At 60.9% G+C, this 54,870-nt stretch carries 63 protein-coding genes and 2 tRNA genes (1 of these 65 only partly in view); 31 read left to right on the top strand and 34 right to left on the bottom strand.

What is annotated here, in order from left to right; genetic code table 11:
• The 4 genes from AC1RQ9_RS11355 to AC1RQ9_RS11340 form a co-directional block, all read right to left on the bottom strand.
• Positions 1 to 572: the 5' portion of an ABC transporter ATP-binding protein gene (locus AC1RQ9_RS11355; RefSeq protein WP_193732898.1), read on the bottom strand. The gene continues 76 nt to the left of window position 1, outside the view; the window shows 572 of its 648 coding nt (coding positions 1–572); it begins with the start codon at positions 570 to 572; its stop codon lies beyond the left edge, outside the window.
• A gap of 45 nt (positions 573 to 617) precedes the next feature.
• Positions 618 to 1,739 (bottom strand): KpsE/RkpR family capsule polysaccharide export protein, encoded by a 1,122-nt coding sequence (locus AC1RQ9_RS11350; protein WP_485986979.1) that lies wholly within the window; start codon positions 1,737 to 1,739, stop codon positions 618 to 620.
• 133 nt (positions 1,740 to 1,872) lie between these two features.
• On the bottom strand, positions 1,873 to 3,093 hold the full coding sequence (locus AC1RQ9_RS11345; RefSeq protein WP_485986978.1) for a polysaccharide biosynthesis/export family protein: 1,221 nt from the start codon (positions 3,091 to 3,093) through the stop codon (positions 1,873 to 1,875).
• Between the two features lie 760 nt (positions 3,094 to 3,853).
• A tRNA-Gly gene (locus tag AC1RQ9_RS11340) sits at positions 3,854 to 3,928 on the bottom strand.
• Positions 3,929 to 4,149: 221 nt separating this feature from the next.
• On the opposite strand from AC1RQ9_RS11340, the gene AC1RQ9_RS11335 reads away from it, so the two are divergent.
• Genes AC1RQ9_RS11335 through AC1RQ9_RS11325 form a run of 3 tightly spaced genes read left to right on the top strand, consistent with a single transcriptional unit; the run spans position 4,150 to position 6,121 of the window.
• A complete protein-coding gene (locus AC1RQ9_RS11335) occupies positions 4,150 to 5,118 on the top strand; it encodes a tetratricopeptide repeat protein (RefSeq protein ID WP_485986977.1) in 969 nt (322 codons plus the stop codon).
• Positions 5,115 to 5,882, top strand: coding sequence for an LON peptidase substrate-binding domain-containing protein (locus AC1RQ9_RS11330; protein ID WP_485986976.1), 768 nt, complete (start codon positions 5,115 to 5,117; stop codon positions 5,880 to 5,882). Before AC1RQ9_RS11335 ends, AC1RQ9_RS11330 begins: the two co-directional genes overlap by 4 nt.
• A gap of 44 nt (positions 5,883 to 5,926) precedes the next feature.
• Positions 5,927 to 6,121, top strand: a complete 195-nt coding sequence (locus tag AC1RQ9_RS11325; RefSeq protein WP_010516368.1) for a Trm112 family protein — start codon at positions 5,927 to 5,929, stop codon at positions 6,119 to 6,121.
• A gap of 104 nt (positions 6,122 to 6,225) precedes the next feature.
• Here AC1RQ9_RS11325 and panC read toward each other — a convergent pair whose 3' ends face one another.
• The gene (panC, locus tag AC1RQ9_RS11320; RefSeq protein WP_485986974.1) at positions 6,226 to 7,080 is read right to left on the bottom strand and encodes a pantoate--beta-alanine ligase; all 855 of its coding nucleotides are present in this window, start codon (positions 7,078 to 7,080) and stop codon (positions 6,226 to 6,228) included.
• A gap of 176 nt (positions 7,081 to 7,256) precedes the next feature.
• On the opposite strand from panC, the gene AC1RQ9_RS11315 reads away from it, so the two are divergent.
• From AC1RQ9_RS11315 to AC1RQ9_RS11295, 5 genes are all read left to right on the top strand, one after another.
• The gene (locus tag AC1RQ9_RS11315) at positions 7,257 to 7,406 is read left to right on the top strand and encodes a hypothetical protein (RefSeq protein WP_019087433.1); all 150 of its coding nucleotides are present in this window, start codon (positions 7,257 to 7,259) and stop codon (positions 7,404 to 7,406) included.
• An 87-nt stretch (positions 7,407 to 7,493) separates the two neighbouring features.
• Positions 7,494 to 8,891 (top strand): siroheme synthase CysG, encoded by a 1,398-nt coding sequence (gene cysG / locus AC1RQ9_RS11310; RefSeq protein ID WP_485986972.1) that lies wholly within the window; start codon positions 7,494 to 7,496, stop codon positions 8,889 to 8,891.
• 101 nt (positions 8,892 to 8,992) lie between these two features.
• On the top strand, positions 8,993 to 11,053 hold the full coding sequence (locus AC1RQ9_RS11305; protein WP_485986971.1) for an FUSC family protein: 2,061 nt from the start codon (positions 8,993 to 8,995) through the stop codon (positions 11,051 to 11,053).
• Positions 11,053 to 11,247: a DUF1656 domain-containing protein gene (locus AC1RQ9_RS11300; RefSeq protein ID WP_485986970.1), complete on the top strand. Its 195-nt coding sequence runs from the start codon at positions 11,053 to 11,055 to the stop codon at positions 11,245 to 11,247. Before AC1RQ9_RS11305 ends, AC1RQ9_RS11300 begins: the two co-directional genes overlap by 1 nt.
• Before the next feature lie 12 nt (positions 11,248 to 11,259).
• Positions 11,260 to 12,210, top strand: a complete 951-nt coding sequence (locus AC1RQ9_RS11295) for an efflux RND transporter periplasmic adaptor subunit (protein ID WP_485986969.1) — start codon at positions 11,260 to 11,262, stop codon at positions 12,208 to 12,210.
• A 279-nt stretch (positions 12,211 to 12,489) separates the two neighbouring features.
• On the opposite strand, the gene AC1RQ9_RS11290 is transcribed toward AC1RQ9_RS11295, so the two are convergent.
• Entirely contained in the window at positions 12,490 to 12,711 is a 222-nt protein-coding gene (locus AC1RQ9_RS11290; RefSeq protein ID WP_485986968.1) for a hypothetical protein, read from the bottom strand.
• A gap of 169 nt (positions 12,712 to 12,880) precedes the next feature.
• Between AC1RQ9_RS11290 and AC1RQ9_RS11285 the strand changes: the two genes are divergently transcribed.
• Positions 12,881 to 13,411, top strand: coding sequence for a hypothetical protein (locus AC1RQ9_RS11285; protein ID WP_485986967.1), 531 nt, complete (start codon positions 12,881 to 12,883; stop codon positions 13,409 to 13,411).
• Positions 13,412 to 13,505: 94 nt separating this feature from the next.
• Here the strand turns inward: AC1RQ9_RS11285 and AC1RQ9_RS11280 are convergent, their stop codons facing one another.
• Both AC1RQ9_RS11280 and AC1RQ9_RS11275 read right to left on the bottom strand, forming a co-directional pair.
• Positions 13,506 to 14,024 carry a nucleoside deaminase gene (locus AC1RQ9_RS11280; RefSeq protein ID WP_485986966.1) on the bottom strand — a complete coding sequence of 173 codons (519 nt, stop codon included), beginning with the start codon at positions 14,022 to 14,024 and terminating at the stop codon, positions 13,506 to 13,508.
• Between the two features lie 106 nt (positions 14,025 to 14,130).
• Entirely contained in the window at positions 14,131 to 14,391 is a 261-nt protein-coding gene (locus AC1RQ9_RS11275) for a hypothetical protein (RefSeq protein ID WP_485986965.1), read from the bottom strand.
• Between the two features lie 115 nt (positions 14,392 to 14,506).
• Between AC1RQ9_RS11275 and AC1RQ9_RS11270 the strand changes: the two genes are divergently transcribed.
• Both AC1RQ9_RS11270 and AC1RQ9_RS11265 read left to right on the top strand, forming a co-directional pair.
• On the top strand, positions 14,507 to 14,833 hold the full coding sequence (locus tag AC1RQ9_RS11270) for a helix-turn-helix transcriptional regulator (protein WP_193732911.1): 327 nt from the start codon (positions 14,507 to 14,509) through the stop codon (positions 14,831 to 14,833).
• 84 nt (positions 14,834 to 14,917) lie between these two features.
• Complete coding sequence (locus AC1RQ9_RS11265; RefSeq protein WP_485986964.1) at positions 14,918 to 15,229, top strand: hypothetical protein; 312 nt, start codon at positions 14,918 to 14,920, stop codon at positions 15,227 to 15,229.
• A 12-nt stretch (positions 15,230 to 15,241) separates the two neighbouring features.
• On the opposite strand, the gene AC1RQ9_RS11260 is transcribed toward AC1RQ9_RS11265, so the two are convergent.
• The 3 genes from AC1RQ9_RS11260 to AC1RQ9_RS11250 form a co-directional block, all read right to left on the bottom strand.
• The gene (locus tag AC1RQ9_RS11260) at positions 15,242 to 15,964 is read right to left on the bottom strand and encodes a M15 family metallopeptidase (RefSeq protein WP_485986963.1); all 723 of its coding nucleotides are present in this window, start codon (positions 15,962 to 15,964) and stop codon (positions 15,242 to 15,244) included.
• A gap of 38 nt (positions 15,965 to 16,002) precedes the next feature.
• The gene (locus AC1RQ9_RS11255; protein ID WP_010508653.1) at positions 16,003 to 16,233 is read right to left on the bottom strand and encodes a DUF2171 domain-containing protein; all 231 of its coding nucleotides are present in this window, start codon (positions 16,231 to 16,233) and stop codon (positions 16,003 to 16,005) included.
• A 201-nt stretch (positions 16,234 to 16,434) separates the two neighbouring features.
• Positions 16,435 to 16,896: a hypothetical protein gene (locus AC1RQ9_RS11250; RefSeq protein ID WP_485986962.1), complete on the bottom strand. Its 462-nt coding sequence runs from the start codon at positions 16,894 to 16,896 to the stop codon at positions 16,435 to 16,437.
• 209 nt (positions 16,897 to 17,105) lie between these two features.
• Between AC1RQ9_RS11250 and AC1RQ9_RS11245 the strand changes: the two genes are divergently transcribed.
• Complete coding sequence (locus AC1RQ9_RS11245; protein WP_485986991.1) at positions 17,106 to 19,646, top strand: excinuclease ABC subunit UvrA; 2,541 nt, start codon at positions 17,106 to 17,108, stop codon at positions 19,644 to 19,646.
• Between the two features lie 102 nt (positions 19,647 to 19,748).
• On the opposite strand, the gene AC1RQ9_RS11240 is transcribed toward AC1RQ9_RS11245, so the two are convergent.
• Positions 19,749 to 21,149: a GntT/GntP/DsdX family permease gene (locus tag AC1RQ9_RS11240; protein WP_485986960.1), complete on the bottom strand. Its 1,401-nt coding sequence runs from the start codon at positions 21,147 to 21,149 to the stop codon at positions 19,749 to 19,751.
• 272 nt (positions 21,150 to 21,421) lie between these two features.
• Between AC1RQ9_RS11240 and AC1RQ9_RS11235 the strand changes: the two genes are divergently transcribed.
• Positions 21,422 to 21,601 (top strand): hypothetical protein, encoded by a 180-nt coding sequence (locus tag AC1RQ9_RS11235; RefSeq protein WP_193732918.1) that lies wholly within the window; start codon positions 21,422 to 21,424, stop codon positions 21,599 to 21,601.
• A 48-nt stretch (positions 21,602 to 21,649) separates the two neighbouring features.
• On the opposite strand, the gene AC1RQ9_RS11230 is transcribed toward AC1RQ9_RS11235, so the two are convergent.
• Positions 21,650 to 22,189 (bottom strand): hypothetical protein, encoded by a 540-nt coding sequence (locus tag AC1RQ9_RS11230; protein ID WP_485986958.1) that lies wholly within the window; start codon positions 22,187 to 22,189, stop codon positions 21,650 to 21,652.
• A gap of 55 nt (positions 22,190 to 22,244) precedes the next feature.
• Here AC1RQ9_RS11230 and AC1RQ9_RS11225 point away from each other — a divergent pair, with 55 nt between their 5' ends.
• Together AC1RQ9_RS11225 and AC1RQ9_RS11220 are read left to right on the top strand one after the other, a co-directional pair.
• A complete protein-coding gene (locus AC1RQ9_RS11225; RefSeq protein WP_485986957.1) occupies positions 22,245 to 22,436 on the top strand; it encodes a hypothetical protein in 192 nt (63 codons plus the stop codon).
• Positions 22,437 to 22,546: 110 nt separating this feature from the next.
• Positions 22,547 to 23,395 carry a glycosyltransferase family 25 protein gene (locus tag AC1RQ9_RS11220; protein WP_485986956.1) on the top strand — a complete coding sequence of 283 codons (849 nt, stop codon included), beginning with the start codon at positions 22,547 to 22,549 and terminating at the stop codon, positions 23,393 to 23,395.
• A 67-nt stretch (positions 23,396 to 23,462) separates the two neighbouring features.
• Here AC1RQ9_RS11220 and AC1RQ9_RS11215 read toward each other — a convergent pair whose 3' ends face one another.
• Positions 23,463 to 24,074 (bottom strand): hypothetical protein, encoded by a 612-nt coding sequence (locus AC1RQ9_RS11215; RefSeq protein WP_485986955.1) that lies wholly within the window; start codon positions 24,072 to 24,074, stop codon positions 23,463 to 23,465.
• 160 nt (positions 24,075 to 24,234) lie between these two features.
• Between AC1RQ9_RS11215 and AC1RQ9_RS11210 the strand changes: the two genes are divergently transcribed.
• Positions 24,235 to 25,365 carry a hypothetical protein gene (locus tag AC1RQ9_RS11210; RefSeq protein WP_485986953.1) on the top strand — a complete coding sequence of 377 codons (1,131 nt, stop codon included), beginning with the start codon at positions 24,235 to 24,237 and terminating at the stop codon, positions 25,363 to 25,365.
• Positions 25,366 to 25,369: 4 nt separating this feature from the next.
• Here the strand turns inward: AC1RQ9_RS11210 and AC1RQ9_RS11205 are convergent, their stop codons facing one another.
• Positions 25,370 to 25,747 (bottom strand): hypothetical protein, encoded by a 378-nt coding sequence (locus AC1RQ9_RS11205; protein ID WP_485986952.1) that lies wholly within the window; start codon positions 25,745 to 25,747, stop codon positions 25,370 to 25,372.
• 93 nt (positions 25,748 to 25,840) lie between these two features.
• Positions 25,841 to 26,314 carry a surface-adhesin E family protein gene (locus AC1RQ9_RS11200; protein WP_227672646.1) on the bottom strand — a complete coding sequence of 158 codons (474 nt, stop codon included), beginning with the start codon at positions 26,312 to 26,314 and terminating at the stop codon, positions 25,841 to 25,843.
• A gap of 144 nt (positions 26,315 to 26,458) precedes the next feature.
• On the opposite strand from AC1RQ9_RS11200, the gene AC1RQ9_RS11195 reads away from it, so the two are divergent.
• Positions 26,459 to 27,655, top strand: coding sequence for an aldose epimerase family protein (locus AC1RQ9_RS11195; RefSeq protein WP_485986951.1), 1,197 nt, complete (start codon positions 26,459 to 26,461; stop codon positions 27,653 to 27,655).
• Between the two features lie 82 nt (positions 27,656 to 27,737).
• On the top strand, positions 27,738 to 27,911 hold the full coding sequence (locus tag AC1RQ9_RS11190; RefSeq protein ID WP_010508667.1) for a hypothetical protein: 174 nt from the start codon (positions 27,738 to 27,740) through the stop codon (positions 27,909 to 27,911).
• 30 nt (positions 27,912 to 27,941) lie between these two features.
• Here AC1RQ9_RS11190 and AC1RQ9_RS11185 read toward each other — a convergent pair whose 3' ends face one another.
• Positions 27,942 to 28,097, bottom strand: a complete 156-nt coding sequence (locus AC1RQ9_RS11185; protein WP_227001026.1) for a hypothetical protein — start codon at positions 28,095 to 28,097, stop codon at positions 27,942 to 27,944.
• 420 nt (positions 28,098 to 28,517) lie between these two features.
• The gene (locus tag AC1RQ9_RS11180; RefSeq protein ID WP_010508670.1) at positions 28,518 to 28,694 is read right to left on the bottom strand and encodes a hypothetical protein; all 177 of its coding nucleotides are present in this window, start codon (positions 28,692 to 28,694) and stop codon (positions 28,518 to 28,520) included.
• Between the two features lie 218 nt (positions 28,695 to 28,912).
• Here AC1RQ9_RS11180 and AC1RQ9_RS11175 point away from each other — a divergent pair, with 218 nt between their 5' ends.
• From AC1RQ9_RS11175 to AC1RQ9_RS11165, 3 genes are all read left to right on the top strand, one after another.
• Positions 28,913 to 29,074, top strand: coding sequence for a hypothetical protein (locus tag AC1RQ9_RS11175; RefSeq protein ID WP_193732926.1), 162 nt, complete (start codon positions 28,913 to 28,915; stop codon positions 29,072 to 29,074).
• Positions 29,075 to 29,282: 208 nt separating this feature from the next.
• The gene (locus AC1RQ9_RS11170) at positions 29,283 to 29,465 is read left to right on the top strand and encodes a hypothetical protein (protein ID WP_019085838.1); all 183 of its coding nucleotides are present in this window, start codon (positions 29,283 to 29,285) and stop codon (positions 29,463 to 29,465) included.
• Positions 29,466 to 29,765: 300 nt separating this feature from the next.
• Positions 29,766 to 30,125, top strand: coding sequence for a hypothetical protein (locus AC1RQ9_RS11165; RefSeq protein ID WP_485986950.1), 360 nt, complete (start codon positions 29,766 to 29,768; stop codon positions 30,123 to 30,125).
• Here AC1RQ9_RS11165 and AC1RQ9_RS11160 read toward each other — a convergent pair.
• The 3 genes from AC1RQ9_RS11160 to AC1RQ9_RS11150 all read right to left on the bottom strand — a co-directional run bounded on the left by AC1RQ9_RS11160 (position 30,088) and on the right by AC1RQ9_RS11150 (position 32,006).
• Positions 30,088 to 30,420, bottom strand: a complete 333-nt coding sequence (locus AC1RQ9_RS11160) for a DMT family transporter (RefSeq protein WP_193732937.1) — start codon at positions 30,418 to 30,420, stop codon at positions 30,088 to 30,090. The genes AC1RQ9_RS11165 and AC1RQ9_RS11160 overlap by 38 nt on opposite strands.
• A gap of 4 nt (positions 30,421 to 30,424) precedes the next feature.
• On the bottom strand, positions 30,425 to 30,613 hold the full coding sequence (locus AC1RQ9_RS11155; RefSeq protein ID WP_193732938.1) for a hypothetical protein: 189 nt from the start codon (positions 30,611 to 30,613) through the stop codon (positions 30,425 to 30,427).
• A 337-nt stretch (positions 30,614 to 30,950) separates the two neighbouring features.
• A complete protein-coding gene (locus AC1RQ9_RS11150; protein WP_485986949.1) occupies positions 30,951 to 32,006 on the bottom strand; it encodes a restriction endonuclease in 1,056 nt (351 codons plus the stop codon).
• Between the two features lie 144 nt (positions 32,007 to 32,150).
• Between AC1RQ9_RS11150 and AC1RQ9_RS11145 the strand changes: the two genes are divergently transcribed.
• Positions 32,151 to 32,750, top strand: a complete 600-nt coding sequence (locus tag AC1RQ9_RS11145; RefSeq protein WP_485986948.1) for a GDSL-type esterase/lipase family protein — start codon at positions 32,151 to 32,153, stop codon at positions 32,748 to 32,750.
• Positions 32,751 to 32,851: 101 nt separating this feature from the next.
• Complete coding sequence (locus AC1RQ9_RS11140) at positions 32,852 to 33,247, top strand: hypothetical protein (RefSeq protein ID WP_485986947.1); 396 nt, start codon at positions 32,852 to 32,854, stop codon at positions 33,245 to 33,247.
• Positions 33,248 to 33,365: 118 nt separating this feature from the next.
• Here AC1RQ9_RS11140 and AC1RQ9_RS11135 read toward each other — a convergent pair whose 3' ends face one another.
• Entirely contained in the window at positions 33,366 to 35,015 is a 1,650-nt protein-coding gene (locus AC1RQ9_RS11135; RefSeq protein ID WP_485986946.1) for a sulfatase-like hydrolase/transferase, read from the bottom strand.
• Between the two features lie 219 nt (positions 35,016 to 35,234).
• On the opposite strand from AC1RQ9_RS11135, the gene AC1RQ9_RS11130 reads away from it, so the two are divergent.
• Positions 35,235 to 36,455, top strand: a complete 1,221-nt coding sequence (locus AC1RQ9_RS11130) for an NADP-dependent isocitrate dehydrogenase (RefSeq protein ID WP_485986945.1) — start codon at positions 35,235 to 35,237, stop codon at positions 36,453 to 36,455.
• 149 nt (positions 36,456 to 36,604) lie between these two features.
• Here the strand turns inward: AC1RQ9_RS11130 and AC1RQ9_RS11125 are convergent, their stop codons facing one another.
• Complete coding sequence (locus AC1RQ9_RS11125) at positions 36,605 to 37,864, bottom strand: dicarboxylate/amino acid:cation symporter (protein WP_485986944.1); 1,260 nt, start codon at positions 37,862 to 37,864, stop codon at positions 36,605 to 36,607.
• Between the two features lie 268 nt (positions 37,865 to 38,132).
• Here AC1RQ9_RS11125 and AC1RQ9_RS11120 point away from each other — a divergent pair, with 268 nt between their 5' ends.
• Positions 38,133 to 38,720, top strand: a complete 588-nt coding sequence (locus tag AC1RQ9_RS11120) for a TIGR00645 family protein (RefSeq protein WP_485986943.1) — start codon at positions 38,133 to 38,135, stop codon at positions 38,718 to 38,720.
• Positions 38,721 to 39,010: 290 nt separating this feature from the next.
• Positions 39,011 to 39,517 (top strand): RrF2 family transcriptional regulator, encoded by a 507-nt coding sequence (locus tag AC1RQ9_RS11115; protein ID WP_485986942.1) that lies wholly within the window; start codon positions 39,011 to 39,013, stop codon positions 39,515 to 39,517.
• Between the two features lie 44 nt (positions 39,518 to 39,561).
• On the opposite strand, the gene AC1RQ9_RS11110 is transcribed toward AC1RQ9_RS11115, so the two are convergent.
• The 11 genes from AC1RQ9_RS11110 to rlmB all read right to left on the bottom strand — a co-directional run bounded on the left by AC1RQ9_RS11110 (position 39,562) and on the right by rlmB (position 49,560).
• Positions 39,562 to 40,158, bottom strand: a complete 597-nt coding sequence (locus AC1RQ9_RS11110; RefSeq protein ID WP_485986941.1) for a DedA family protein — start codon at positions 40,156 to 40,158, stop codon at positions 39,562 to 39,564.
• Between the two features lie 390 nt (positions 40,159 to 40,548).
• Positions 40,549 to 41,190 (bottom strand): 5,6-dimethylbenzimidazole synthase, encoded by a 642-nt coding sequence (gene bluB / locus AC1RQ9_RS11105; protein ID WP_485986940.1) that lies wholly within the window; start codon positions 41,188 to 41,190, stop codon positions 40,549 to 40,551.
• 14 nt (positions 41,191 to 41,204) lie between these two features.
• Complete coding sequence (locus AC1RQ9_RS11100) at positions 41,205 to 41,840, bottom strand: hypothetical protein (RefSeq protein WP_485986939.1); 636 nt, start codon at positions 41,838 to 41,840, stop codon at positions 41,205 to 41,207.
• A gap of 142 nt (positions 41,841 to 41,982) precedes the next feature.
• Positions 41,983 to 42,213, bottom strand: coding sequence for a hypothetical protein (locus AC1RQ9_RS11095; RefSeq protein WP_193732941.1), 231 nt, complete (start codon positions 42,211 to 42,213; stop codon positions 41,983 to 41,985).
• A gap of 187 nt (positions 42,214 to 42,400) precedes the next feature.
• Entirely contained in the window at positions 42,401 to 43,270 is an 870-nt protein-coding gene (locus tag AC1RQ9_RS11090; RefSeq protein ID WP_485986938.1) for an aldose 1-epimerase family protein, read from the bottom strand.
• A gap of 61 nt (positions 43,271 to 43,331) precedes the next feature.
• Positions 43,332 to 43,790 carry a hypothetical protein gene (locus tag AC1RQ9_RS11085; protein ID WP_193732944.1) on the bottom strand — a complete coding sequence of 153 codons (459 nt, stop codon included), beginning with the start codon at positions 43,788 to 43,790 and terminating at the stop codon, positions 43,332 to 43,334.
• A 195-nt stretch (positions 43,791 to 43,985) separates the two neighbouring features.
• Positions 43,986 to 44,423, bottom strand: coding sequence for a CHRD domain-containing protein (locus AC1RQ9_RS11080; protein WP_485986990.1), 438 nt, complete (start codon positions 44,421 to 44,423; stop codon positions 43,986 to 43,988).
• A 364-nt stretch (positions 44,424 to 44,787) separates the two neighbouring features.
• Positions 44,788 to 45,795 (bottom strand): SDR family oxidoreductase, encoded by a 1,008-nt coding sequence (locus AC1RQ9_RS11075; RefSeq protein ID WP_485986937.1) that lies wholly within the window; start codon positions 45,793 to 45,795, stop codon positions 44,788 to 44,790.
• Positions 45,796 to 45,904: 109 nt separating this feature from the next.
• Positions 45,905 to 46,255: a RidA family protein gene (locus tag AC1RQ9_RS11070; RefSeq protein ID WP_010508718.1), complete on the bottom strand. Its 351-nt coding sequence runs from the start codon at positions 46,253 to 46,255 to the stop codon at positions 45,905 to 45,907.
• A complete protein-coding gene (locus tag AC1RQ9_RS11065) occupies positions 46,230 to 48,437 on the bottom strand; it encodes an FUSC family protein (RefSeq protein WP_485986936.1) in 2,208 nt (735 codons plus the stop codon). The genes AC1RQ9_RS11070 and AC1RQ9_RS11065 overlap by 26 nt, the downstream gene beginning before the upstream one ends.
• A gap of 298 nt (positions 48,438 to 48,735) precedes the next feature.
• A complete protein-coding gene (rlmB, locus tag AC1RQ9_RS11060) occupies positions 48,736 to 49,560 on the bottom strand; it encodes a 23S rRNA (guanosine(2251)-2'-O)-methyltransferase RlmB (protein ID WP_193732946.1) in 825 nt (274 codons plus the stop codon).
• Positions 49,561 to 49,677: 117 nt separating this feature from the next.
• Here rlmB and AC1RQ9_RS11055 point away from each other — a divergent pair.
• The 5 genes from AC1RQ9_RS11055 to AC1RQ9_RS11035 all read left to right on the top strand — a co-directional run.
• A tRNA-Tyr gene (locus AC1RQ9_RS11055) sits at positions 49,678 to 49,763 on the top strand.
• Positions 49,764 to 50,275: 512 nt separating this feature from the next.
• Positions 50,276 to 50,725, top strand: a complete 450-nt coding sequence (locus AC1RQ9_RS11050; protein ID WP_485986935.1) for a cupin domain-containing protein — start codon at positions 50,276 to 50,278, stop codon at positions 50,723 to 50,725.
• 221 nt (positions 50,726 to 50,946) lie between these two features.
• On the top strand, positions 50,947 to 53,478 hold the full coding sequence (locus tag AC1RQ9_RS11045) for an EAL domain-containing protein (protein WP_485986934.1): 2,532 nt from the start codon (positions 50,947 to 50,949) through the stop codon (positions 53,476 to 53,478).
• A gap of 191 nt (positions 53,479 to 53,669) precedes the next feature.
• On the top strand, positions 53,670 to 54,521 hold the full coding sequence (locus tag AC1RQ9_RS11040; protein WP_485986989.1) for a 23S rRNA (adenine(2030)-N(6))-methyltransferase RlmJ: 852 nt from the start codon (positions 53,670 to 53,672) through the stop codon (positions 54,519 to 54,521).
• A 99-nt stretch (positions 54,522 to 54,620) separates the two neighbouring features.
• Positions 54,621 to 54,870: transposase (locus AC1RQ9_RS11035; protein WP_485986933.1), on the top strand; the 250-nt coding region annotated here is incomplete at its 3' end.

Here is a 54,870-nt window from a genome sequence, read left to right as displayed (position 1 = left end):
CTTCTATTACATATTTCCCTGATGAAATTCATATCATGGGAAACAATAATCAGCGCACGGTCTGCCCGTTTGACAAACAGTTCATTGCGGCAACGTTCATAAAAGCGCGCATCACCCACCATGATAACTTCATCAATCAGATAACAATCAAACTCGATCACCACTGACAGGGCAAAGGCAAGACGGGCACGCATACCCGATGAATATGTCTTGACCGGGTCCAGAAGCTGGTGACCCAGTTCCGAAAAATCATCGACGTATTTACGCGTTTCCTTGTAATCCAGATTATATATCCGGCAAATAAAACGCAGGTTATCCAGTCCACTCAGGCTTCCCTGGAACGCGCCACCAAACGCCAAGGGCCATGACACCGACATATTCTTTTCAACCCGCCCGGATGTCGCAAGTTCTACCCCGCCGATAATCTTGATCAGCGTCGATTTACCCGCGCCATTACGGCCCAGAATGCCCAGCTTTTCGCCCCGTTGCACCTGAAAGTTGACACGGTCCAGAACGCGACGCGTCCCTTTATCCACATGGAAGTCTTTAACGATATCTATACAACGCAGCATGACAGATTTCTTTTTTCAGCAGACCACACCATCAGACCAGCATGCTTAACGAAGGTTGCGTTCCTGGGCACTGGCGATCAGCAGCTTGCCCATGGTGTACAGCCCCAGAAACGACATGAACACGAGAAACAGAACAATCGTATTACGCGGATATTCCGGCCAGTCAGCCGCGTTTGGCTGCGCAATCTCGTCTACATAGATCATCTGCTGGTTTGCCTGCTGCTTGGCGACTTCAAGCGAGACAACGTCACTGGCCAGCACGCGCTGCTGAATCTCACGCTGCACCATAAGATCTTCATATCCCGTGATCTTGGGCACGAGAGATCCATTGGGGCCTGTAATCTGGTTGGATGATTTCTTGATCTGGTCCGACAGGATCGTTGCCTGCCGCTGATATGCCGCGATCAGGGGACTATTGGGCGCGCTGGCCTGCAGTTGCTGCAACTGCATATTGGTGGATGTCAGCATGTTCTGCAGGCTGATCACATAACTGGTCATTGGCAGCGATTGCCGCAGCGGATCAATCAATTCGACGGCATTACGGTATTCAGCCAGTTTCTGGTCGATTTCACGCAGTTTGGTTTCTGCCGCCTGTGCTTCCAAGGCGGTCGCATGGATCAGGTTTTCCCGCTGCCGACGATTGATTTCATTGACCAGTTCCTCACCGGCATCCAGGAGCGCACGGGCAATCTTCTGGGAATCTTCGGCGCGGAACGTGCGAACCGTCAGAATGGAAACATTGGTTTCCGAATCCTGTTCAACCAATACGTGGCGCTGGTAATACTTGTAAAAATGCTCGAAATTCTTCTCCAGCCCAAACAGGGGATATCGGGCAAATAAATCCGCTTCAGGCCGAGAATAAACATCCAGTAGATGATTCTGTTTGATAAGCAGTTCCGCCGCATCACGGGACTGTATGTAATCCTGTACTACATATGTATTTTCGGATGTTGTTCCGCCGCCAGAAGACTGAAGGATGTTGCTCAGCGAAAAACCGGACTGGCTGGAATGTCCACGCACGACAAAATGCGCTTCCGATATATATTGCGGCGTCGCGATAAAAAACAGATACAACGCCGTCAGAAGAGTCGGTATGACAACAAAAATCGTAAAATACAGATTATTCCGTATTTTATTGCGTACCGCATTCAGCATGCGCACCAGCACGGATACATCTTCAGGCTGATATCGGTCTTCATCAGGGACATGCACTTCGATATTCATGAAGCATGCTTCCGGGAAAAAGGAACAGGACGCAGGAGCATAGCGCTCGAAACTGGATTACATACGGATCGGGTCATTATTTGGCTATCCATGCTGCGGTGATCCCGGGCGCGATAATGGTGCTGATCAGGCCAAAGAACTTATAGAACTTGTTGCTGGACGAATTGGCAACGTAGATCAGGTCCCTGTCCCGCATCATGAATTTCTGTGCAAGGAAGTAGTTGCTGGGATTCATCATGTCCAGTTTGTAGACCACCGGTGCGGTCGGAGCACTATCGTCAATCGGCATGCCAAGGCGGTGCAAGATATCCGCGTTTTCAAAACGGAAAAGATATACGGCATTGGGGTCCGAGCGTGAATCGATCGGTCCACCCACGCGGGAAATGGCCTGCGCCATTGTCAGTGTCGGAAGAGTGAACTGGGTCTGGGTAACCTGACCGCTGGCGCCAAACACCGTGAAGCTTCGAGGCGTGAACGTCAACTGCACCCGATCTCCCGGCTGCATGAGTATGTTCTGGGATGGATCGTTTTCAATCGCCTTGAGCGGCATTTCCGCGATCCGGTTGTTGCGTGTCAGCCGGACGACATAATCCTCATCCGGCTGGGTCAGACGTTCCTGTCCCCCGGCAAGGGCGATGACGTCAAGGATACGTTCACGGTTCGGAGTCAGTGGCACCCGGCTTGGCCGCCGCACCCCGCCATACACCATGACGGAATTGGCAATGTCGGACGCAATGCGGACCAGTACCTGAGGCGATTGCGATTTCTCCTTCAGGCGCCCCTGGATGGCTTCAGCCACCTGATCGGTCGTCATTCCGGTTACATGAATTTGCCCGGCAAAAGGCACATCCACATCACCACTTCCGTCAACAGACAGCAATGGCAGGCTGGACGCCGTGGATGGGGAAGGCTGCGTACTGGTGCCGCTGGCGCTGGATGCCGCCATTGCCGTGCTGCTGGGGCTGAAAAGCGCACTGCCTACTTCATATATCGCGACCTGCAGCAGGTCACCCGGCCCAACGGTGTCGTTACTGGTATGGGTCGTAGGCGCATTGTCCTTATCCAGACTACTGAAGGCCGGAGGGGCCTCGCTATCCAGAAGAGCAATGAGTTCGGGCGTGACTTCAACGATCCCGTATCCGAGGGTGTTTTTTTTCTGGTCCCGCTGGGCGTGATTGAACTGCGCCTCCGTGGGGCCACTATCAGGCAGGGTATTGCAGCCGGCCAGAAGCAGGATTACTCCACCAATGACAGCAAACCGCTGCCCTTTGCGAACACGATGGCGACGCGGGCCCAAATCTTTCAGAAAACAGGAAATGGTCAATGTCACACCGCGGCTAGGATTTATGGTGAAGGAGGCACTAAAAGTGAATGGAACCCGCACACGTCCAGCATGCCGTCGGTACGAGATAAAGTGGGTCAATCGGAAGGTCTTTTATCAGATCATATTTTAACTGACCATACATAGTGTACGGATGATGACAGGGGGAAACAGATCGCCTGATACTACCCGCACCGCCAGCATGTCAGATCCTGCGTACCCTCCGATGATGGCAAAAAATTGCCTGCCCACTGTGCGCCGCCATCAGGTCCAGAACGTTTCGATCGCGATAACCGTCGATGATTTTTCAGAATGCGAAAAGAGAAATCAGAAAACCGGACAATGAACCGTTACGTTTATAAACATATTGATACGTCAGGCAAAACAATTTCCGCATCAGCATGACAATAAATCATGTCACGGCCTGCCGGGGCAGCACCGCTCCACTTCTGCCAACCGACGTTCCATGGAAATCATGCATCTGTTTTTCATGAAAAAGGCATAAAACCTCAATATCATGATGCGCATTACATGAATTTCTGGCCGGATCTGTCCGCAAGAAAATGACATGCCATGTCGAATGACAGCAGGCATTCCTTTTACAAACCGACATGCTGATTTTCAGGATGGATGAACCTGTGCAGGCACCCTACGGTCAGCAGGACAGGACAAATCCCACAAAACAAAAACGGCCCCGAAGGGCCGCTTGTCAACCAACTGATTTAATCTCAAAATCTGGAGCGGGCGATGGGATTCGAACCCACGACCCCAACCTTGGCAAGGTTGTGCTCTACCCCTGAGCTACGCCCGCGCTCCGTGTCGGTGAAGCGGTGTTTACGGCAAACCCGATGGGCGTGCAAGGGGTTAAAATGCTTTTGTCGAAGTTTTTTTTCATCCCCCCAGAATGCGGTTGCGGGAATCACCGGGAATGCCAATCTATCCTTACAGCATATGAACCGACCGGCATGGGCATAAGGGCAGACAGTGCCCCCGTCCCCATGCCGGTCGCCAGACCAACAGGAACGCGACCAGATGGATTACATTATCGGCCAGACACCCCGCCCCGCCGGTTCCGCCCCCACAGGTACCCCGCCGACAGCGGGCGGCAGGCCCGACCCGGTGATGGAAGGCACGCAGAACACCTTCATGCGTGACGTGGTGGAAGCCAGCCGTGAAATCCCGGTTCTGGTCGATTTCTGGGCAACGTGGTGCAAGCCCTGCACGCAACTGACCCCGGTTCTGGAAAAAGTGGTGCGCGCCGCCGGTGGCCGCGTGCGGCTGGTCAAGGTGGATGTGGACGCCAACCGCGCACTGGCGCAGCAGCTGACCCAGATCGGCCTGCCGCTGCAGTCGATCCCGCTGGTTGCCGCCTTCTGGCAGGGGCAGATCCTTGACCTGTTCCAGGGCGCCAAGCCCGAGAGCGAAGTCCGTCGTTTCGTGGAAAACGTACTGAAATCCGCAGGCGGCGCCCTGCCCGCCGCCGATCTGGTGGAAGCGGCCCGCAAGGAAATGGAAGAAGGCCGTGCCGAAGCCGCCGCCGGACTGTTTTCGCAGGTACTGGAAATCGAACCCGAAAATCCCGCCGCATGGGGTGGCCTTGCCCGTGCCCTGATTGAAATGGGGGACGAGGAAGGGGCAGAAACCGCCCTGAACGATGCCCCCGCGTCCATTGCCAACCATGCCGAAATCACCGGGGCGAAGGCCGCACTTGAACTCAAGCGCGAAGGGCGCAAGGCGGCTGAGGAAGCCGAGGAAATCCGCGCCCGTATTACCGCCAACCCGAAAGACTACGCCGCCCGCTTCGAACTGGCTGTAGCCCTGAATGCCGCGGGCAAGCGCGCTGAGGCTGCCGATGAACTGCTGACCATCATGAAAGAGGACAGGGCGTGGAATGACGACGGCGCACGCAAGCAGCTGATCCGCCTGTTCGAAGCCTGGGGCCAGACCGACCCTGATACGGTGGCAGCGCGTCGGCGCATGTCCTCGTTGCTGTTTTCGTGACGCGGCATGATCCACGGGGAACCATCATCATCCATGATGACATCCTCCGCCGCATCCCGCAGATCGGGGAAATGACACTGGCGGACTTCCCGGCGGAGCTGGGGCTGTTCCCGCTGGATGAAGCCCTGCTGCTGCCGCAGGGACGGCTGCCGCTGAACGTGTTCGAGCCACGCTATATTGCGCTGGTGGAAGATGCGCTGGCGGGTAACCGCCTGATCGGCATGATCCAGCCCCGCCCGCTGGATGGCATGGATGGCAGCCCGCTAGATGATAGCGGGGATGCCGATATGGACGATGGGTACAGCACGACCCCGCCGCTATATAACATAGGGTGCATTGGCCGTATCACCGCCATGACCGAACGGACGGACGGCACGTACGCCATCACGCTGACCGGCATCGCCCGTTTCCGCCTGCTGCGCGAGACGGAGATGCGCCGGGGCTACCGCGTGGCGCGCGTCGATGCGTCTTCCTTTGTGTCCGACCTGACGGATGCCGGCGATGACATTCCCTTTGATCGTGAAGGGCTGCTCAACGCCCTGCATGATTTCTGCGAGGCCCAGGGTGTAAGCACGCAATGGGACGCGCTGCGCCAGATGGATGACGCTGCCCTGCTGGTCACCCTGCCCATGATCTGCCCGTTTGGCACGGCACCGCGCCAGATGATGCTGGAAGCGCCCACGCCCGCCGCCCGTGCACAGATCCTGCGCAATCTGCTGGACGGGGCTGGACATGAACCCGATGAGGGTGCATCCCCATCGTGACCAATATCGCCTGAATAACTGCAACCTGCATGGGATCTGCCGCCATGACTGAAAAGCCGCCCGCCCCACCGCTGGACCCCCGGCTGCTGTCCATCCTTGTCTGCCCGGTAACCAAGGGACCGCTGGTCTATGACCGTGAGGCCGGTGAACTGATCAGCAAGCGAGCGGGCCTGGCTTTTCCGGTGCGTGACGGTATTCCCATCATGCTGCCCGACGAAGCGCGCAAGTTGGACGCCTGAAAAAACTGATAAAAACCATAAGTTTCTGGTGAAGCTTTTTTCAAAAAGCTTCAAGGAATGCAGCCTTTTTGAAAAAAGGCTGCACCAAAAAACTTCCTTCTTTTTTATTCCGGCATGGACACCGCCATGCCGTCGATCAGCCGCACGTCACCCAGCCATGCCGCCGCAAGCAGGCGCGCGGGCGTGCCTTCGCTCATGACGGCCAGTGGCTGCAGGTCCAGTTCCGAGCACAGTTCCACGTATTCCACCGGGTCAAAACCAGCATCCGCCAGTTGACGGGCCGCCTGCGCCAATGCAGCCGGGATATCCGCGCCCGCTGCGATATCAGCGGCACAGGCCCGCATAATGCGCGGCAGGGCCACGGCAATCTGGCGCTGTTGGGGCGCAAGACGCCGGTTGCGTGATGACAGGGCCAACCCGTCGGCCTCACGCTGCGTGGGACAGGCCACGATCTCAACCGGCAGGTCAAGGTCGGTGACCATGCGGCGGACCACCTGAACCTGCTGGAAATCCTTTTCGCCAAAAAAGGCGCTATCCGCCAGCGTCTGCATCAACAGCTTGCACACTACCGTCGCCACGCCATCGAAATGGCCCGCGCGGGTGCCGCCACACAGCCCTTCCGACACACCTGACACACTGATGCGCGTGGCAAAACCGGGCGGATACATCTGCGACACGGTGGGCGCATACAGCACATCCACCCCCGCATCTTCCAGCAGGCGTGCATCCGCTTCCAGCGTGCGGGGATAGGTTTCAAGGTCATCCGCGTTATCAAACTGGATCGGGTTGACGAAAACTGTCGCAATCACCCGCTCCGCCTGCGCCCGCGCCGCATGGACCAGTAACAGGTGGCCTTCATGCAACGCGCCCATGGTTGGCACCACGCCCACGCGCGCACCTGCCTGCTTCCACTGCCTGACACGCGCACGCAATCCGGCGACGGTGCTGATGGTTTCCATGCGCTATCTTTTCCTCTCCCCTATCCGTCACTGACGCCAGTGGCGGGACGGATTACATAACATCATTCCGCCTGCGTGCACGATGGGGCGTGAGGGCGCGCGCCAATTCATGTATGGACGTGGTGCAGGCATGGCTTTTCTGCTATGTCGGCCATTGCGTCGTGCAGGAGGTTTTTTTGGCCCGTTTTCTTCCCGTTCTTGGTATCTGTGCCATCGTGCTGTCACTGGCCGCATGCGCCACCAATACGCCGGGATCGGTCAAGGACCGTTCGACATGGGCACGCTGGGGTTATGCCGAAGGGGTGAAGAACGTCGCCTCCCACTGACGCGACCCCACCACCACCCCACGCGTTTCCTTACAGACCTGCCCTTCCCCAGCTACAGGATGCCGGCGCGACCGGCTGTTTGACTGCATGACCAATATTCCCGAACCCGCATGGTTTCCCATTGCGCTGCGGCTAGACAATGTCCGGGTGCTGGTGGTTGGCGGCGGCATGATCGCGGCCAACAAGGTGCGCCTGCTGCTGGCCCATCGCGCGAAGGTCGAGGTCGTGGCAGGCCGCCTTGATGCGGAAATGCAGGCATGGGTGGAAGACGACTCCATCACCCACGTCGCCAGCACGGCCGACATCACCACACTGCGCACCATCATGCCCGGCTGTCGGCTGGTCTATGCCGCGACCGATGACCGCGCGGTCAATCGTGCCGCCGCGGCCCTGGCGCAGGAAATGAACATTCCCGTCTGCGCGGTGGATGACCCGCAGCCATCCACCTTCATCACCCCAGCCCAGATCCATCGCGGGCTGGTACGCATCGCCATTTCCACCGGCGGTGCCGCGCCCGTCCTGGCCCGCCGCCTGCGCGAACAGGTGGAAAGCACCATACCCGATGGCACGGGGGAACTGGCCGTCTTCATGCAGCAGCAGCGTGAGCATGTAGGGGCGGCCTGTCCCGACATCTCGCGCCGCAGGCAGGTCTGGGAAACCTTCCTTGATGGCGCGGGCGCGCAGGCTGCCCGGCGGGGCGAAATCGCGCACGCGCGGGCCATACTGGATGACATCATCGCCTCCACCAACACGAGGGGCGAGGTCTGGCTGGTCGGCGCGGGACCGGGCGACCCGGACCTGCTGACGCTGCGCGCACTGCACCTCATGCAGAATGCGGATTGCGTGCTGTATGACCAGTTACTGTCACCCGCTTTGCTGGACCGGGTGAGGCGTGATGCGGAACTGGTGTTTGTCGGCAAACGCCGCAACAAACACACCATGCCGCAGGAAGAAATCAATGCCGAACTGGTCCGCCGCGCGCGCATGGGCCAGCGCGTGCTGCGGCTGAAGGGCGGCGACCCATTCGTGTTCGGACGCGGCGGCGAGGAAATCGAGACCCTGCTGGAGTCCAACATCCCGTTTCAGGTCGTACCAGGCATCACCGCAGCCAATGGCTGCGCTGCCTATGCCGGTATCCCGCTGACCCACCGGGACTGCGCCCAGGCCTGCATGTTCGTGACCGGTCATGCCCGCGCGGATGGCACGCTGCACCTGCCATGGGACAGCATGGCGCGGCCGGGACAGACGGTGGTGATCTATATGGGGGTTGCCGCCCTGCCCGCCCTGTGCGCGCAGCTTATCGCGCATGGCCTGCCCGCGAATTGGCCCGCCGCCATTGTCGAACGTGGCACGCGCGCGGACCAGCGCGTGCTGACCGGGACACTGGGGGGGCTTGCACGGCAGGCAGCCGAGGCTGGCGTTGGCAGTCCCGCGCTGATCATTGTGGGGGAAGTGGTCCGGCACCGGGTGATATCGCCAAAATGAATATCAGCTATGCATGCTGTGCCTGTACATCCTTTGTTATGAATTCCCGGCTATTTCCATTGTATTAAACGCCGTGAGGCCACTGAACGGTCAGGGAGGCCATGCCAGACCTACAGGCAAACAGCACGCGACGTATTCACGACATCACACGTACCTTCCTTCCCTTGGCTGACCGTCTGCCTGCGGGCTGGGTGGGGTTCAGCCTGCGTACATGGTGTTCGCTGGTCCTTGGTCTTGCCACGGCCTTCTGGCTGCAGCTGGACAATCCCCTGCTGGTCGGCGTGACCGTCATGATTCTGGCGCAGCCCTTGCGCGGACAGGCACTGTCCAAGGCATTTTACCGGCTGCTGGGCACCATGGTGGGCATGGGCGTGTCCATTGTGCTGGTGGCGGTGTGGAACCAGCAGCGCGGTCCCTTTCTGGGGGGTGTGGCGCTGTGGCTTGCGGCATGTGCCTTCGTGGGATCGCTGGAGCGGGATTTCCGCTCCTATGCCGCCCTGCTGTCAGGCTATACGGTCGCCCTTGTGGCCGTGAACTGCATTGATACGCCACAGAATGTATTCAACATCGCAGTATCCCGCGCCTCAGCCATTACCCTTGGGGTCTTTGCCGTGGCCGTGGTCAATATCCTGTCCGGCTCGCCCGAGGCATGGCGGGGACTGGCGGGTGGGCTGAAACAGCTTATCCGACCGCTGAGCGAAACCGCACGCGCTGCCCTGCAACATATGTACGATCGTGGCGCACAGGCGGACATCAAACTGGGCGCGCGCATACTCGCACTGACCACGCCCCTGTCCTATGCCCGCACGGAACTGGAACGCGGCGGCACGCGTGCCAACGGGGCGCGGCTGGCCATGGTGTCCATGCTGACCATTCTTGACTGCGCGCGTGGACTGGGCCGCCACACCGGGCACGGCAATATCGACCCGGCAGTGGAGGACGCCATTGCCCGTGTCGCCCGGCAGACCGACCTGCGCACCGACCAGGCCGGTTTCACCACACATATACTGGATGCCGTGCGCACCGCCCTGCCCGGTCACGTGCCCAATGCGGATGAAGCCTTCGCCATTGAACGCGCCGCCCGCATGCTGAGTGCGCGTACCCGCATGCATACGGGGCAGACCATACTGACCGAAGGTACCGGCAGCGTTCACGACAGGACCGTCAATATCGCCGTCCAGCCCAACTACCTGCTGGCGCTGATCGGGGCGCTGCGGGTTCTGGTCGGGTTTTCGTTCGCGGCCGGGGTATGCGTGATCACCGGCCTGCCGGGGGCGACCGTAGCGCTGGCCCAGACCGCGCTGACCCTGACGCTGGCCGCGACCAATGTGGATACGGCGCGCTTTGGCATGGGGGCGATCATCGGCCTGCCATGCAGCGTGCTGGCGGCGGCGCTGCTGAACTTCTTTGTGCTGCTGCACGGGGCGGACATGCCGTTCCTGGCGCTGACGCTGCTGCCCCAGACGTTTCTGGCCTGCCTGCTGCTCATGCGCCCGTCCACGGCGGCCATAGGCTTCAACTATGGTGTGTTTTTCTTTGCCATACTGGGGCTGGACAACCACCAGAGCTATAACCCGACGGAATTCCTCAACCGCAACATCTTCTACCTTCTGGCGGCCCTGTTGGCCTTCATCATCCTTGTGCTGCTGTTTCCGCCCTCACCGCGGCGGCAGCGGTTCTGGATGGCGTCCAGCATCGTCCGTGCGCTGGAACGCCAGATGACCGGGCATGGCGAAGCCGACAGCCCGGCCCGCCTGACCCGTGCCTATGACCGGCTGGCCCAGATGCAGTTCTGGACCGACCGCCTGCCCGGCACCGCCAGCAGCACGCGACAGATGGAAAGTTTCACCACCTTTGCCGAACTTGATGGCGCACTGGCGCGGGCACGGACCTATGCCCGGCAGGCACAGGCAATCCCCCTGCTGCGCCCAGCCGCCGAACTGGCGCAACGCGAACTGCTGCTGCATGCGCCATGGGACGTGGTCCCCCGCATGCGTGAGGCAATGGCCGCCATCCCCACCCCGCGGGCCCAGCTGCCACCCCAGACCCAGATCGCCGCCATCAACCTGCTGGCCGGGCTGGATGGTGTGATGCGGGCATGGCAGGCGGCGGCGCCACGGTTGCGGCATTACGGCATCATCAAAACGAAGAAGGCAGGCTGATGCGGCAGGTTGTTGATCTGGAAGGCGTGCTGATCTCGGCCTTTGTCATGAACCTCGGGCTGGCGCTGTGCACGCTGCTGGTGCTGCGCATCGTGCTGTCGTGGTTCAACCTGTGGCGGTTTGTCTGGAACCCGCCGCTGACGCAGTTCGGCCTGCTGATCTGCCTTGTTGGCCTGTATACCCTGATCCTGTGAAAGAATCCTGACGTGTTCGCATATGCAAACCGCCTTGTGCGTCTGGCCGTTACCGCTGTCATCCTGATTGTCGCAGCCATCGTGGCCATTGTGCTGTGGGATTATTACACGGCATCACCATGGACACGGAACGGTCAGGTCCGTGCCCAGGTCGCCAATATCGCGCCGCGCATTTCCGGCCAGATCAACGAAGTGCGCGTGCATGACAACCAGTTCGTGCATAAGGGCGACGTGCTGTATGTCATCGACCCGTTCGATTTCCGGGTAAAGCTGGATATCGCCGATGCCGCCGTGAACGAACGGCGCGCGGACCTTGAATTCAAGACATCACAGTACGAACGCCGCCAGAAGATTTCGGGCGTTGCCGTATCGGGCGAGGAAAAGCAGCAGTTCGAGGCCGTGGCCCAGCAGGCGGAAGCCCAGTATGCGGCAGCCCTTGCAGACCTGAAGCAGGCACGCATCAACCTGGAACGCACCGAGGTCCGCAGTTCGATCAACGGCTACGTCACCAACCTGACCATGCGTGCGGGCGACTATGCCAATGCGGGACAGGTGAACATCCAGATCATCGATGCGGATTCCTACTGGGTGGACGGGTATTTCGAGGAAACGAAAATCCATTCCATCAAGGTGGGCGAACCGGTGCGACTGGACCTGATGGGCTTTCATGAACCGCTGTTCGGCCATGTGGAAAGCATCACGCGCGGGATCGCCAGCAACAACGCCGCCACATCCATACAGGGTCTGCCGGCGGTGGACCCGGTCTATACATGGGTGCGGCTGGCACAGCGTATTCCGGTGCGCGTGAAGATCGACAGCATCCCGCCCGACCTTATCCTGGCCGCGGGCATGACCGCCACGGTGACCGTGGTGTCGGAAGCGGGCAACCGCCGCCACATGTCGGTGCGTGACGCGCTACGGCATGTGGGCGATGACATGCAGCACCTTGCAGGGCATCGCTAAAAGACTGTTTGAAAAGAATAAAAGTTTTTGGGTGTCGCCTTTTTTCAAAAAGGCGACGTTCCTTTGAAGCGTTTTGAAAAAAGCTTCACCAAAAACTTCTTTCTGGCGCCGTCCTTACCTTATCCACAGATTCAGGGGACGAATATCCGGGCAACCCTGTGGATAGAACCGTTGGGAACCGGGGATAAGGTGTGTGTTTTCCACGACTCGTGAAGAGTCGTATGAATTTTTTCTGATATCCCATCCGTTCTATGCCCGTACAGTCAGGACGCAGCACCATCAGGCGCGCGGCGGCCGCGCATAGGGATCCGTCTTCCCCATATCGGGCGCCGGGACATGCCCCATGCGATGCGCACGGTACAACAGGCCATGACCCAGCTTTTCAATCAGGATGCCACGACGCTGCATGCGGTCATGGCTTATGGCATATCCAATTTCATGCACGACCTGACCACGCAGCACCTGCAACCAGCCACGCAGGGCAAGTTTCATCCGTGTCATATCGCGCGCACTCCCGTTCACCGCCATGTCAGTCATTATTCTCATGGCAGATAAAAGTTATACGCATAACTTTCAAGATGAGGCAGATGGCCTAAAAGGTTATTTTTATTTAATTCGTGTCATGACATGAAATGCATGGCCGTCCGCACCGGCCCCATCCATGAGAAGGATGGTCCGAACCAGTCCTGCCATGGGGGATATCTTGCGTTACCTGTTCCTGTTCCTTGCCCTTATGTGCGGATATTGCGGTACTGCCACCGCCCAGACAGCCCCGTCACAGGTGATCAGCACATTATTTGCCGACAAGCTGACCATGATGGACCTTGGCCTGATCCGCGCCGAACGCGCCATGCAGCATGAAATCGACAGCCTGCCCGACAGCTATGACAGCGAGATGATGCCGGTGGCGGATTTCGACCCCCGGCGCAACACCATACTGGTGGGCATCTGGTATCAGGACCACGATACCTTCAATCGCGGGCAGTGCGACAAACTTCTGGAAACAATAAAGAAATCTTTTGGTACCCAGCCCACGACCATCGTGGCGTCGTGGTTCCGCCACCATGGCTATACCTCGCTAAGGGATGCGGGGCAGTTCTATATCGGGCTGCGCAATATCATCTGGCTGGTGGTGACCGACGGGGACCGGGCCTGTTCCTATTCCATGGCCAACGGGCAGACCACGACCAACGGATTCTGAACACAAACAAGAAAGAAGTTTTTTCAAAACGCTTCAGAAAACGCTGCCTTTTTGAAACAAGACGGCACCCAAAAAACTTTTACCTTTCAAGTTTTCAGGCGGCGGGTCCGTCCTTTTCACGCCAGAACGTACGCTGCAATTCAGCCGCTTCGTCTTCCAGCAGGGGGCCAATGACCGCAACCGACCGCTGGCCCGCCGCGAATACCGTGCGGCAGGGCAGGTCGAGCGTCGGATTTTCGGGGTGGTCGCCGGTTATTTCCTTCAGGCTGGCTTCGCTCTGCCCATAGACCACGCGACCGATCCCACTCCAGTACACAGCACCCGCACACATCGCACAGGGTTCAGCAGATGTGTACATGGTGTACGATGCCAGCACGTCCGGCGCATGGGCCTTTGAGGCCCGCGTGGCCAGCAGGCGTTCGGCATGGGCGGTCATGTCACCGCCTTCCGCCGTATATCCATTCCCCTGCTCCATCACCACGTTGCCCTGCCCATCAACCAGCACGCAGCCAAAGGGATGATCGCCCGCCTGACGCGCGCGCTCCGCCACGGCAAAGGATTGACGCAGGAAATATTCGTGGTCCAGATCAGGCAGGCAGGTTGGCTGGGTCATTCCACATCCATGAAAAATAGAGGTTGCCTGCGCTTGTGCCGGTTCCCTATCGCATTTTCAAATGGAAATATCCGAGCGGCCCGTCCCCTGTCCCAGCGGACTGGGATCAGTCCCCATACTCCGCGACAGGATCGGCCATGGCCATACGAACCGTTTCCATCTCGTCAGCCAGATAACCCAGGATACCCACCCCATCGTACGCACCATCAAAACGGTCCGCCGCCAGTTCGGCCCGGATGGTGCCCAGACGGTCCAGACGACGCTGGAGCTGCGCGACATAAGGCGCGACCCAGGCCGGTTCATCGGGTTCGAATCGGGCATCGATATCAGCCTGGGTACAGCCTGCGGGCAGATAGGGATCGTGCATGAGGGTTCCTTACATGTGTATGAAAAAAATACACAAATATTCTGCAGGCATGACTGAATTTCCTCCCCCGCATAATCTCCTTGCTGTATGTGCGTTTTTTAAGCACAAATATCGTATGAAAAATACGCACACCGCCGCGCAGAGCGCATCAAACGCCATCCCTCCCCGTCGCACACGCCCGCCACGGCTGGACTGGACCGCCATTGCCCCATCCGTTGCGCAGTTACGCAGGCAGGGCTGTTCCACCCGTGAAACCGCGCGCAGGCTGGGCCTGAACATCAAGACGCTGGAAGCCCACCTGCGCCGCCACCGCATCCGCCATGCCATCCCCATGGACCGCCCGGATCAGGTCCGGCGCACCTGCCTGAACTGCGATACCGCCTTTGTCGCGGATGGCCGTTTCCTGCGCCTGTGCCCGGACTGCCGGGCCATGTTCAGCTAGCGGCGGCTCACATTTATGTGCAACCGGAACCCGGCTACCGCTTTCACTGTTGAGGATTCATCATACCAAGGCAGGGACCCGCACATGGATACGCATACGTCTTCAACCCCGACATCACCGACCACGCCCGACGCATCGACCCGTATCCAGTTCCGCCTGTCCCTGCACCATGACCGTCCCGCACATCCGCCCCGACGCCGCATACGCCCGCTGGCAGCGTTTGGCCTGGCGCTGGTTCTTGCCGGCACGGGATTGAGCGGGTGCAAGCGGCACCACGAAACCACCGGCGAGAAAATAGATCATTTCGGGGACAAGATGCAGGACACGTTCGATCCGCCGAAAGGGCCGGCGGAAAAGGCCGGGCGTTCGATTGACCGCACCATCCACAACGACTGATGCCCGATGCGGTCAGGGCGCGATATCGCGCCCGATCGCATCAAACGGCAGGTCCATGACCGGATAATCCTGCCAGTTCCCATAATCGAAATGCCACCATTCCTCGGCCAGCGGCAGGAAGCCGCTTGCCGTCATGATACGGGCCAGCAGATCGCGCAGGGCACGCGCCGCAGCATTGCCACCGGCATAGGCCACATGGGCGCGCGGTGTCATTTCATCAAAACCCGAGGGCATGGACACCACCTGGCGGGTGGCAAGATCCCACAGCGTCAGATCCACGGCGCATCCGCGATTGTGGCGCGAACCGATGGCGGGATCACCGACGAATTCGTACAGATCCTCCGGCACCGCCTGCCGGAACAGGTAACTGACATACCATGGACGATAGGCGTCATACACCAGCAACCCATAGCCATGCTGCGCGGCAAGCATGCGCGCATGGGACAGGGCCTGCGCCGCCGGGCGCTGCAGGAATGCCCGCGCTGTCGGATAGACAGGAAAGCCAAGAAAATTCCGTGCCGTGGCGTAACGGATATCCAGTGCGATCGCCGGATCGACCTGTGTTACGTCAACCAGGTCGACGGCCCTGCGCGCAGGCGCAAACACCGGCATGCGCGCCGCCCGTGCGTTGGCCAGCAACACATCGGGCGCATGTTGCAATGGCACGCGGAATGTCTCTTCGTCCGACTGCACATCGACAATCGGACCAGCCTGCCGTTGCGTTTCATGCGACATGCGCGGCCTTTCCCATCACACGGTCAGCATGACGCCATTCAGGCGGGTGGGGTATAGGACTGTACATCTTCCAGCGTATGACTGAGCAGGATCTTGCCACCATCGGTGGACTGTACCCACGATACGGGAATGGTGAAGGTACTTTCCGCCGGGCCATCAACTGTGATCTGGATGGTCGCATTGGTGTTGACGGCTGTCAGCGTGCCCATGCGGCCCGAACCTGTCGCGAACACATCCTGGCCCAGCATGGACTGCGTTACATCTGTCATGAATTTCCCTTCCCTGCGCGACTACAAAAGCCGCGCTGCCCTGTCGGCCTGAACCCCGCCATCATTCCAGGATCATCCGGTCACGGGGCCGCCCCGACAATACGGGCCGGCAGACAGGTTGCGATTGATGCCGCCATGGACATGGCGCTCCGGATTCATGCCCCGCATAACACACGCCGGGGGCACAAGTTGCCCTGCCCCTCAGTTCACGCCAAACTGCTTGCGCTGGGACATGACCTTATTCAGCCGTTCATTATAGCTATGGTAGGTGCCACGGGGCACGCAACCCATTTCCTCCAGATCCTCGAGCTTGATGCTGTCATTCAGCCATGAATTGACTTCATTGAACTCGACTTTCTGCGGCACTTCCCGACCGCTGAAGACCACCGGGTCATCCTGTCCCTGCACGTAGCCGAACTTCATGAACGTCCCGCCCGCAGGCGCGTCATGCTGGGCCATTTCACCGCACACGACCGACGTCGCATCCATGGAATGGACCGTGACATTGCGGAATGTCACCCCGTGCGGGTCAGGCAGGGTAGCCGCAACATGACGCTCTGCCTCGGCAATGACGGAAGTCTTTTCCCCATGCCGTCCGGACGCTGCATGGGCCACCCCGGAAAACAGGCATATGGCTACGCCCAGTATGATGAACCTTTTCATGCTTCCGCCTGCCTGATCATTCGCTTTGTCATTATCCGATCTTTCTGATGCGCTGCCCCGTTCCATCGGTCAAGCGGGCGGGCGGCCATCGGATCATTTTCAATTATATAATGTGCGATAACAGTAACAAAGGCATGCCAGACAAAACCCCGGCGCCGCGTTATAACGGGGTTACTGCCGCAACCGGCACATTGCATGAAGGCCATCCCATGTCGCAGCGCCCCATTTCCAGTCCTGAACCCGATCCACACAGCCGGGCGGATTTCGTGCATGTGCGTGGCGCGCGCGAACACAACCTGAAGGATGTCAGCGTGGACATGCCGCGCGACCAGCTGGTGGTGTTCACGGGGGTTTCGGGATCGGGGAAATCATCCCTCGCCTTCGGGACGCTGTATGCGGAAGCGCAGCGACGATACTTGGAATCCGTCTCCCCTTACGCACGTCGGCTGTTCAGGCAGATGCCTGTGCCCGACGTGACCGCCATCGAGGGCCTGCCCCCCGCCATCGCCCTGCAACAGCAACGCGGCACGGGTACCGGGCGGTCTTCGGTCGGCAGCATCACCACGCTGTCGAACCTGCTGCGCATGCTGTATTCCCGCGCGGGACATTATCCCGACGGCATGAAACGGCTGGAGGCGGAATCCTTTTCCGTCAACACCCCCATGGGGGCCTGCCCGCAATGCCATGGGCAGGGCCGGATCATGGATACCACCACGGACCTGCTGGTGCCCGATGACAGCCTGTCCATCCGCCAGCGCGCCGTGGCCGCATGGCCCACCGCATGGCAGGGGCAGAACCTGCGCGATATCCTGATTACCCAGGGCGTGGACGTGGACTGCCCATGGCGCGACCTGCCGCAGAAAACGCGCGACTGGATCCTCTATACCGAGGAAACGCCGACCTACCCCGTCTATCCCGGCCTGGACCATGCTGCCGTACAGCGTGCAATCCGCGACCATGTGCCGCCGTCCTATAACGGCACATTCACCGGCGCGCGGCGCTACGTGCTGCATACCTTCGCGACATCACAGAGTGCCAACATGCGCAGGCGGGCCGAACGCTTCCTGACCGCGACCCCCTGCCCCACCTGCCATGGGCAGCGCCTGAACCCTGACGCACTGCGTGTCACGCTGGCGGGGCTGAACATTGCGCAGATGACACAGCAGACCCTGTCCACCATCGCCCATACCCTTGCCCCGCTGGCCGAAGGCACGCAGGTGCCCGACGATACGCCACAGGCGGGCGACGCCACCGTCATTGCCGCCCGCCGCATGGCCGCCGACCTGATCGGCCGCATTGGCGTGCTGGAACATCTGGGTCTGGGCTACCTGCAGGCTGACCGTTCGGTGACCACCCTGTCACCGGGGGAATACCAGCGGCTGCGGCTGGGGACACAGATCCGCTCCAACCTGTTTGGCGTGGTCTATGTACTCGATGAACCCTCCAGCGGGCTGCATCCGGCGGATGCCCATAACCTGCTGGATGCGCTGGAAGGGCTGAAGGCGGCGGGGAATTCGCTGTTCATCGTCGAACACAACCTCTACCTGATCCGCCGCGCGGACTGGATTGTCGATGTTGGTCCCGATGCGGGCACACGCGGGGGCGAAGTGCTGTACAGCGGGCCGCCAGATGGCCTGCGGAACGTGAAGCTGTCGCGCACCGCGCCCTACCTGTTCGCCAGTGATGCGCCCATCGCGGGCACGCCGCGTCCGGCCAGGGGATGGCTAAAGCTGGACGGGATCACGTGGAACAACCTCCGTAACCTGCGTGTCGAAATCCCGCTGGGTACCTTCGTGACCGTCACCGGCCTGTCCGGGTCGGGCAAGTCCAGCCTGGTCAGTCAGGCCCTGCCCGCCATTGTGGCCCATGCGCTGGGACAGAAGCTGGTGCAGGATACGGACGGCGAAAACATCGAGGACATGCCCATCGGCACACCGCAGGGGCATGTCACCTCCGGGGCCAGCCAGATCAAACGGCTGGTCATGATCGACCAGAAGCCGATCGGGCGCACGCCGCGTTCCAACCTTGCGACCTATACCGGCCTGTTTGACACGATACGGCAGATGTATGCCGCAACCGATCTGGCCAAATCACGCGGTTACGACGCCGGGCGTTTTTCCTTCAACCTGCCCAAGGGCCGCTGTCCCACCTGCGAGGGGGCTGGGTCGGTCATGGTGGAACTGCTGTTCCTGCCCAGTGTCTATTCCCCCTGCCCCACCTGCCACGGCACGCGCTACCAGCCGGATGTACTGGAAGTCACGATACGCGGGAAATCCATTGCCGATGTCCTGAACATGACGGTGGATGACGCGGCCGTGTTCTTTACCGACACGCCCTCACTGGCCAACGCGCTGGGTACGTTGCAGCAGGGCGGTCTGGGCTACCTGCGACTGGGACAGCCCGCAACCGAGCTTTCGGGGGGCGAGGCACAGCGCATCAAGCTTGCGACAGAACTGCAGAAGCAGCGCCGGGGCCACACGCTGTATATCCTTGATGAACCGACCACCGGCCTGCACCCGGCGGATGTGGACCGGCTGCAGACCCATCTGCAGTCACTGGTCGATGGCGGCCACACCGTCGTGGTGGCCGAACATGACATGCGGGTTGCGGCACGTGGGGACTGGGTGATCGACATGGGACCCGGTGCGGGGGATGCGGGCGGCCGGATTGTCGCCGCAGGCACGCCCCATGATGTCGCACGCGCATCCGACAGCCGCACTGCACCGTTTCTACTACCGCTAACTGGCTGAAAACAGAAAGAAGTTTTTGGTGAAGCTTTTTTCAAAAAGCTTCGAAGAACGCCGCCTTTTTGAAAAAAGGCGGCACCCAAAAACTTTTATGACTTAATACCTTCAGGCTGGCAGCACTGCCCACATCGTGGCGACACCAGCAAAAACCAGCAGGGCCGCGACCAGCGTCATGATGCTCCAGCTGCGCAGCCCTTCGCGCACGCTCACGCCGCACATGCGGGTCACGATCCAGAACCCCGCGTCATTGACATGCGACAGCGCCATGCCGCCCGCCCCCATGGCCAGCGCCACAAGCGCCAGATGCGTCTGGTCCAGGTGCAGCCGCCCGATCATGGGGCCAAGGATGCCCGCCGTGGTCATCAGCGCCACCGTGGTCGGCCCCTGCGCCACGCGCAGGATCATGGTCAGGACAAAGGCCAGCACCAGCAGCGGCAGGCCGCTTGCCGCCAGCAGGCTGCCCAGCGCATCACCCACGCCGCTGCCCACCAGCACCTGCGCAAATGCGCCACCCGCGCCGGTAATCAGGATGATGATGGCCGTCCCCGGCAGGGCGGCGGCCACCACTTCGGATACGGTAGCCAGCGCCAGCCCGCGCCGCAGCCCCAGCAACCATGCGCACAACATGACATCCAGCCCAAGGGCGACAAAGGGAATACCCGCAAAGACCAGCACCGACCGCAGGCGACCGGGCGGCATGAGTTCCCCCGCCAGCGTGCCCGCCACCATCAGCATGACCGGCACGGCAATGACCGCGACGATTTCCCCCATGCCGACCGGACGCTTCTGACCAGCCTGCATGAACAGGCGGGCGGGTTCATCCGCCGCGCCATGGCCCCGGGCGGCGTCGCGCGCTTCATCCACCACGGCGCGGATATCGGGCGCACAGCCGAAGGGCTGCGCCATGATCGGGCGCGTCAGCACATAGGTCAGCACGGTCACCACCGCCGCCAGCGGCAGGCCAAGCAACAGCATGTGCCCCGCGCCCACACCAAGTGCCGCCGCCACCGCCACGGCGCCGGGATGGGGTGGCAGCAGCGCATGCACCGTCAACATGGTGACCGCCATGGGAATGCCAAAGACCGCGGGTGGCCGTCCCGTCTGCCGTGCCATGCCATAGACCAGCGGCATGAGCATGATGACGCCGACCTCAAAAAACACCGGAATACCGACCCCGAAGGCGGAAATGACCAGCGCCAGTGGCACATGGGCCGCACCCACCCGGCGCACCAGTCCCTGTGCTACGACAGCGGCCCCGCCAGACAGGTCGATCATGCGCCCGATCATGGCCCCAAGGGCCACGATAATGGCGATATGGCCCATGGTGCGGCCCATGCTGCCCTGCACCGCGTCAGCCAGCTTTGTCACCGGCATGCCGGTCAGCAGCGCCACCCCCACCGCGACAATCAGCAGGGCCACGAAAGGATGCAGCCGCAGCCACAGGATCAGCAACAGCAGGACGGCAATGGAACCAATGCCGACCAGAATCAGCGCAAGCGGAGTCATGCAGGGAATCCCGGGCGTAAGAGCGGCCTGTCCTGGACGGCCAAACGGATCTTATCGGGCATCCCGACACTGCCCGCAACGCCGACACGCATGAAAAGCATATCCTGCGGCCACAATGGCGGGAAACCGGAATTTTTCAGGTGATTATCGTGTCCCCTGCAATATGGGGAAATTTTCATGCTTGACAGGTTTCAATCCTGTCTGCATTACGCGCCACCGGTCACGAACCGCAGTCGCTTTTTTGGGGCCTGAACGCCCCGGGACGCCATGCCATGACAACCATGATCAATACGCCATTGCCCTCCGCCCGCAGCATGCATGCACGCCGCGCCGTGGACCATGCCAAGAGCATCATGCGCGAAATGTGGATCGTGCCCATGGTCGTCATGGGCAGCGTCCTGTGCGGTGGTGTGGTGACCCTGCTGTCGCACCTGCTCGGGCATGCCGGGTAAGGCACGCCCGCCCCGGAACGCAGGTTCAGGGGCCGGGTTCAGGCGATCCTAGCGCGAAGCGGAACGTTCGTTGCCTGTGCGGCGGCGTTCAGGCTTGTGCGGCGCGGGTTCCGCCAGCCAGTGGATACGGGCGTTGCGCAGTTCGAAATTGCGCTGTCCCTGTACCCCCATATCCCCGAACGGATCATAGACCACGCCGCTGACCTCGGCCTGGCACTGTTCGTTCTTGCCGGTATCGCCACAGATCTGCTGGGCCTTGCGGAAGGAGGATTCCTCCATCGTCGGGCCATCAAGCGGCACCGCCCCGTTCCAGTCCACCTGCCCCGGCAGGTCGGCAATACGGAAGGCCGCGCAATCCGCCCCGCCTGAATTGGCGGAAGTGATGTAACACCCCTCGACCCGCACCAGCTTGCCGACATACTGGGCCGCCTGTGTCTGGAACGCCGCCACGTCCAGTGTCGCCACCGGTGCCGGGGCTGCTTCATGGCGTGCCTTCGCTTCCCGTGCCGTGGCGGGACCGGGGGCGGTTACTGCCGCGACAAGGGCCAGCCCGCCTGCCAGCACGCCAAGATGAAAACGTCGCCTCACGTCCTGTCTTCCTTTTCATGTGGGTCAGCCCGTGCTGACAATCCGCAAAGGAAGAATGTTTGCCATACACACCGCCATTGTCACCACAGCCCAGCGTGCGGGCTGCCATGCATGCACAACCGGCTTGCACCCCCAACCATACGCGCCCACCCACCTGCCCATCGCCACCCCGGCATTGCGTGGCGTCACACACCCTGCCGCCCTGCCCGCAACGGGAATGGTGCAGGCAGGTATCAGGATGAATTGACGATATATCCCTCTCTTTACAATGATGATGTCATTAGCGTATGCCCCGATCTGGTCCGCATGTGGTTTATGTAATATTATTTCATTATGTAAAACGAATAAAAAATAAAAATGACACTACATCCAACAGATCTGAAATATAATTTTCCAAAAATTATCATCATCAGCCTGTCACACGCCATCGAACGCCGGAATACGCTGGCACGGCAACTTACCGGCTTCGGTCTTGATTTCGATTTTCTGGATGCGGTCGATGCCCATGACCTGACCGATCATGATTATGGAATCTATAACAGGCGCAGACGCCGGATTTTCATGGGCAAGGATCTGTACCCGGGGGAAATAGCCTGCATGCTGTCGCACAGGAAGGCCATGCGGCGGGTCGCGACCACGGACCGGCCATCGGTCATTCTGGAAGATGACGTCCTGCTTTCCACCGACTGGCCCTATGTCATCCATGCCCTGATGGCGCGGCAGAAAGAGTGGGAATTCGTGCGTTTTTTTGGCGACGAAAAACATGCCACCCGCCTGCAGCGCAAGCTTTTGCCACTGGGGCGCGATTACTGGCTGACCCGCATGTCCACATCACCCGGCGGCGCCCATGCCTACGTGATTACCCCGTCTGGCGCGCGCCGGATCCTGCATTGCCTGGACTACACGGCCACACCGATCGACACATTGATGGGCCAGCCATGGAAAACCGGGCTGGGCGCCCTGAGCGTCTGGCCCGGGCTGGCGCGGGAAAACGGGAAATTCCCATCCCATATCGGCAATGCCCGCTTTGCCAGCGCACCCACCACGACAGGACTGGAACGCACACTGTATTTCGCGGCCAACCCCGGCCTGCGGCTGGTGCAAAACATACTCAAACGCGGGTTCTATTACGGCCACGCGCCATCCGACCACTGGCACCGGCACCGCGTGCAGGCGGCCCCTCCCTCCGTACCCGTGCGAATCTGACCCGTTTTCCGTACATATAAGATCTGGCGCAGGCCCCCGACCCGGCAGGCCACAGCGCCCTCACTTCCTAGAACGGGGAAGCCTTCTGTCCCGCGCCCTGACCCAGATTGGCGAAATGCTGGGTTTCGGTACAGCCGCGGAAACGGTCCAGAACGGGAATGCTTCCCGCCAGGTTGACGCTGAGTGTCGTGCGATCGCCAAACTTCACCAGTGCCACATGCGACGTCGCCATGGCATCCAGCAGGTGGGTCAGGTCATCGGCATGGATGTCGGCGGCAAGGGTCGTGGCGTCATTGGCCTGCATGTGGAACACGCGGGTATAGGCCCCCACGGTAACCGTCATGTCGCCCTTTTCACCATTGGCCAGCGTCCAGTGGTCATCCGCGCTGCGCACCTGCAGCGAATCGGCATCGGCACGGAACATCAGGATTTCGCTTTCCGAACCGGCAATGCACAGATCGGTATGCACACCGGCATCGGGCGTATGATGAATGGCGACCCAGCCACCGGCGCGTTCATCCACCAGCATCTGCGACGGGCTGGGGCTGCTGTTCTCGTCCTCGGGCTGCATGGCCACGGGCACGGCACGGGGCCGTTCATCGTAAGACTGCGCCAATGCGATCCCCGGCACGGTGATCAGCGCCATACAACCCAGAAGAAAATTCCGTTTTCTGTTCACTTTGCGACAATCCCATTGCAACAAGGACCGACGAATCGGGATAATGGATAATTTCAGCATCACTGTGACGTGATTTAGACATATATTGTCATAATTCAGGCCAGGAAAAGATATTTCCACATGCCTGCTTCCATGACGGGAAACACGGACGGCATGCCGCATGATCGTGACAGGCCTGCGACAAAATATGTCCGTTCCCTCCAAAGCGATGCGTGCCATGCAGGGGGCGAAAATAATACTAAAGAAGATTTTCATTTTGACGCGTCACAGGGGCGATCTGTGCAGGCGGCATTGGTTTGTCGGTATCACGCCGTTATCATGGGACGCGTTGATGACATTTTATGGATACTGGAAGGAAATAGCCGGGATGCGCCTGCTACCTGCTGCCATCCTGGCAATCGGGACCCTCTGCGCCACGCCCTGCGCGCACGCCGCCGACCCGGACTGGATATTCGCCAATAGCGGACCGGGCGGCCAGCCCATGATCATGTCCCATCAGGGCACGCTGGATATCATGTTCTACCGCGCGGCCAGCGGCACGGTCGGCATTGCCTTCCACCAGCGCCACGGTCGTTACCACAACCCGAAAGGGGTGGAGACAGCCATGGTGATGATCGGCAAATTCACCATTGCGCTGCAGGTCTTTGGCAATACCCAGAAATGGGACACGGCTGGGGGCGACCTGAAACCCGATACCGTGCCCGATCTGGTCAGTGCCCTGCAGGGGGCGGCCACGGGGGCGCTGATCCCGTTCGAACGCGACCCGGTACCGTTTTCGGTAAAGGGGGCGATGGCCGCCCTTGATGATCTGGCCCGGTATGCCACCCAGCATGGGGAAAGCCTGCCACCGCCGCTGCAACCCGCCCCTGCCGCCCATGCGGCAGCTCCGGTGGTGGATATAGAAAAGCTGGCCCATCACCCGTACGATACCCAGCACGGGCGCAAACTGGTACTGCCGCAATATGATATTGCGGCCAACTGCGACCGTGCCCATATCGAAATGCAGGATACGGACGGGGAATGCATTGGCGCCGAACAGAAAAGCCAGGCAGCCCTGACCGCGCACTGGACCGGATACGACAGCGACCTGCGCGCCGCCTGCCTGTCACTGGTCAGCGATCCGGGGCGGCTGGAAAAGTACCAGGCACTGCTTATGTGCCTGTCGCGCTATCAGGATGACCGGCGTCAGTGGCAGCTTGTCTCCGGCTCCAGCGGCAGCGATGACATCATGCCCGCCAAGAACCCGGCACAGGCGGGTGATACGCCGGCAACACCTGCCGCCCACCCCTGAAAAATCAGTCGGTGGGGTTACGGCGCGTCAGTGCGAAGATGAAAAAGACCACACCGCTGAGCAGCAGCCCGAACAGGATGACCAGCGGCTGGATATAGAGTACCACCAGCACAAGGAACAGCACCAGCAGGGCGCTGTATTTCAGCTTGCGGTCCTCACTGGAAAACAGGTCGATCAACCCTTCGGAAATCTGGTGCAGGGCTGATGCGCCCTCCGTACCCTCGCGCGGGGCGACCGTCAGCCCCTGACGCGCCAATTGCTGCAGGAAAAGACGCGCCTGATCCTGCGCCGGTGCAGCCGCCGCATCACGGCCCATGCCGGTGGGCAGGGATGCCGCCACGGCATCAATGATACGACTATCCACAGAAACCTTATCGTCCATTTTTAGCAGTTCCCCCAGCCATGCAGCGTGCAACGCGCTGGCCCATCCACGCTGTTATCCACATAACTTACTGGTTTATCCCCAAAAGGGGGATTATTGCCCTCCGGCATGATTATGGCCCACATGGGCGCATGCGATACGCCTGCCATCGCGCAGCGACGGGTCAACCGTCATCTCGCCGCGCGGTACCGGGCCGTCAGCAATCCGGTGACCCGTGCCCATATGGCCCGACCATGTGGCGTAGGACAGCGTGCGGTACGTATCCGCCGCACAGTTGTACATGACGGAAAACCGGACCGAGGCAAAGGGCAGCCCGTGCCGGATCATGTCCTCGTCAAAATCCTGAATGAACGTGGCGGATGAATGCGTGCCATGAACCTGGACCGAGGCAAGGTCGATATACTCATTCACCTTGTTCTGGTACGGCGGCAGCTTCTGCAGTTCCGTCTCACCATGCGGGGCCGGGGATACGGGCTGGTCCTGCACCTGTGCCGCCCTTGCGCCGTTTACCATCCCACCACAGGCCATGCCTGCAGCCATCAGCGCCACCACAACCCTGTATCGCATCTTCTCCCTTTCAGGCGCGCGAAACGCACGCGTACACACCACACCCGTATTCATTGCCCTGTTTTGCAGGATCGAACCCATAGCGGCAAGATAAACAGCAGCGAACAGGGCTTCATACCGACCCCATAATGACAGGAATGCGCCATGCACGCTTTTTTTTCGCACGGGAACTGCCGTTTTTCCCTTGTCGGGCTGCTGGCGATGGCGGTTGTCACGGCGGCCCATGCGGATCCCGCACCAGCCGTGACACTGGACCGTGCCCCGTTTGGCACCACCCCGGATGGCCAGAAGGTTGAACGCTTCACCATGGCCAACAGGCATGGCATGCGCGTGCAGGTCGTGACCTATGGCGCGACCATCACCGCCATTGATGCACCTGATGCCCACGGCCATGTCGCGGATATCGTGCTGGGGTTCGCGACACTGGAGGGATATACGCGTGACAGCGCACGTGGCGGCCTGTTTTTCGGGGCGACGGTCGGGCGCGTAGCCAACCGCATCGCCAACGGTACCTTCGTGCTGGACGGACGAACCTACCACATTCCCCGAACCGAGGGGACCAACGCCTTACATGGTGGCCGCAAGGGGTTCGACAGGCATGTCTGGACGGTGGAAAACACCAGCGTCACCGCCAGCAGCGCCAGCGTGACCCTGAAACTGGTCAGCCCGGACGGGGATCAAGGTTTCCCCGGCACGCTGACCACGCATGTCACCTTTAGCCTGAACGATGGCAATGAACTGTCACTGCACTACACCGCGACAACGGACCGGCCGACGGTGGTCAACCTGACGAACCACAGCTACTTCAACCTGGGTGGGGAAGGCAGTGGTTCGATCGAAAACGAAGTCCTGCAGGTCAATGCCGCTACCTTTACCCCCATTGATGCGAAATCACTGCCGCTGGGCACGGTCGCACCCGTTGCGGGTACGGCGCTGGACTTCCGCACGCCCCACCGTATTGGCGAGCGCCTGCGCGATCAGGATTCACAGATGATGTATCAGCACGGTTATGACCAGAACTGGGTCGTCAACAGTCAGCTATCGCGCATACCGGTGCCTGCGGCCCGCCTGTGGGACCCGGCATCGGGGCGGGTGCTGGATGTGCTGACCACGCAGCCGGGGCTGCAGGTCTATACATCCAACGCGCTTGACGGCAGTTACGTCGGGCCTTCGGGTCATGCCTATCGCCAGACGGATGCCGTGGCGCTGGAAACACAGCATTATCCCGACAGCCCCAACCATCCCGGTTTTCCCACCATCATACTGCGCCCGGGGCAGACATATGACGAAACCACCCTTTACCGCGTGGGCGTGCAACCTGTCCCCCATCCGCGTCCTTAAGGAATATGGGAAATACCGTTGATTCCGGGAGGAATATCCTTACATACCTCACCATAGCGTGATTGAAGGACACAGGATCCAGATGAAAAAAATTGCCGTTGTGCTTCTGCTCGCGGGGCTGGCAGCATGCCAGTCCGGTCATTCGCCCTCTGATCCAAGCGAAAGCGGCGGTATCGGTGGCATGACCGGATCACCGGGGCAGGATGCGCCCAGCGACGGACCCGGCGGAAGTGGTGGACCGGGTATGGGCAACTAGCCCGCACGACCGGGTGCGGGCGTAGCGGTATCAGTCGCGCCCGCCACTCAGGTTGATGACGCCAAGCCCCAGCAGACCAAGCCCGGCCAGCCCTTCAGCCACCATCCATGATATCGGGCCGATCCCTTCAGCCGTCATGCCGCGCACCAGAACACCCACGCTGCCAATCATCAGGAGCAGGGACACAATGGTAACCCATTTTACAATCTTGCCGCGGTTCATCAATCTCTTCGCTGTCTGTCGATCCGGTTACCGGCAGGCCCGGTCCCTGCCCTTCTAACACCCTGAACGGTCAATCGTCCAAACACAGCATGCGCAGCGGCAATGCGCCTGCCGCGTATCAGGGACCATTTCATGCAGATGTGATCCCGCGCCGATGCATCCTTGCGTATCGTCATGGCGTTGATGGCTTCATGAACCCTTAGGGTACAGGCCCCACGACAGGGATAGCCCACATCGGCAAGGAGCAAGGTCATGCAGGCAACCGGCACCCTTTCCACCCCGCCACGTCAATGGCCCGCGCGCATGCGGCACCTTGTCCGGACATGCACGGCCTATCCCTATGCCTTCCTGCGTCTGTGGGACGGGGACTGACCCGGCTCCGGTTCATTCATGCCGCAGGTCGGATGCGGAAAACCACTCGTCATTGCCCGTACGGTCACTACGCACGCGGATCTGGCCATTTTCGATGATTTCGACGATGTCGCCCTTCATTCCGCGCAGTTCCGGTTTGACCGGTGCATCATCCCTGACCACCACGATATCACCTGCCTTGAAATCCACGTCCGGTTCTCCTTTCTTCCGATTATGGCGGTCCTGTGCTGGGGCATGGTCATAGTAGCCCACGACCCTGCCCGCACCCGCCAATCATGCCAGCGATGGCGGACATCACAAGCCGTTGTCCGGCCATGTCATACCACATCCGCACAAAGGGCAGGTTGCCGCAGGGAAAGATGTTCCGACATGAAGGGAGAAGCCGATACAGCATACAGGAAGACCTCATGTCATCAGAACATCACCTGCCTTCCGCCACGGACCTGCAGCGCGAACTGGAACAGGTGCGCCGTGATTACGCCATTGCACTGAAGGACCGGCCCGAGCACGCCCGGGCACTTGAAGCACGCGCCAGAAAGCTGGAAGCCGAACTCGCCCGCCAGAAATAACATAACAGGCGGATACGGGTCGGGACATGACGCATCCGGCCCGGCCGGGCAACATGGCATGGCCCGGTATTGACCACTCCCATGTCAAGATGGCCGCATGACAGGCAGCCATGCGGTGGCAGACATGGTTCATGGCGTGGTCACACCCCATGTGAATGGGAACGGACACGCCGTGTGTCCCCTACAGAACAAGAATTAGGATGCTATCATGAGCAAAGTGGCAACCAGTGGTCCCGACGCACAGGGCAAGTACAGCCTGGAAGTAAGCATCGGCGGCCTGACCGGCACGCTGGGCGGTTTTTCTTCCGCCATGGAAGCCGAGGATTATGCCGTTTCCCTGCTGCGCCGCGTCAAGGAACTGGCCAAGGCCGATAACCTGAAGACGGCCTGAAATAATTCCTGAAACCCCGCCGACAGGCGGGGGCGTACGACAGTATGCCCCCGCCGGGCGGGATGACGGCCATCACCGGTCGTCTTTATGCCTTTTTTCTTTATACAGTTGGAAACCTGACAGGATCAGGACGTGAAGCTGTATATGGAAAAAGGACACTCTTTCCCATGAAACGACTGACCCGCTCACTGTCGGTACTGGTTTTGGCCAGTCCGCTTGTCGCCTGCGTGGATGGCCCCGGATATGGCGGCTATTACGGCGGGTACGGTTATGGCCCCAGCGGGGGTTATTATAGCGGATATGGCGATTATTACGGCGGCGCACCCGAATATATCGGGCGTGGCGGTGGATGGGGCGGCGGTCGCGGCGGCCCCGGTGGCGGTTTCCATGGTGGTGGGCCACGTGGGGACTTCCACGGTGGCGGACCGGGGGGTGGCGGCGGCTTCCATGGTGGACCGGGCGGTGGTGGCCACGGTCCCGGCGGCGGCCCGGGTGGTGGCGGTGGCCACGGCCCTGGTGGACCGGGCGGCGGGGGCGGCCACGGTGGTGGTGGTGGCGGTCACGGCGGTCCGGGCCGACATTGATGCACATGGCCGGTTCCGTTTGCGGGACCGGCCATTTTTTATCCGTGCTGACCCGCGCCCGACAGCAGGTTCATGACCAGCACGCCACATATGATAAGCGTCATGCCCACGACCGCCGCCAGATCCAGCTTCTGTCCCAGCACCACGCGACAGACCAGCGTAATGAGTACCGTGCCGATACCCGACCAGATGGCATAGGCCACGCCGGTAGGAATGGTCCGCAACGCCAGGGACAGCGAATAGAACGCCACGCCATACCCGACCACGGTCACACATGACGGTCCCAGCCGCGTAAAGCCACTGGATAACGTCAGGCAGAACGTGGCGGTGACTTCCGCCGCAATCGCGATCAGCAGATAGATATAGGCCATGCCCCTATCCGCGCCGACGGCCCACCGTGCCACGGGGGGGCAATCCCGTCATCCGGGGCCGGGGTACGCGTGGTGGCAGCGGCGTTTCATCGCGAATTGCAACGGCATCATGTCCACGGGCACGCAGCGCATCAGCGAATCGCTGGACATGGGTCCATTGCGCGCCCGCATACAGTTCACGCCCGTCCAGCATTACACGATGTCGTCTCAACTTTTCCCTCATCCCCTCATATCTGGCCTTAAAGATGGGGATGGTGGCCATGAAACGCAACGGCACGGGAAATTTGTTTCAAGCGTGCAGGAAACCTTCGCTTTCGTGAAACGATTCATGTATAGGAAAGATAGGAGGTATGATACATGAGCAACTCTGCACGCATGATCGCCCATCTGCTGATCACAGTCCGGTTGAGTACGCGCAATCGTCCTTCCGCCCCTGTTCCCGCAGTTTCGCGCGATTGAACAAGCCGCGCCGGGGTCGCCCGGCGCGCATCCATCAGACATATTTTGTCATGTTATGACATAATGAAGAATCACGCCTTTTTCCGTTCCCGTGCCAGGCGGTCGGCAAAAGCGGGCAATTCATCATGATGCAACAGGAACACGTCGTTGGATCGGGCCAGTTGCCGGGCCGAAGTCGTGTAATCCGCATTGGAGACCACTGCTGCAATATCGGCATGGTAATGCAGCCGGGCTGCTGAAATCTGCTGCACGGCCTCGTTCCCCACCGCATTGCGGTACAGCTTGCACTGCACGACCAGCCGTTTTCCACCACGTATGGCAATGACATCCGCACCCTGGTCCCCGCCAGGTGGCGTGGCCTGCGCGTCCCACCCACAGGCACACAGGCGTTCGGCGCAATAGCGTTCATAGGCGATCGGGTCCATGTCCGGCGCATAACCGTTGCTGGCCTGTCCTGTTCCCGGCAGCGTCTGGCTGGCCACATGCTCGATCCGGGCCAGTACGCGATCTGCAATGGCGGGCCATGCCCATTGCAGGCGACGGCCCCGCAGGGCGGGCTGCACGATCGTCCTGATGAATTCCGCCTTTTCACGTTGCCACCGGGTCGTGCGTTCAACGCCATAACTGTTGACCTGCACCAGTTGCCTGCGCCGGATTCGCAGTGCGTCGGCATGACGGGACACTAGCCGCCTGCACACGCGCCAGGCCTGCCGCCTGCGTAAAAACCGCCAGCCATACCGTAACAGCGGCCACAGCAGCACCGCCCCGACTCCCGCCATGACCAGACGCAGCAGGCCGGATGGCCGCGACAGCATATGACCCGACACGGGATGCAGGACGGTGGCAGGAAAATACAGCGAGCCTTCCCCTTTCTGGACAGGCAGGTGACGCAACAGCACCACATCACCGTGGTGGCCCAGCACCTGCCAGTTTCCCGCCCCGTCCACGCGCCTACAATGCATCTGGATCAGCGTCCGCTCAGACAGGGCTGCAGGCGACAGGCTGCCCACCCGTTGCAATGTGGCCGCCTGCGTGCAGCCCACGGTTGCGGGGGGAACGTGACAGGTAGCCTGTCCCGCCATGGCAGCCAGCGGGACCAGTAGCATCCCGCATCCTACCCATGGCATGATCCCTGCACGCATCCCTGTGTTCCACCCCGTGTTCATAATCCGTTCCACGACACTAACGCATGAGAACAAAATGGGAAAGCATGGAAATACTACTCTTTCCCACCATGGTTTTTTATCTTCCGCCATGCCTATCATGCCGGTATGCGAATCTGTTTTATCGGCGACAGCTACGTAACGGGAACGGGTGACGAGACCTGTCAGGGATGGGTGGGACGCCTGTCTGCCATGGAACGACAGGCCGGTCATGACATCACGCCCTACAACCTGGGCGTGCGGGGACAGACCAGCCGTGACATCGCCCTGCGGTGGCACACCGAAACCCTGCCGCGCCTGTCCGGACGCCATGACGGGGGTATCGTGCTGTCCTTTGGCGTCAATGACTGCACATCCACCGCGCATGGGCAGCCACGCGTGCCGCATGATGAATCCATCGCGACGACACAACGGATCGTGCAACAGGCCCGGCAGTCATGGCCGGTCCTGATGATCGGTCCCCCGCCGGTCGGGCGGCCCTGCCCCGACGGGCGCACACAGGCGCTGTCACATGCCATGGCGGGCATATGCGCGCAGTTGTCCGTGCCCTTCCTGCCGGTATGGGAACCGCTGCTGGCCCATCCCACATGGTGCACCGAGATCGCGCGCGGTGATGGCGCCCACCCGGCAGATGGCGGTTATGCCGCACTGGCGCGGATCATCCATGACTGGCCTGCGTGGCGAAAGTGGATGGGACCGCTACCCTAAATCCGCGCGCCGGTTTATCCGTTCCCCTTGGCATGGCGCGACGGCAGGGTCACATTCGCCACATGACCGCCATATCCCGTTTTGAACAAAGGCATACAGACATGAAAAAGATCATTACCTGTGCCCTGCTGGGCGTGCTGGCAGCCAGCGCCGTGCCCACGGCGCATGCCGAAGTGCCGGAGGGGGAACTGAACTCGCTCTACATCCGCCCGGAAGTGAAACTGCCCGCGCCTGCGCTGACGTTCCCCAATTATCCCGTCGTCGATGACTGCACGACGGAATTTGGCGATGAAGTCACCAATGTCTGCGTCACACAGGAAAAGGAACGCGCGCTGGTCCTGCAGCCTGCATGGGACGAGTACCAGGACAGCGACAAGATCGCCTGCCAGGAAGACGTGACGCATGTGCGCCATATCCAGCTGTACAAAAACCTGGCCTACTGCCTGGACAAGCGCCGCTATGATGCATGGCTGAAGAAGCATCCCAACGGAAAATAAGAGAATCTGCCCAGACAGAATGCTGATAAAAATAAAAGTTTTTGCGTGCCGCCTTTTTTCAAAAAGGCGGCGTTCCTTTAAAGCTTTTTGAAAAAAGCTTTACCAAAAACTTCTTTCTTTAATTCCTTGCAACATGGCACCGGCCATCATCATGGCTGTGGTCATAATCGACATTCTGGTTGGTCGTGCTGTCCCCATGCACGATACGTGGCATGTGGACGGGATGGGCTGACAGCACCGACAGACCCGCATCCGCCGCCCCGTAATGCAGCCCCGCCGCATCCAGCACGCTCGGCGGCAGGGCCGCAAGCGTCAGCGGAACATGCACGTTATCCCGCGCGGCCTGTGCCGCCTGCGGGTGGGCTGCCTGCCACGCTGCGGATGTCCACAGATAAAACGGTATTTCATATGCGGCGCGCACATCCCCATGCGCGGGGATGCCGCCGGTACATTCCGCAACCCGCACGCCGTGGTCGGATACATAAAACAGGGCGGATTCCCCGCCATGCGCCGCCAGCGTGGCGCGGACATGGGCCAGCATATGGTCGGTATAGGCAATACTATTGTCATAAGCCGTGCCAAGGCTGGCAAAACCGCGTGGATAACGGTCGGCCGCGTTTTCATGGCTACCGAACAGATGCAGCACGATAAAGACCCGCCCATGGGCATCCGTAATCGCATGGTCCACGACCGGCAGCATGCGTTCGTCCAGCACCGGGCTGCTCATGATCCCGTCATGCACGGTGGTATAGGCGATATGGCGGGCCTGTTCCGAATACGCGCCAATCACGCTGTCATATGGCCCCAGACGCGGATGGTTGCTGATCCACCACGTATCGAACCCCGCTGCATTGAAGACCGATACAAGGTCATGCCCCGGTACCGCACCGGGCCGCAGGCGGTCATAGCCGGACAGGATGACCGGCACGGCGCCCACCGTGTAATCAAAAGGGGTAACCATGTCATCAAAGCGGACAAGTCCCGGCACCTGCTCCATTTCCGGTGTGGTGGAAAGGCCATAGCCATAGCTGTGGTGATGATCGCGCCGCGCGCTTTCCCCGATCACCAGCACGATCACCTGTGGCGTGGTGGGGGGTGGGGGGTCAAAATGGATCGGTTCATGACTGATCCGCCGCGCCATTTCGCTCACGCGCCGGGTTTCACGCCGGGCAGCGATGTAGCCGGTCGCCATGCTCCACGGCCATGCCCGGTCAAAGCGGGAATGGATGGGCACCATCGGGTTTTCGGTCCCGCCGCGCGTGGGGGGCAGATGCCGCCATAACTGCACGGTGGGCACGATGATCCATGCCAGTAGCACGCCCACGCAAGCCATGCGCGTCCGGGCCCGCCAGCCAACCACCACCCCACGCGGCCGCGACAGGTAAAATCCGGCCATCACCACCCACACCAGCGTCCATAGCCCCAGATACGGCAGGACAGGCCGCACATACCCGACCACGACGGGGAACGAGCAGTAAAACAGGATCAGCCACAGCGGATAGCCCGGCGGTGTGCCACTTATGCTGATGTAATACAGCGCCGCTGGCAGCAGCACGACCACCGGCAGCAGGCACGCCAGCAGTACCCGCCTGCTGTTGAACAGCAGAGCCACCACCGCCCACAGCACAACCGATCGCACGATCCCCTGCAATGCCGTGCAGGCGGGCAGCAGTGCAAGAACGGCCATGAGGCCAAGCAGCGTATCGGGCCACAGGCGCTGGAAACCGGCCTGCCGGCGGGCCGGATCATGGGGGAAACGGGCGGTCATGCCCGTTTCATGTCACACGCCCCCGCCCGCGGGTAGCCCCATCATGCCGGCGGCCCGCGCAATGATGGCACGTTTGTGAATGAACCCGCGCGCGGCAATGCTTTTTATCCCCTGTCGGCACGCCTAATAATGCGACCGCCGGGAGGCCGCTGCGCGAACGGGCGCCAGAAAGAAAAAGCACATAAAAACAGTAATCATCTAAAGGCAGACAAACGTACCATGGCAAAAATAAAGGTCAAAAATCCCGTTGTCGAAATGGACGGCGACGAGATGACCCGCATTATCTGGCATTTCATCCGCGAACGGCTGATCCTGCCGTATCTGGATATCGACCTGAAATATTACGACCTTGGCATCCGTCACCGTGACGAGACCGATGACCGCGTGACAGTGGAAGCCGCCGAGGCCGTGCGCCGGTATGGCGTGGGCGTAAAATGCGCCACCATCACCCCCGATGAGGCACGGGTGGAGGAGTTTGGCCTGAAGAAGATGTGGCGTTCGCCCAACGGCACCATCCGCAACATCCTTGATGGCACGATCTTCCGCGAACCGATCATCTGCTCCAACGTGCCACGCCTTGTCCCGCACTGGACCCAGCCCATCGTGATCGGCCGCCACGCCTATGGCGACATCTACCGCGCCGCCGAAACCCGCATTCCCGGCCCCGGCAAGGTCACGCTGCGCTACACCCCCGCCGATGGCGGCCCGGAACAGGTGCTCGACGTGCATGACTTCAAGGGGCCCGGCGTGGCACTTGGCATGCACAACACCCGTGCCTCGATCGAGGGGTTCGCGCGCGCGTCGCTGGCCTACGGGCGGGACCGCAGGCTGCCGGTCTACCTGTCCACCAAGAACACCATCCTCAAGGCCTATGACGGCATGTTCAAGGACGTGTTCCAGGAAGTGTACGAGCGGGAATTCAGGGCCGAGTTCGAAAAGCTGGGCCTGACCTACGAACACCGCCTGATCGATGACATGGTGGCCTGCGCGCTGAAGTGGAAGGGCGGCTATGTCTGGGCGTGCAAGAACTATGACGGCGATGTGGAAAGCGACATCGTGGCACAGGGCTTCGGCAGCCTTGGCCTCATGACTTCGGTGCTGCTCAACCCGACAGGCGACGTGGTGGAAGCCGAAGCCGCCCATGGCACCGTGACCCGCCATTTCCGTGAACACCAGAAGGGACGCCCCACCAGCACCAACCCCATCGCGTCGATTTTCGCATGGACACGGGGTCTGGCCTATCGCGGCAAGTTCGATGACACACCTGACGTAACCCACTTCGCCCATACGCTGGAGCGCGTCTGCATCGAGACCGTGGAGGGCGGCCAGATGACCAAGGACCTTGCCCTGCTGGTCGGCAAGGATACCAGATGGCTTGACACCCAGCCCTTCCTTGACGTGCTGGATAAAAAGCTGCGCGCGGCACTGGCCAAGGCATAAAAACACGAACGGGACGGCCCGCCAGCCGTCCCGTTTTTCATAGACCCGGTTAACAAAAGTTATTGGGTGCCGCCCTTTTTTAAAAAGCAGGCGTTCTTTGAAGCTTTTTGAAAAAAGCTTCACCAAAAACTCCTTTAAATTTCAGAATTTTATTCCCCTTCCGCCAGTGCGTGGTCAGCCAGCTGGCCTTCCCATCGCGCGGCAACGGCGGCGGCATAGCCATTGCCCAGCACATTGGTTGCCGTGCGCGCCATGTCGAGGAAGTGGTCGATCCCCAGTATCAGCGCCAGCCCGGCTTCCGGCAGGCCGAACTGCGGCATGACGGCCGCCAGCGTGACCAGGGCCGCGCGCGGCACGCCGGCGATGCCCTTGCTGCTGAGCATCATCACCAGCACCATCGCAACCTGCTGGCCCAGCGGCATGTGAATGCCGTAAGCCTGCGCAATGAACAGCGCCCCAAAGGACTGGAACAGCACCGACCCGTCCAGATTGAAGCTGTAACCCAGCGGCAGCACGAAGCCGCTGATGCGGTCGGGCACCCCAAAACGCTCCAGCCGTTCCACCAGCAGCGGATAGACGGATTCACTGCTGGCCGTAGCAAAACCCAGCAGGATGGGCTGCACCAGCATCCGGGCCAGTTCAAACACGCGCCGGCCCAGCACACAGAAGGTCATGGTGGTCAGCAGCACCCACAACACGCCCAGCGTGCCGTAGAATTTGCACAGGAACAGGCCGAACGTTCCCAGTATGCCCGCCCCACTATGTGCCACGCTCCCCATGACGGAACCGAACACCGCCACGGGGGCGACATACATGACCATGTCGGTCATGCGCAGCATGATGCGCGCCAGTTCCCCCGTCCATGGCAGGATCAGGCGCTGCGCATCCTTGCCCGCCACCGGCAGCGCCAGCCCGAACAGGATGGAGAACACCACGATCTGCAGGATGTCATTGCGGCCCATGGCATCAAAGATACTGGTCGGCACGACATGCAGCACGAATTCGATCGGGTCGAAGTGACCATGCGCAAGCCCCAGATCCCCCACCGATAGCGGGGTGGTGAACCCGGCCCCCGGCTGCAGCAGGTTTGCCGCCACCAGCCCCGTCACCAGCGACAGGAAGGACGCGGCAATGAACCACAGCAGGATACGCCCGCCGATCCGCATGACCTGCGTCCCGTCGCCAAGGCTGCCGATACCCGATACCAGGGTGGCAAAGACAAGCGGGGCGATGATCATGCGCACCAGCCGCAGGAACAGCCCCGTAAGCAGGGTGGCAACCCGCGCGGCAGGGTCACTTGCCGCAGGCCCCGCCGCATGCAGGGCCAGCCCCACCACAACACCCAGCACAAGGGCCACGACAATGGCGCGCGTGCGGTGGTTTGCATTACTTTTACCGGGATCGGCCAATATCTCAGTATCCTGTTGCGGTGAAAGACACGCGGGGAGTAGCGCGGCGCCCCCCCGTCACGCAAGGCGGCGACCCACCCGGCACCAGCCGTGCATTCCGCCATATGTCCCGGTCATGCGCCATAATTCCCGTCCCGTGATGGCACCCGGACCATGCCGGGACACATAAATGTCATCACCAGCCGGAGCAGGAAAAAAGTCCGATAAAAAAGTTTGGAGATGCAATATATACCTACCCATTCGGGTAGGATGAGATTATACAGACCCCATGCACGATCCCACGCCGCAGGCGTCGTCTCCGGTTCCCACGCAGGGAACACCATGGCTGGAAAGCGGCCTGGAACGACTGTTCTTCCGTGCGCGGTGGTTGTGCGCACCGCTATATCTCGGTCTGACGGCCGGGTTGCTGGTGATACTGGTCAAATTCTTCCAGACCGTGTGGACGCTGGTCAGGCATAGCTACACGCTGGAATTCGATGATGTGTTTGTTGGCATCCTCGACATGATTGACCTGGTACTGCTGGCGAACCTGCTACTGATCGTGATGTTCGCGGGATATGAAAACTTTGTTTCCAAGCTGGATGTGCGCAGCCACCGGGATTTTCCCGACTGGATCGGTCACGTCACGTTCGGGGACATCAAGATAAAACTCATGGCTTCCATCGTGGCCATGTCCGCCATTCATGTACTGGCGGATTTCATCCGGGTTAACGAAATCTCCAGCCGGACACTGGCATGGAGTGTAGGCATCCACCTGGCCTTTGTCGTATCGGGCCTGATGCTTGCGATGATGGACCGGATGATGGAACTACCCGCCAGCCCGGCAGGGCCGCAGAGAGAATCGGGCACCCACTGACAGGTCGCCTATCGCCGTTACGGCGGCCAGAAACATGACGCCCGGGCGGGCGTTGCAGGCACGAACTGGCGCCTGAGGGAACTTGCACCCGTTGATTTGGGGCAGGAAGAAGGCCTTTGCGCCCCATTGAAATCACATTTGCGTGATATTATAGGACTGTTTCCGTCATCTTTATTTGCCATTGGCTTACTAAAACCAAGGGCTGGAGCATGTTTTGACATATAAATTGCATTTGAAATGCTATTTATATGGGTCTGTTTCTGTCGATTACCCCTATGTTAGATAGCCATATGCGCCTGACCCTGCACACCGATTATGCATTACGTACGTTGCTATACATGGGAATCCATGCGGATAGACGCGTGTCGATCCATGAAATTGCCAGCGCGTACGACATCTCCGAAAATCACCTTGTCAAGGTCATTCATCGGCTGTCGCGCCTTGGGCTGATCGATGCACGCCGTGGCCGGGGCGGGGGACTGTTGCTGGCCCATGCGCCCCAGGATATCCGGATTGGTGACGTCGTGCGCCAGACCGAGGACGACATGCGCCTTGTCCATTGCGAACCGGGTGCCTCCGAAAATGCCAGTTGCTGCATCCTGTCGGACATGTGCCGCCTGCGCGGGGTATTGTCGGTGGCGCTGGGGGCATTCATGCAGGTGCTGGATTCCACGACACTGGCCGACCTGCTGCCGCCGGAAGAACATGGCATGCTGCGCGAGCGCCTGCCCGGTCCCAAGCTGACGGTGCCCCCACCCCGCAAGATCGCCGCGCAGGACAGGCCGACACTACAGTAAAGCCTTCCCATACATGGGATAACCGAACCGGACCGTAGTGTCGCTTACGCCACCGGTGATCCGGGCGTGCCCTGCGCTGCCGCATCCGCACGGGCTTCAAGCAGGGCCTGCCGGGTCAGGCGTTCTTCATTGCGACGCAGGAAAATGGCACTGGCCACCAGTCCGGCAGCCACTGCCACACCCATCGCAATACTGGCGGTGCCTGATACCTGCGTCACCTTGCGGCCAAGGTAATACGCACCTGCGGCATAGCCCCCGGCCCAGCACAGGCCACCCAGCGCATTGAACACCATGAAGCGCGGCCATGGCATATGGTTGGCCCCCGCCAGCAGGGCAACAAAGACCCGCAGCAGGGCGACAAACCGTCCGAAAAACACGATGCCACTGCCATGATGACGGAACAGGAAACGCCCCAGCAGCAGCCGGTCCGGGGTCAGCTTGATCCGTGCACCATATTTCTGCAGCAGTGGCAGACCGACCTTTCGCCCGATCAGATAACCGATGTTATCCCCGATCACGGCCCCCGTCACAGCGGCAAGGGCCACGAACTGGATATCCAGCTTGTGGGTGGCGGCACAATAGATGGACGCTGAAATGATCAGTGTTTCAGCCGGCAGCGGCAGTCCCATGCTTTCCAGCATGACGATAAAGGTAATTACCCCATATCCGTAATGCTGGAACAGGTATTCAAAATGGTGCAGCAGCGTTCAGTCCTCCATCGCCGGGAAACGGGCATGATCCATGCATTCCGCGTACCGACACGACCGGCCCGCCCGGCACGGGATGCCAGCAGGTGGGGCAAGAGTACATCACCCGAATAAACCCGCCTGAAACCCGGCAGGCACAATGGGTGAAACAGGACGACAGCAAAACCGGCTTTAGCGAATATCTGCCACCCGTTTTTTTTCCTGTCCGGTTCCCCGTGCCTGCCACAGGTCAGCGCCAGGGCATGACCTGCACATGGCCATGGCGGAACCGGGCCTATCCCGTGATATGGCAACCAAAACCCGGGCCGATGGAAACCCGTGGCCCTAGCGCCTGATCCACTCCCGGCGTTCGGGGGCACGCCTTTCCCATCCGCGCCGTTCCAGTTCGGGTGTGCTGGCAGGCTGGGCCGGGTACCCCACGCATAGATAGGCGACAAGTTCCAGCACGGGGTCCATATCCAGCACGGCCATGACCCGTTCAGGATCGATGATGGAAACCCAGCCCACCCCGACTCCCGCCGCCGTGGCCGCCAGCCAGAACGTATGGATGGCCATGACCGTGGACCATGTGGTGGTCTGTGGCATTGTCCCACGACCCAGGCCCCGCCCCTGAACAGGTTCAGGATGGGACAGGACCGCCACATGATGTGGCGCATCATCCAGTCCCGCCAGTTTCAGCCGTGCATAATGCCGTGCATCCGGCCCCACGCGATCCGACAGGGCGCTGGCATTGCAGCGGGCAAAATCCGCCCTCACCGCCGCGCGACGCCGGGGATCATCCACACGCACGAAACGCCATGGTTCACTCAGTCCCACCGACGGGGCAAGGCAGGCGGTACGCAGCAGACCGTCCAGCACGGGTTCGGGCAACGGGTCACGGCGGAAATGGCGCACATCACGCCGCCAGCGGAACAGGTCTTGCAACCGCTCCCTGAAGACAGGAGAAAATTCGGGCATGGAAGTCATGCCCCCTCTTTCGTTCATTGCAGCCGGTCTGTCACGTCCTGGATGTTGTCGGGATCTGCGGACGTGGGTTGCGTCACGCCCCCTTCCTCCGGTGCCAGGGGGGCAGCATAGGCCGGGTCTTCCTCGAACCTGGAAGCCACTTCGCGGATTTCATCAAAACTGGCCTTGTACCAGTCCACCTGCGTATGGGTATGGCTGTTCACGACAAAACTCAGGAACGCGGGGGAAGCACTTTCCTCAATTCCATATAACGCCTCGTCCTCACCCCCGCCCCCTTTCGTATGGAATACGAAGTGGCAGTTCGTCGCATCCGTATAGCGCAGGAAGGTATGGTAAATGATGGTGGGGACGATTTCATGCATGGCCTGCCCGATATAATAGGCTGGGCGCCTGCTGATGATCGCGGGCGTGACGTTGTCCAGAATCCCTTCATTTTCCAGCGCGCTGGCGCTGTCCACGAAACGGGACTGGTTGATCGTGACCGTCACCCCGCACCGGCGCACGTGATAGGCGCTGGCGACCGTAATGCCGAATTTCTCGTAATCAGGCAGCTTGTTGAACGCGGTCGTGGCTGCATGGGCTGTTCCCACCTGTACCAGCATGGCAACCACCAGCCATGCCGTACGTCGTGGCATATGATGTTTACCCATGTCCTTCCGCTCTCCCCATATGACCGCCTGTCAGGTGTACTCTACGCTCCTGTTATGTGTCATCCAATGAATATGGCGGCACACCGGAATGCGCCGCCATATAATCATGATGCAGGACCTGCCCGGTCGCAGGCCACGGCAGTCAGGTCCGGTCCCAGCAGCCCCGCAGCGCCAGCAGGGAGGGCGATCCCTCCATCCCGGCATGGCAGCCCGACGGCACGGCGATACTGGGCAGTGTCGCCAGCAGCATCATCCCCTGTTTGCGGTAGGCTGTACCGACCCAGCTTACAACGCGCTGGCGCAGCGTACGGATCTGGAGGGGATTGGAAGAAGGGGAAAATCCCACGGCGGGGACAGGAGAAAAACTACGCATCAAGGCGTTTCCCGTGAGCCTAGCGGGCGAGACTGCCGCATGCTGCTCCTGCGCGCACGCTACGACGCAACCGGGGGGTTGGAAATACGATATTTTCGCAGATTTCCCGGGGGATCCATGCTTTTTTCGCAAGGCTTATTCCGGCAGGTGTTGCATGGAAAATACACCTGCCGGAAAGGCTGTGAAATCAGATACAGCCAACCTGCCACGATGCCCGCCATTCCTGTCCGGGCTGCAGGTGAAACACACCCGGGCGCGTGGAAAAATCGCCCTTGAACCCGACCGGGCTGGCCATGCCATGCCACGGTTCGATGCATACGAAATCAGCGCCGGGCTTCATCCATATGCCCAACTGGGGAAAACCTTCCCATGTCAGGCGCAGACCCGGACCATCGGGGATGCGATAGGTCAGTCCCGTGCTGGCGGGACGGTCGAAAATCAGCGCATCGGCCGCAAACAGGGATTCGTCGAGGTGCAGTATCCGCCCGACAACCGGGGTGGGAAAGGATTCAGGCAGCAGCAGGCCATCCTTCAGCCGCCGTATGCCCTCGGGCTCCGGCTGGTCGAATTCGATGATGTGCCGATCCTTGGGCACATCGGCAGCCAGCGGCCATACAAAGGCGGGATGCGCGCCCAGCGATGCAGGCAGGATACGACTCGCATCGGGGTTGGTCACACAGTACCCAACCCGCAGCCTGCCCTGTTCAATACGGTATTCAATGACAAGGCTGAAAGCGAAGGGATAGAGCGCGCGCGTGGCGTCCGTATCGGACAGTTCAAGGCGGCAGCCCGTCTCGTCACGTTCCAGCCAGCGGAATGTGCAGTCGCGGGCAAAACCGTGCTGGGTCATGCGGTACGCCTGCCCATCCACCCATGCCGCATCATCCACCAGTCGTCCCACAATGGGAAACAGCACCGGTGAATGCCGACGCCAAGGGTCACCGCCCCCCCATAACAGGTCACGCCCGCCCGCCCGCAGGGCACACAGTTCAGCACCCTGTGCCCGCACGCTGGCCGCAAGGCGGCCGTCGCCAAATGTATGGGTATCTTCTGTCATGCTGGTGGCTCCATCCGTTTTCATGATGGTGCCTACCATGCACGATCAGGGGGTGACCTGCCTATTCATGTGAAGCAGGGGTGATGGCCGGGGTGGCGGCGGCGGACGCGGTCTTTGCATCCGGCGTCAGGCTTATGGTCAGGCGTTCGACCGAAAACGCCAGCCGTGCGCCACTGCTGCGCGACGTGAACTTGATATAGATCCCGTTGTTATTTTCCATGACGGCACCGCCCTTCCCCGCGCCAACCGTCGCCTCGCCCTGGACGGACCAGTAGGTCCCTTCGATATCCTGAATGCGGTACAGGTTATAGACGGTGCCAATGGCATGGGTCTTGGAAAAGCCGATGGCTGCACCCGAGCCACCGCGGATGCGGAAAGGATAGTCGTGTCCTTCAAACGTCAGGACGCCCTTGCCCCATGACATCCCCGCCCCCAGATCGGCGGCTGACAGGGTAAAGGCGACCGTTGCCGTATGTTCACCCAACGCATCCGCCGCATGGGCACAGGTGAAAGGGGCCATACCGGAAAGGGACACAGCAGCCGCTACGGCGGCCAGAGATGCTAGGCGCAAAAGCGAACTCCATGATTTCTGGCGGGCAAGGTCGCCCCGCGTCCTTACGTGACAGACATGATTTGCATGTCATCCTTTGCACTGTGCCGCACAAATAGCAGCCATGCAAACTATATCATGGACATGATCCCAACGGGTTGCGGTTTATTTTTTCCCGCCGGGGTGAACCGGTGCAAGCTGGGCGCGGGCCTCGCCATTGGGCTGGGCGGCCGTGTGCAGATTGACATAGACCTGACCGTTCTGAAGGGCCTGCGCCTGTTCGGCCGACAGCAGGACGGACCCGTGCTGCCCGGATTTATAGGGGCTGGGAATGGGCACCAGCACGCCTGCCTCTTCCCCCGCCGGGGCGGGACCATGGAAATGGGCGGCCACTACCGGCCCGCTCAGCCCGGTCCAGGTCAGGGTATATTTCACAAGATTCGTGCGCGTATTCAGCGTGGCCTGCACGGTGCCATCGGGCTGGCTGGTCGTGCCGTGTTCCGGGGTAAAATGACCTTCCAGCCGCACGGTGGCCGCAAGGGCGGGGGAAGCCACGACGATACTGGCGGCGATAAGGGCGGGCAGGGTGGGAAAACGGATCATTTCGACCTCCACCACAGGCTGGGCCTGCGGAATTTTCTTGTTACTGAAGTAATTGGGAAACGCCACGAACGCCCGATTGGGTGCATGATCCGCCACAGCGGCGCAACAAAAATCACAACCGGGCAGACCACCCGGCCCCCGATCCCGTGATGGCCCGCTTCATACCCGCCCACGCGGCCAGAAAACTGGCGTGACCGGCGTTACCATGGATGGGAATCGGAAATGAAACGCCCGGCATCGGTAATCATGCCAAAGGCATAATAACACGCTGCAACCCCCAGCAGCATCAGCAGGCAGGACATAATGATACGCATCCACGCCATGTGCCATTGCAGCAACCATGCTGCAAGGACATTACGCGCGCTTATTCCACGCCCGTGCCCCCGGCGGCGGCATAGACCTGACCGGTGATATAACTGGCTGCGGATGAGGCCAGCAGAACATAGACGGGTGCCAGTTCCGCAGGCTGGCCCGCACGGCCCATCGGGGTCTCGCCGCCAAAATTATGGATGTTTTCTTCCGTCTGGCCGCCACTGACCTGCAGCGCGGTCCAGAACGGGCCGGGGGCCACCGCATTGACGCGGATGCCACGGTGGACCATCTGCTTGGCCAGTGACTTGACGAAGGCGACAATCGCCCCCTTTGTCGCGGAATAATCCAGCAGGATTTCAGACGGGCTGAACGCATTGACCGACGCCGTGGCGATGATCGCGCCCCCGCGCGGCATAAGCGGGATGGCCGCCTTGCTCAGGTAAAACAGCGCGTAGATATTGGTGCGGAAGGTTTCATCAAACTGTTCGTCGCTGATATCAAGGATACTGTCCTGATGGCGCTGGCGACCTGCATTGCTGACCAGAATATCCAGCCCACCCAGTTCCTGATGCGCGCGCTGCACCAGGGTGTCACAGTATTTGCGGTCCCGCAGATCACCGGGTAGGGCCACGGCCTTGCGCCCGGCTTCGCGGATCAGGGCGATGACCTCCCGCGCGTCGGGTTCTTCCTGCGGCAGGTAGGCGATCGCCACATCCGCTCCCTCACGCGCATAGGCGATGGCAGCCGCCCGCCCGATGCCGGAATCGCCCCCCGTAATCAATGCTTTGCGCCCGGCCAGCCTGCCGGAACCACGATAGCTGGTTTCCCCATGGTCGGGCCGTGGCGTCATCTTGCCCGCAAGACCGGGCCAGGGCTGCGACTGCTGGGGAAAGGGCGGACGGGGATAGGCATTTTCGGGGTCCACCAGCGCAGGCGTGGGGGCCGCCATTTCCGTGGCAGCATTGGACCGGCCGGCACTGGCAGCCGAGACAAGCCCGGCTGCTGCAACACCCGTCAGGACCTGACGGCGGGATGAGGCGTGGCTGTTATCATCTGGCATGGTGGTCTGCTCCCTGTCATGGGCGGCTCTATCGGACCGCATTCAGGAATCTGAACAGGTCGGCCACGCCACGGTTGCATGAAAACAGGCGCGCAGAACCGCCCGCAGGTCAGGGCAGGGCTGCGATGCCGGTGATTTCAACCTTCCAGCGCGGATCGGCCAGACGGGCTTCCACTGTGGCCCGGGCGGGTTTGGCGTCACGGTCCAGCCACGCATCCCATGCGCGGTTCATCGCGGCCATGTCGTTCATGTCGCTGAGGAAAATCTGTACCGACAGCAGGCGCGCGCTACTGGTTCCCGCTTCCGCCAGCAGGGCGTCGATCTGGCGCAGGATGTCAGCCGTCTGGCCTTCGGCATCAAGGGTGGGGTCATCGGCCACCTGCCCGGCCAGATAGACGGTATGCCCATGCACGACGGCACCGGTCAGGCGTTCCTCAGGTTGCAGGCGTTTGATGGTCATGGGTGGCTCCTTCAGGCTGGTACGGGTTCATGCCCGGCCCGGTCGGTCGCGAATCGGGCAGGACGTGGAAACGGTGGGTAATATCGAAAAACCGGGCATGCGCCACAAGTTCACGCACCAGTATTTCCAGATAGGCGACACTCCACCCCAGATCGAGGCGACGCGACAGGTTCCCCTCCGTTGCCACACGCGCCCGCACGCAGGCCAGCGCGTTTCCCGCCATCTGGGCCAGACCGGCTGGCGGCTGGCCCCGCCATGCGGCAAATCCCGCAATCGTGTGTTCCACCGCCTGCCGGGCATCGGGCGGCAGGCTGCCACGGTCCAGCATGCGCCGTAGCCGGATCAGGTTCAGCCCCACGGTCATGGCCGCCAGCACCCCGTCCAGATAGGCATTGGTCTGGACATCGGACATGGAGACGGAATGGCGGACCAGACGTGCAAAACGTGCGGTCAGCACATTCACCCATGCGCCGGTATCGGAAATGGCGGGCGCCCGTGCGATACGGCGCAGGTCACCCACCATCTGGCGGCGCATGCGCCAGCGTTCCGTGTCCTGATCAAAGGGCAGCACCAGCCGGAACACCAGCACGCTGCACCATATTCCCAGCACGACCGCACTGTTGGTATTGAAAAAGGTCAGTTCATCCAGCCGTGACTGGTTGCCCGGATAGACCATGAAGGGCAGGAAATTGTTATAGGGTGCGGCGGTGCCCACCGTACGGGCGTCACGCAGCGCAAGCCCCCCCACCATCATGGGCACGAACAGCGACGCGACCAGCGTTTCCCACACTGCCTGCCGGGGCAGCACGACAAAGGTCAGGAAGGCCGCCACCACTACAGCCCAGACTGCGCCGCGCAGGAAGCCCAGACTGTCCTGCACCGGGTTTTCATTGGCGGCAAAGCGGCTGCATGTCACCACGACGAACATGGCAAACGTCGGCCCGTCGGGCCAGCCCGTTACTTCCCACACCAGCCCACCCACAAGGACCGCCCCCGCCGAACGCACGCCGTTATGCCAGGCATCCGTCCGGTCGCGCCATGGCGGGGTGGAAAAGTGGAAATGATCATGGACCGGGGCCACCTGCGTCGCCGCCAGATGTGCCAGCGCCGCATCCAGCCGCACCAGCAGCACCCCGAGCGAGGCATTGAGGATATACCCGTCCAGATGGACCTGCGACCCGGCCGCATCCATGGGCATCGGGCCACTGACCGCGATGATGTCATTGACCAGTTGCTGCCGGCATTCCGCCCCCAGCATGCGGATGCGCGCGCGCAGGCCCGGCACGGCGGCGACGGGATCGGGGCCGTCCATCAGCCCCTGCATGTCAGCAAACAGTGCCTTTGCCGTAGCCAGCGGCGTAACGAAGGCCGGGGGCACGCCGCCTGCCTCACGTATGCGCGCCGCCAGTCCCAGCCCGCGCGACATCACCACGGCCACGGCGGCCAATGCCGCGCGCGCATGATCACCGGCATGGGTGCGGTGCTGCATTTCCACTTCACTGAACTCGATCTGGTCCGAAATGGAAAAGACGGACCCAAGCAGCGTGCGTGACCGCAGGAACCCGGAATCGTGCCCCGCCATCATACCCGTCAGGGCCTGCGCCGCCTGCCCCACCGCTGCCGCGACACGGCGGGTGATTTCCCGGTGCGCGACATCGGCCAGATTGGGCGCGAATACCGACGCCAATCCGCTTTCACATAGAATACCAAGAAAAATATAGGTTGAACGCGACATGGCGATCGCAAACACATCACGCGGTTCATCCGCCGCGTTCAGGGCGATCAGACCACTGGTAAACGCCATGAGCACCAGCGCATAGGAATGGAAATTGCGCAGGAAGGTCGCAAGCCCGCAACATATCCCCACCCAGACTGCCAGCACCGGGAAAAACAGCCACGATGACTGCGGCAGGGCCGCGATCAGCGCCACACCCACCACAGCACCACACACCGTACCCAGCAGCCGCCACCGGGCCTTGGACATGCTCTGCCCACGCGAATTCTGGGCCACGATCCATGTGGTCATGGCCGCCCATTGCGGGTCGTCCATTTCCATCCACAGGGCAAGGACCAATGCCAGAAGGGCCGCGACAGTGGTCCGTAACGCAAAGCCGAAATCCGCCACACGCGGGGCATACAGCCACCGGAAACGGCGCAGAAAGCCACCCATGACGTCAGCCACGCAGGCAGCACGCCATCAGTCTGTCGCCGTTGGGACGGTTTGCATCACGCGCTCGTGTCATTCATTCCGAATGACAAGAATGCCGCAATAAATCCATGCGTTATAACATAAATAGTTTTTCATGATGCTGCCCGGCCCTGTGGGCCCGGGACCGACCTGCCGTACCCTGACAGGTTCACCCACGGAACAACCTGATTAAAAAGTTTTTTGGTGAAGCTTTTTGCAAAAAGCTTCAAGGAACGCCGCCTTTTTGAAAAAAGGCGGCGCCCAAAAACTTTTATGGTTTTTTACGCAGCCTTCAGCGATTGCGGTACATTTCATACAGGGCCACGGCAGCAGCGTTGGAGACGTTCAGGCTTTCCATGTCGCTGCTCATGGCAAGGCCCGCGATCTCGTCACAATGTTCCCGCGTCAGGCGGCGCAGGCCCGCGCCTTCCGCCCCCAGCACCAGCGCCACGCGGCGTTGACTGAACGACGCGCCGTCCAGTATGCCGCCACCCGCGTCCAGCCCCACCACCCACAGGCCACGGGTCTTGAGCGCATCCAGCACACGCGACAGGTTGACCACCCGGATCAGCGGCACGATTTCCAGTGCGCCGGATGCCGCCCGCGCCAGTGTTCCCGTCTCATCGGGGGCATTGCGGTCCTGCATGACAACCGCCACCGCGCCAAATGCCGCAGCCGAACGCAGAATGGCCCCCACATTGCGCGGATCCGTCACCTGATCCAGCACCAGCACGGGGCCGGGCCGTTCCAGAACGGTATCAAGGTCGGGCGGCGTCAGCACATCCACCAGCAGCGCCATGCCCTGATGCACCGCATCAGGACCGCACAGCGTATCGAGGCGGGCCCGTTCGGTGCGTACGGGCTGAATGGGGAAACCACCTTCCAGCCGGGCGGCAAGGGCTTCCTGCGCTTCGGCCGTGACCAGAAGCTGCCGCAGCTTGCGCGCCGGGTTTTCCAGTGCGGCCTGCACCGCGTGCTGTCCATACAGCCAGCATGTGCCACGCGGGGCCGAAGCGGCACCCCGCCCCCCCCGACCACCCCGGTCGGAGGCAGGACGGGCGGACTGGGCGGAAGGTACGGCTGACGCGCCGCGACGACGGGGAGTGCGCATGTTCATGACCGTTCTTTAAGCCCAACCATGGCCTGCGTCATGCCCCCAAACGGGGAATGGATGAAGTTTTTCACGCTACCTATTGACACCCCCCGCCAATCCCCGTAATTACCGCGCCAACCCGGAGGGATGCCCGAGTGGCTAAAGGGGGCGGACTGTAAATCCGCTGGTGTACGCCTACGTTGGTTCGAATCCAACTCCCTCCACCAACTGCCTTTCCCATACAATCACATATGGTATCACAACGCTGGTTTTCCGGCGTTTTCTGTGTTTTCTCGCTCCCTGTCGTTCCTTATGCGACCACCATTAAAGAAGTTTTTGGTGAAGCTTTTTGCAAAAAGCTTCAGAAAACGTCGCCCTTTTGAAAAAAGCAGATTCCCCGGCTTGTTTTAAAACGGTCTCCCTATACGCCAACCGTAATACACCAGACCTTACTGGCAAATCGCAGGTACGAAATCCGCAACCCGGCTCACCAACTGACCGGCACGGCGGATGATTCATGCCTGCATACCCGCGGTACTACCCATCCGATGGGCCAGGACACAGGACACACGACGCCCGGCCAGAATGAAGCCGCCTCATTCATTACTATACAAGAACAATACTCCTTTCCGTCTCAAGATCATGTGAGGGCACGCACCCATGATCATCGCCACGGAACCGCATCCGGTCCTCAGGCGCTATGTCCTGTAATAACGATGACAGACCGGAAAGAGGGAAGATGCACGGATCAATACCTGTCCTGGCCGCCTGCCTGGCACTTGCACCCATTTTCACCCCGGCCGCCCATGCGCAGACGGTTGCATCCGGGCACCGCGACATCCTGCTGCAGTCCACGAAGTCATGGAATGGCGTGGCGTATGAAAAATACCCCACCACCCAGCCGGAACTGATGATGATCCGCCTGACCATTCCCGCCCATACCGCCCTGCCATGGCACACCCACCCCGTGCCCAATGCCGGTTATGTGCTGCAGGGGCAACTGACGATCCATGACCGGGACAGCGGGAAGACGGAAACTTTCCATCAGGGCGAAGCGTTCGCTGAATCCGTGAATGACATCCATCGTGGGGAAAGCGGCGATACACAGACCGTCGTGCTGCTGACCTATGCCCTGACACCGGGCACGCAGCCCTCCATCCCGGCCAAGGGAGAAAAACCGGAATACTGACAGTCCTGCTGATGCCACGCCGTCCCCGCGGGGCCGATCATGACAGTCAATACGTCCCTTTTCCATGTAATGAGGTAGGGGCGGCAGACCATAAAACTGCCGCAATATAGTCAATAATAAAATAACATTTCATTTCCTCTGCCCAACGGTACTGCATGTCCCCCGACAGCCCTTTCCTGTCCGGGGCATGGTGTTCCTTTTATATTGTGAAAGACGCGATCATGCCGGACATCACACAGATTTCCTCCCCCCTGCTGGAAAAGCTGCCCATGGCCGTGATGATGGCGGATGTATCGGGCCGCATCGTGTACGGTAACCCGCGCGCCTGTGCCCTGACCGGCTATGATGCCACGGACCTGGCCGAAACGCGTCTGGGTCGCCTCTTTCCCGAGAGGGCTGTCGATGTCACGGCCACGCTGGCCATCCCCACAACGCAGGACCGGGCCACGACACAGGACGGTTGCACCACCCTGCGCCGCAAGGATGGTCTGGGCATGCCCGTACGCCTGTACCGTGAAAGCATAAGCTGGGATGGCGGCCTGTACGAACTGGTGGCCCTCCTTGACCGCACGGAAGAAGAACAGACGCGTGAGGATGCTGAAATCAGCGCCCTGATCGTGCAGGCAACGGACCGGGGCATTCTGGTGCTGGACCCGCAATACCGCATTACCCACGCCAACCGTGCCATGACCGACCTGCTGGGGGTGGAACCCGCCGCACTGCACGATGCCCCGTTCGGCACGCTGCTTTCGGGCGGAGAAAGCGATATCGCGACCCTGCGGCAGTTCCGGCGGAATCTGGCGCGGCGCACGGGATTTGAACAGGATATCCATACCCGTGGAAAACAGGGCAAGGACCTGTGGCTGCGCTGTGCGGTGACCCCGCATTACGGGGCTGATGGGCAGCTTGCGGATATCATCGTCATCCTGCACGACATTACCCATGACCGGCAGTTGCGCGAACTGCAGCGCGACGTGGTGGAGGCGCTGACGGACCAGTTTTCGCTGCGCGAAATGCTGGACTTCATGTGCCGCCGTATCGAACTGATCGCGCCGGACTGCATGGCGGTGGTCATGCTGGGCACGGGCGGTGTCCTGCGCACGGGTGGGCACGGCGCACTGCCCATGCCGGTATTGCAGGCTTTTGACGGGCTGGAAGCCAGTACCGCCGGTGGGGCCTGCGGCACTGCGATCGTCACGGCACAGGATGTGGTCGTGCCCGACTTCACGACCGAGACCCGCTGGCCCGCCCTGCGTGACGTGGCAGGCCAGCACGGGATCGTTGCGGAATGGGCCGTGCCCATCATCCTGCGCAATGGGGATGTGGCGGGCAGCTTCTCGCTGTATTTCCGCATACCCGGACAGCCGGGGGCATGGCACCGACGCATTGTCGGCGCCTGCGTGCATCTGGCCATGCTGGCCATTGAACAGCAGCGCAGCCGGGATTCGATCATCCGCCTGTCCTATACCGACCGCCTGACCAGCCTGCCCAACCGCATGTGGTTCAACCGCCGCATGCAGGAACTGGCCACCCGGCCACCGGCGGCACCACTCAGCATCATGGTCATCGACCTCGATCGCTTCCGCAAGATCGTACAGGCGCTGGGACAGGGGCGTGCCGACCAGCTTCTGCTGGAACTGGCCACCCGCCTGCGCCACGGGATGGTGGGACGCGACGTGCTGGTGCGCACCGAAGGCGATGAATTCGTCGTCCTGACGGAAGAAAACGCGCCCGATGTCACCCTTCTGGCCGAACGGATCATCCATAACCTTGAGGAGCCGTTTACCGTTGACGGCATTCCCGTCAGCATCTCCGGCAGCATCGGCATAAGCACCCACCACGGTGAGGGGCAGGATGTGGAAGAATCCCTGCGCCAGGCGTACACTGCCCTGGCGCAGGCCAAGAAGGCGGGACGATGCTGTTACCGCTTTTTCCACCCGTCCATGAACCGGCAGGCGGATGACCATGTCATCCTAGCCTCCGCGCTGCGTGAAGCCATCGCCGACAACCGCCTGACACTGGTGTACCAGCCACAGGTCAACCTGCGCACGGGCGAACTGCATGGCGTGGAAGCCCTGTCGCGCTGGGATGACCCTGTTCTGGGCATGGTGTCACCGGGGCGGTTCATTCCCGTGGCGGAAGAAACGGGACAGATCCGCGCCCTGGGCGTATGGTCGCTGCGGGTCGCGTGCGAACAGATGGCTGAATGGATCGCACACGACATTCCCGTGCCGACCGTATCGGTCAACCTGTCCGCCATCCAGTTTCAGGACCCCGATCTGGTATCGCAGCTGGCGACCGTCCTGCACCAGACCGGCGTGCCACCGGAACGGCTGATCGTTGAACTGACCGAAACCGCCATGATCGAGAATTTCGACCAGACGGTGACAACTGCGACCGCCATCCGCAACCTTGGCATCGGGCTGTCGATGGATGATTTCGGTACCGGCTATTCCAGCCTGTCCAACCTGGCCAGCCTGCCCATAAGCGAGGTCAAGATCGACCGCAGCTTCATGAACGGCTTTGGCAGCACCGGCAATGTGCGTCAGGTTGTGACCGCCATCATCCGCATCGGGCACACGCTGGGCATGACCGTCATTGCCGAAGGCGTGGAAGAAGCCGTGCAATGCGACCAGCTGCGCGATATCGATTGTGACGTCATACAGGGTTATTACTTTGGCCGGCCGATGAATACCGCATCCCTTGATGCATGGATCAGGGAACGCAGGACCGAAGCCGTCCCGGTCGCCTGACGCACTCTACAGCAGCATGGGCGGCACGATGCCGCAAGGCCTGATGACCGTTCCCATCCTCCCGGCCGTCCCACGCTGGTCCGTGCACTGCATGCCAACCCATAGACCGGCATGGAAAAAGACGGCACGATCCATTAACAGTCCTGCGGACCCCATACATGGGGGCGTGCAATCCGTGGGGCGGTGAGACATTGAATTACAGACACAGCTATCACGCCGGCAATTTTGCCGATGTCATGAAACATGTCGTGCTGGTGGCGCTGATTGATGCGCTGCGCCGCAAGCCTGCGCCTTTCTCCGTTCTCGACACCCATGCCGGTATCGGCCTGTATGATCTGTCGGGCCGCGAAGCCCAGTCAACCGGGGAATGGCGCGAAGGAATCGGCCGCCTGCTGGACGCACCGCCTGATCCCACCGCACCGGCCTGCGTGGGCGAATGGCTGGAGATCGTGCGCGCCACGATCGCAACACATGAAGGGCGGCTATTCTATCCCGGCTCCCCCGCCATTGTGGCAGAGCTGCTGCGGCCGGGCGACACGCTGACATGCTGCGAACTGCACCCCGAGGACCAGCGCAGCCTGCGCCGCGTGTTCCGGCATGATCGCGCCGTCTCCATCCATGGCCGCAACGGGTATGAAGCCATTACCGGCCTGCTGCCGCCAAAACAGGCGAAGCGCGGGCTGGTGCTCATGGATCCGCCTTTTGAGCAGAAAGATGAATTCCATGCCCTGGCGAAAGCCATCATCACGGCCCGCCAGCGTTTTGCCACGGGCATCATCGCCGCGTGGTATCCCATCAAGCACCGGGCGCCCACGCATGCCTTCCACAATGCGCTGAAGGATGCGGGACAGCGCAACCTGCTGGCCCTTGAACTGACCCTGCGGCCGCCGCTGGACCCGACACGGCTGAATGGCAGCGGCCTGCTGATCGCCAATCCGCCATTCCAGTTTGAACAGACCGCCCGCGCCATCCTGACCACGCTGTGCCGGCATCTGGGTGATGGTGAAACACAGGCAGCCATTGAATGGATCGTTCCGGAATGAGCTGTCGATGAAATAACAAAAGTTTTTGAGTGCCGCCTTTTTCAGGGTCTGTTGGGAATTGTACTTTTTCAAAGTCACCAAATGTGATTCAAAATCCGTATGGATCGCTTCGTACTGACAGACGCCCAATGGGCGAAAATGGAACCGCTGTGCCTTGGCAAGAAAACAGATCGCGGGCGCAGCGGGCAGGACAACCGTCTTTTCATTGAGGCGGTCTTATGGATTGCCCGGACCGGCAGCCCATGGCGGGACCTTCCGACGTATTTCGGACATTGGAACTCTGTCTATTCCCGTTACAGCGACTGGGTGAAAGCCGGTGTTTTCAAACGGCTTTTTGAAGCGGTCTCTG

The organism is Komagataeibacter ossonobensis (assembly GCF_057359305.1).
Note: the sequence above shows the minus strand (reverse complement) of the source record. Positions and strands in the feature narration are given on the sequence as shown.

Bases quoted from the DNA above. Each gene is read 5' to 3' on its own strand.
- AC1RQ9_RS11095 (WP_193732941.1), bottom strand. From the start codon at position 42,213: ATGCGTAGTTTTTCTCCTGTCCCCGCCGTGGGATTTTCCCCTTCTTCC.
- AC1RQ9_RS11245 (WP_485986991.1), top strand. From the start codon at position 17,106: ATGTCGCAGCGCCCCATTTCCAGTCCTGAACCCGATCCACACAGCCGG.
- AC1RQ9_RS11220 (WP_485986956.1), top strand. From the start codon at position 22,547: ATGACACTACATCCAACAGATCTGAAATATAATTTTCCAAAAATTATC.
- AC1RQ9_RS11285 (WP_485986967.1), top strand. From the start codon at position 12,881: ATGGTCCGAACCAGTCCTGCCATGGGGGATATCTTGCGTTACCTGTTC.
- AC1RQ9_RS11200 (WP_227672646.1), bottom strand. From the start codon at position 26,314: ATGCGATACAGGGTTGTGGTGGCGCTGATGGCTGCAGGCATGGCCTGT.
- AC1RQ9_RS11175 (WP_193732926.1), top strand. From the start codon at position 28,913: ATGTCATCAGAACATCACCTGCCTTCCGCCACGGACCTGCAGCGCGAA.
- AC1RQ9_RS11075 (WP_485986937.1), bottom strand. From the start codon at position 45,795: ATGCCAGATGATAACAGCCACGCCTCATCCCGCCGTCAGGTCCTGACG.
- cysG (WP_485986972.1), top strand. From the start codon at position 7,494: ATGACCAATATTCCCGAACCCGCATGGTTTCCCATTGCGCTGCGGCTA.
- AC1RQ9_RS11205 (WP_485986952.1), bottom strand. From the start codon at position 25,747: ATGGACGATAAGGTTTCTGTGGATAGTCGTATCATTGATGCCGTGGCG.
- AC1RQ9_RS11070 (WP_010508718.1), bottom strand. From the start codon at position 46,255: ATGACCATCAAACGCCTGCAACCTGAGGAACGCCTGACCGGTGCCGTC.
- AC1RQ9_RS11150 (WP_485986949.1), bottom strand. From the start codon at position 32,006: ATGCCATGGGTAGGATGCGGGATGCTACTGGTCCCGCTGGCTGCCATG.
- bluB (WP_485986940.1), bottom strand. From the start codon at position 41,190: ATGACTTCCATGCCCGAATTTTCTCCTGTCTTCAGGGAGCGGTTGCAA.
- AC1RQ9_RS11130 (WP_485986945.1), top strand. From the start codon at position 35,235: ATGGCAAAAATAAAGGTCAAAAATCCCGTTGTCGAAATGGACGGCGAC.
- AC1RQ9_RS11325 (WP_010516368.1), top strand. From the start codon at position 5,927: ATGACTGAAAAGCCGCCCGCCCCACCGCTGGACCCCCGGCTGCTGTCC.
- AC1RQ9_RS11290 (WP_485986968.1), bottom strand. From the start codon at position 12,711: ATGACACGGATGAAACTTGCCCTGCGTGGCTGGTTGCAGGTGCTGCGT.
- AC1RQ9_RS11165 (WP_485986950.1), top strand. From the start codon at position 29,766: ATGGCGATTATTACGGCGGCGCACCCGAATATATCGGGCGTGGCGGTG.
- AC1RQ9_RS11120 (WP_485986943.1), top strand. From the start codon at position 38,133: ATGCACGATCCCACGCCGCAGGCGTCGTCTCCGGTTCCCACGCAGGGA.
- AC1RQ9_RS11085 (WP_193732944.1), bottom strand. From the start codon at position 43,790: ATGGCCCCTTTCACCTGTGCCCATGCGGCGGATGCGTTGGGTGAACAT.
- AC1RQ9_RS11190 (WP_010508667.1), top strand. From the start codon at position 27,738: ATGAAAAAAATTGCCGTTGTGCTTCTGCTCGCGGGGCTGGCAGCATGC.
- AC1RQ9_RS11155 (WP_193732938.1), bottom strand. From the start codon at position 30,613: ATGCTGGACGGGCGTGAACTGTATGCGGGCGCGCAATGGACCCATGTC.
- AC1RQ9_RS11270 (WP_193732911.1), top strand. From the start codon at position 14,507: ATGAAAAATACGCACACCGCCGCGCAGAGCGCATCAAACGCCATCCCT.
- AC1RQ9_RS11140 (WP_485986947.1), top strand. From the start codon at position 32,852: ATGAAAAAGATCATTACCTGTGCCCTGCTGGGCGTGCTGGCAGCCAGC.
- AC1RQ9_RS11100 (WP_485986939.1), bottom strand. From the start codon at position 41,840: ATGGGTAAACATCATATGCCACGACGTACGGCATGGCTGGTGGTTGCC.
- AC1RQ9_RS11335 (WP_485986977.1), top strand. From the start codon at position 4,150: ATGGATTACATTATCGGCCAGACACCCCGCCCCGCCGGTTCCGCCCCC.
- AC1RQ9_RS11210 (WP_485986953.1), top strand. From the start codon at position 24,235: ATGATCGTGACAGGCCTGCGACAAAATATGTCCGTTCCCTCCAAAGCG.
- AC1RQ9_RS11045 (WP_485986934.1), top strand. From the start codon at position 50,947: ATGCCGGACATCACACAGATTTCCTCCCCCCTGCTGGAAAAGCTGCCC.
- AC1RQ9_RS11090 (WP_485986938.1), bottom strand. From the start codon at position 43,270: ATGACAGAAGATACCCATACATTTGGCGACGGCCGCCTTGCGGCCAGC.
- AC1RQ9_RS11050 (WP_485986935.1), top strand. From the start codon at position 50,276: ATGCACGGATCAATACCTGTCCTGGCCGCCTGCCTGGCACTTGCACCC.
- AC1RQ9_RS11170 (WP_019085838.1), top strand. From the start codon at position 29,283: ATGAGCAAAGTGGCAACCAGTGGTCCCGACGCACAGGGCAAGTACAGC.
- AC1RQ9_RS11195 (WP_485986951.1), top strand. From the start codon at position 26,459: ATGCACGCTTTTTTTTCGCACGGGAACTGCCGTTTTTCCCTTGTCGGG.
- AC1RQ9_RS11300 (WP_485986970.1), top strand. From the start codon at position 11,053: ATGCGGCAGGTTGTTGATCTGGAAGGCGTGCTGATCTCGGCCTTTGTC.
- AC1RQ9_RS11235 (WP_193732918.1), top strand. From the start codon at position 21,422: ATGACAACCATGATCAATACGCCATTGCCCTCCGCCCGCAGCATGCAT.
- AC1RQ9_RS11275 (WP_485986965.1), bottom strand. From the start codon at position 14,391: ATGCACGATCCCTATCTGCCCGCAGGCTGTACCCAGGCTGATATCGAT.
- AC1RQ9_RS11280 (WP_485986966.1), bottom strand. From the start codon at position 14,024: ATGACCCAGCCAACCTGCCTGCCTGATCTGGACCACGAATATTTCCTG.
- AC1RQ9_RS11305 (WP_485986971.1), top strand. From the start codon at position 8,993: ATGCCAGACCTACAGGCAAACAGCACGCGACGTATTCACGACATCACA.
- AC1RQ9_RS11115 (WP_485986942.1), top strand. From the start codon at position 39,011: ATGCGCCTGACCCTGCACACCGATTATGCATTACGTACGTTGCTATAC.
- rlmB (WP_193732946.1), bottom strand. From the start codon at position 49,560: ATGAACATGCGCACTCCCCGTCGTCGCGGCGCGTCAGCCGTACCTTCC.
- AC1RQ9_RS11255 (WP_010508653.1), bottom strand. From the start codon at position 16,233: ATGACAGATGTAACGCAGTCCATGCTGGGCCAGGATGTGTTCGCGACA.
- AC1RQ9_RS11160 (WP_193732937.1), bottom strand. From the start codon at position 30,420: ATGGCCTATATCTATCTGCTGATCGCGATTGCGGCGGAAGTCACCGCC.
- AC1RQ9_RS11110 (WP_485986941.1), bottom strand. From the start codon at position 40,158: ATGCTGGAAAGCATGGGACTGCCGCTGCCGGCTGAAACACTGATCATT.
- AC1RQ9_RS11145 (WP_485986948.1), top strand. From the start codon at position 32,151: ATGCGAATCTGTTTTATCGGCGACAGCTACGTAACGGGAACGGGTGAC.
- AC1RQ9_RS11265 (WP_485986964.1), top strand. From the start codon at position 14,918: ATGGATACGCATACGTCTTCAACCCCGACATCACCGACCACGCCCGAC.
- AC1RQ9_RS11080 (WP_485986990.1), bottom strand. From the start codon at position 44,423: ATGATCCGTTTTCCCACCCTGCCCGCCCTTATCGCCGCCAGTATCGTC.
- AC1RQ9_RS11135 (WP_485986946.1), bottom strand. From the start codon at position 35,015: ATGACCGCCCGTTTCCCCCATGATCCGGCCCGCCGGCAGGCCGGTTTC.
- panC (WP_485986974.1), bottom strand. From the start codon at position 7,080: ATGGAAACCATCAGCACCGTCGCCGGATTGCGTGCGCGTGTCAGGCAG.
- AC1RQ9_RS11260 (WP_485986963.1), bottom strand. From the start codon at position 15,964: ATGTCGCATGAAACGCAACGGCAGGCTGGTCCGATTGTCGATGTGCAG.
- AC1RQ9_RS11250 (WP_485986962.1), bottom strand. From the start codon at position 16,896: ATGAAAAGGTTCATCATACTGGGCGTAGCCATATGCCTGTTTTCCGGG.
- AC1RQ9_RS11225 (WP_485986957.1), top strand. From the start codon at position 22,245: ATGTTTGCCATACACACCGCCATTGTCACCACAGCCCAGCGTGCGGGC.
- AC1RQ9_RS11240 (WP_485986960.1), bottom strand. From the start codon at position 21,149: ATGACTCCGCTTGCGCTGATTCTGGTCGGCATTGGTTCCATTGCCGTC.